This window comes from Nocardioides pocheonensis, from assembly GCF_003725535.1.
In the GTDB taxonomy this organism is placed as follows: domain Bacteria; phylum Actinomycetota; class Actinomycetes; order Propionibacteriales; family Nocardioidaceae; genus Marmoricola; species Marmoricola pocheonensis.
This window is the reverse complement of sequence record NZ_RJSF01000044.1, coordinates 55626-112508: the sequence shown is the minus strand read 5'-3', so window position 1 is coordinate 112508 and position 56883 is coordinate 55626. Positions and strand designations below refer to the sequence as shown.

The window sequence follows — 56883 nt, the reverse complement described above, 5'->3', positions numbered from 1 at the left end:
CATCCAGGTGTGGTCGGCCCACGACGACGAGCAGGCGGTGCTGCAGGGCACCGCCGTCTCCGGCGCGCTGATCGCGAAGAGCGGGACCCCGCAGGTCGGGATGTACCTCAACGACAGCACCGCGGGGAAGATGGACTACTACCTGCAGTACCGCAGCACCGCAGCGGCGGTCGACTGCCGGCGCGGCGATGCGCAGGACATCCGCGCGACGATGGCGATCACGTCCACGATGCCGGCGGACTTCCAGAAGCTCTCGCCATGGATCCTGGGCACCGGACAGTTCGCGGCGCAGGGCACGATCGCGTTCAACCTCCGGATCTACGCGCCGTACGGCGGCGAGATCACCGGCATGACGGTCGACGGCCAGGGCCACTCGGTCACCGCCGACAAGCACAAGGGCCGCCAGGTCGCGCTGCTGCCGCTGTCGCTGAGCCCGGGCCAGAAGACCACGGTGACCGCCGACATCCGCACCGCGACGGGGGAGCCCGGGGACGGCGTCCTCAGCTTCACTCCGGGCATGGTGACGGCCCCCAACGGCGTCCGGATCGCCAGCGCCTGCCAGTGACACCGAGGGGCCGGACCGTGACCCTTCTCACCCGCTCCCAGGGGGTGCGTGCTCGGTAGTGTCGGCCCATGGACTTCTCACCGTCGCCCCGCGCTGCCGAGCTCACCGATCTGGTCGGCCGGTTCGTCCGCGAGGAGATCGAGCCGGTGCAGGCCGACTACCGGCGCGACGTCGAGGAGGCCCGGCTCAGCGGCACCTGGGCCGAGTCGCCGATCATGGCCGACCTGCGGGCGAAGGCCCGCGCCCAGGGGCTGTGGAACCTCTTCCTGCCCGCCGGGCACGACCAGCCCTGGGCCGAGCAGTTCGGCACGCACGGGGGCGCCGGCCTGACCAACAGCGACTACGCCCCGCTGGCCGAGCAGATGGGACGCGCCACCTTCCTGGCGCCGTACGTCTTCAACTGCAACGCGCCCGACACCGGCAACATGGAGGTGCTGCTGAAGTACGGCACCCCCGAGCAGCAGCAGGAGTGGCTGGTCCCCCTGCTCGACGGGCGGATCCGCTCCGGCTTCGCGATGACCGAGCCGGGGGTGGCCTCCTCCGACGCCACCAACATGGCGGCCACCGCCGTGGTCGACGGCGACGAGGTGGTGATCAACGGACGCAAGTGGTTCACCTCGGGGAGCGGTCACCCGGACTGCAAGATCCTGGTCTTCATGGGGCTCTCGGACCCCGACGCGGACCGGCACCACCGGCACACGATGGTGCTGGTCCCGGTCGACACCCCCGGGGTACGGATCGAGCGCCAGCTGCCCACGATGCACGTGTACGACGAGCCGGTCGGCCACGGCGAGATCGCCTTCACCGACGTACGCGTGCCGACGAGCAACATCCTCCTGGGCGAGGGCCGGGCGTTCGAGATCGCCCAGGGCCGGCTCGGTCCGGGGCGGGTGCACCACTGCATGCGGCTGATCGGGCAGGCCGAGGTCGCCCTCGAGCTGGCGATCAAGCGCGGCCTCGAGCGCACCGCGTTCGGGCGGCCGCTGGTCAAGCTCGGCGGCAACTCGGAGCGGATCGCCGACGCGCGCATCGCGATCGACCAGGCCCGGCTGCTCGTGCAGAACGCCGCGTGGAAGCTCGACCAGGGCGGCGCCCTCAACGCCCTGTCCGAGGTCAGCCAGATCAAGGTGATCGTGCCGAACGTCGCCCAGCAGGTGATCGACATGGCCATGCAGATGCACGGCGGTGGCGGCATGACCGACGACTTCCCGCTCGCGGCGATGTGGACCAACGCCCGCGCGCTGCGGCTGGCCGACGGTCCCGACGAGGTGCACCGCGGACTGGTCGCGCGGATCGAGATCGGCAAGCACCGGTGACCGACCGGGTCGACGAGGCCAACGCGCCCGTCGTCGCGGAAGGCGTCCGGGGCTCGCGCCCGTCGGGGCCCTCCCGCGCTCTGGTCACGGGCGGGTCCTCCGGCCTGGGCGCCGCCCTGTGCCGGGCACTCGTCGCCCGTGGGGACCAGGTCGTCAGCGCCGACGTGAACCTCCCCGCGGAGCCGATCGACGGTGTCGGCTACCTGACCCTCGACGTCCGCTCCGACCAGGACTGGTCGGACGCCGTCGCCTGGGTCGACCGGGAGTGGGGCGGTCTCGACGTGCTCTTCAACAACGCCGGTGTCGCCGGCGGTGGGCGGGTCGACGTGGCCGGCATCGAGGAGTGGGAGTGGATCACCGGGATCAACCTGTTCGGCGTGGTCCGGGGCACGAAGGCGTTCGTGCCGATGATGAAGCGACAGCGCTCCGGGCTGATCGTGAACACCGCGTCGCTGGCCGGGCTGGTGCACCCGGCCGGGATGGGCTCCTACAACGCGGTGAAGGCCGCGGTGGTCGCCTTCACCGAGACGCTCGGTCACGAGCTGGCCGAGTACGGCATCCGTGCGGCGGTGGTCTGTCCCTCCTACTTCCGCACCGGCCTGGTCGACGCGATGCAGGGCACTGACACCGCCGTCGGCGAGGTGATCGGAGCGCTGGTGGCGCACGCTCCGCTCGGACCGGACGAGATCGCCGCGGCGGTGCTCGAGGCGCTGGATCGCGGCGAGGAGCTGATCCTGCCGGACGAGGCCGCGCGCGCGGCGTACGAGCTCAAGGTGACCGACCGGGCGGCGTACGACGACCTGATGCGCAAGCAGGCCGCCCGCCTCAACGCGATGGGAGCGCGGTGATGGTTTCGGCAGGCTCTACCAGCGGCGGCGTCGCCGGCGCGCACGAGGTGCGCGAGGAGGACGCCTTCGACGTCGAGGCGGTCCGCGACTGGCTCGCGGCCCACGGCCACCCGCTCACCGGCGACGTGGTCGTCCGCCAGTTCGGCGGCGGCGCCTCGAACCTCACCTACTCGATGCGCACCGAGACCGACGACCTGATCCTGCGCCGGCCGCCGGCCGGCCAGAAGGCCAAGGGCGCCCACGACATGGCCCGGGAGTACCGCATCCAGGCGGGTCTCGCCGGCGTGTTCCCGCTGGTGCCGACGATGGTGGCGCTGTGCGAGGACGAGTCGGTGATCGGCTCGCAGTTCTACGTGATGCAGCGCATCGACGGGGTCATCCCCCGGCGCGACCTGCCGCCGGAGGTGCGGCTGAGCGAGGCGCAGACGCGCGAGCTCTGTACCAACGCCCTCGACGTGCTGATCGACCTGCACCGCGTCGACGTCGACGCGACCCCGCTGGCGTCGATGAACAAGGGCGCCGGCTACGTCCGCCGTCAGGTCGAGGGCTGGTCGACCCGCTTCCGCAACGCCGTCACCGACGACGCGCCCGACGGCGAGGCGGTGATGGCCTGGCTGGCCGAGCACCAGCCCGACGACGTCGGGAACTGCCTGATCCACAACGACTTCCGGTTCGACAACCTGGTGCTGGACCGTGACGACCCGACCCGTCCGGTCGGTGTCCTGGACTGGGAGATGGCGACCGTCGGCGACCCGCTGATGGACCTCGGCGGCACGCTGTCCTACTGGGTGCAGGCCGACGACGACGAGTTCTTCCTGCAGTTCCGCCGGCAGCCGACGACGCTGCCGGGCATGCTCACGCGCGCCGAGGTGGTCGACTACTACTGCACGGAGATGGGGTTCAGCATCACCCCCGAGCAGTGGCGGTTCTACGAGGTGTTCGGCCTGTTCCGGCTCGCGGTGATCGCCCAGCAGATCTACTACCGCTACTTCCACCAGCAGACCACCAACGAGTCCTACGCGATCTTCGGCCCGGCGGTGCAGTACCTCGAGCAGCGCTGCCGCTCGATCATCGAGTCGGCCTGATGGGGCAGGTGCTGCTGGTCCGGCACGGCCAGGCCTCGTGGGACGGCGCGGACTACGACGTGCTCTCCGACCGCGGGCACGAGCAGGCGCGCCTCCTCGGCGCCGCCCTGTCGGCGCGCGGCATCCGGCCCGACGTGGTGGTCAGCGGCGGCATGCGGCGGCACCGCGAGACCGTCGAGGGCCTCGTGGCCGGCGGCGGCTTCGGCGGGGTGGACGTCGAGCTCGACCGCGGCTGGGACGAGTACGACCACGTGTCGATGCTGGCGCAGGTGCCGGTCTCGTTCGCCGGCGAGAAGCCGTCCGCCGCGGAGTTCCAGGCCTGGATGGAGCAGGCGACCGACCGCTGGATCCGCGGCGAGCACGCCGAGGACTACCACGAGCCGTTCGCCGCGTTCACCGGCCGCGTGGAGGAGGCACTGCGAAACACCGTCGGCGGGGCGGGAGGCACCACGCTCGTGGTCACCTCAGGTGGTCCGATCTCGTGGACGACCGCAGCCCTGCTCGGCGGTGGCGCCGCGCTGTGGAGCCGGCTCAACGTGGTGTGCGTGAACAGCGGGGTGACCAAGCTCGTGACGGGTCGGCGGGGCGTGACCCTCGTGTCCTTCAACGAGCACACCCACCTCGAGGGCCGCGACCCCGAGCTGCTCACCTACCGCTGACCGTCGTGCGCGCGCCTTCGGGCTTGCGGGCGGCCGGCACCAGCAGCGCGGCCGGGACGAGCAGGATGCTGATCAGGAGCAGCGCGTGCAGGGCGCCGACCCGGTCGCCGATGAAGCCGAGCACCGGCGGTCCGGTGAGGAACGCCGTGTAGCCGATCGTCGAGACCACGCTCACCCGCGCCGGCGCGCGCACCGGGTCGTCGGCGGCCGCGCTCATGCCGACCGGGAACCCGAGGGACGCCCCGACTCCCCACAGCACGATGCCGGTGACGATCAGCGCTGCGTTGGCGCCGTACACGACGAGGAGGACGCCGACGGCGGCGAGCCCCATCGTGCCCCAGAGGGTCGCGGTGCGGCCGAACCGGTCGAGCAGCGAGGCGCCGAGGAACCGGCCGGTGGTCATCGCGCTCACGAAGACCGCGAAGCCGGCGACGCCCATCCAGGCCGCGACGCCGTGGCCGTCGACCAGCGCGATCGCCAGCCAGTCGTTGGCCGAGCCCTCGGTCAGCGCCAGTGCCAGCACCATCAGCCCGATCAGCAGGGTGCGCGGCTCGCGCCATGCGGCCAGGACCATGCCGCGCGGAGCGTGCTCGAGCTCCTCGACCTCGCGCGGCAGGAAGGCCCCCGTGGTGGCCTGCACGCTCACGAAGATCAGCACCGCGGCCACCGGCAGCACCGCGATCATCGGCACTTCGATGCGGGTCATCAGCGAGCCGAGGCCGGCGCCCACCACGCTGCCGAGACTGAACAGCGCGTGGAACCGCGGCATCATGTTGCGCTCCAACCGGTGCTCGACTCCCGCGCCCTCGACGTTCATGGACACGTCCCACAGGCCCATGCCGACGCCCCACACGAACAGCGAGACCGCGACGGCGGGAGCGCTGTCGAGCAGGACGGCCCCGACGGCGATGCCGGCCATGCCGATCGTGTCGACCGCGACCCCCGCGCGGACCGCCGTGGCCGCGCCCACGCGGGCGATGATCGCGCCCGCGCAGGTCAGGGCCAGGATCGACCCGATCGAGCCGGCCAGCAGCACCACGCCGAGCTCGCCGTTGGTGAGGTCGAGCCGGTGGCGGATCTCCGGCAGCCGTGACACCCAGGTGGCGAACGTGGCGCCGTTGAGGAAGAACGACAGTCCGACCGCGTTGCGTGCATCGACGAGCCGGCTCATGGGTCCAGTCGATCATGCCGTCGCGGGCCGGCGCGCGTGAGTATCGGCCGGGCCGCCGTGGAAGACTCCGTTGCATGGCGACTGAGCGGAAGACGATCCTGATCACCGGTGCCAGCAGCGGGCTCGGCGCCGAGATGGCGCGGCAGTTCGCGGCCCTGGGTCACGACCTCGCGCTGTGCGCGCGGCGTACCGAGCGGCTGGAGCAGCTGCGCGAGGAGATCCACCGGGACCACCCCCACGCCCGGGTCGAGATCAAGGACCTCGACGTGACCGACGACGGCCAGGTCTTCGAGGTGTTCCGCGCGTTCAAGGCCGACTTCGGCCGGATCGACCGGGTGATCATCAACGCCGGCCTGGGCAAGGGCGCGCCCCTGGGCACCGGTCGGTACGACGCCAACCGGCAGACCGCGATGACGAACTTCGTCGCGGCGCTGGCCCAGGCCGAGGCGGCGATGGAGATCTTCCGCGAGCAGAACGCCGGCCACCTGGTGATGATCAGCTCGATGTCGGCGATGCGCGGGATGCCCAAGACGCTGACGACGTACGCCGCCACCAAGGCCGGTGTGGCCCACCTCGCCGAGGGCCTGCGCACCGAGCTCCACGGCAAGCCGATCAAGGTCACCGTGCTCTACCCCGGCTACATCCGCTCGGAGATGAACGAGAAGGTCGAGCAGTCGACCCCGCTGATGGCGTCCACGGAGAAGGGCGTGCGCGCCATGGTCGACGCGATCGAGAAGGAGAAGGCCTCCGCGCACGTCCCGGCCCTCCCGTGGGCCCCGCTCTCCGTCGTGATGCGTCACGCCCCGATCCCGCTGCTCAAGAAGCTGATCTGAGCTCCGGAGGTTTCGAGGCTCGCAGGCTCGCACCTCAACCACCGGACAGCTGGTTGAGGTGCGGTGGCGCACCAACCGCCTCGAAACCTGGTGACTTTGACGCAGTCTCGGCTCAGACCGAGGGCGCTGGTGGTTGAGGTGCGGTTGCGCAGCAACCGCCTCGAAACCTGGTGAGCCGACGGCACAGGCCCGGACGAGGTCTCGAGGCGCGCACCTCAACCAGCCAGGAACTGGTCCACCAGCCCCGGTACGGCGGCGTCGGCGAGGGCGATCGCCATGCCCTCGGGCGCGTCGAGGACGTGGTAGACCTGCTTGCCCGCGGCGGTGGTCGCGCAGAGCGTGACCAGGCCGGCGCGGCGCTGGAAGAACGTCTGCCGGATGTTCCAGCCGATGATCCCGGTGCGCTGCAGCGCGTCGCGACGGCCCTGGAACGAGCCTGACCGCACGACGAGGTACCGCTCGGTGAGGGCGTGGCCGAGGCCGGCGTACCGGTCGGCGGCCAGCCACGTGCCGGCCACCGGCAGCACCAGGGCCACGAGTGCCGGCCACAGCGGCCACCCGGCGAGCAGCCAGAGGACGCCGAGGACGAGGGGCACGAGCCCGGAGGGCACGACCGCTCGGAGGTAGCGCCGCCGGCGGGCCGCGGGACCGTGCGGGACGAGCGGCACCGAGAGCGGTCCGGCCTCCCCGAGGGTGTGCTCGCCGACGGCGATCACGACGGTGCGCGGCGCTGGAGGCACCAACGAGGTACTGCCCTCGGCGCGCCGGCCCAGGCCGGAGACGACCGCGGTGAGCCGTCCGCCGCCGACCAGGCGGAGCCCGAGCGGCTCGTGGATCTCCAGACCGCGGAGGCGGTCGACGTCGATGCTGGTCTCACGCGTGGTGAGCAGCCCGCGGCGGACGTGGAAGGACCGCCCGGAGGGGTCGCGCGAGAGCGTGAAGCCCCAGTTGGCGAGGAGGTAGCCGCCGATCGCCAGGGTGGAGATCACCAGCAGGAAGGTCACCACGCCGGCCGGGATCGTGACCAGCAGCGGCAGGGCCCGCACCCGACCCCCGACGGACGAGGCGTTCGCCGCCCGGTCGATCACGTTGCCGAGCACCTGGCTCGACCCGCCGAGGGCCGCGAGCGCGATCACCAGGCCCGAGGTGGTCAGCGGCGCGAACCGCACCCAGGACGGGTCGAGCCGCATGATCACGGTCTCGGCCGGTGCGGGCCCGTCCGGTACGCGGGCCGCGTTGCCCGCGACCGCGTCGGGCACCGCGGGTGCCCGGTGCAGCAGGTCGGCGCGCAACCGGCGCCCCTCCGCGGTGCCGAGGGAGTCGAGCACCAGGCGGTTGTCGCCGTTGCGCGCCCCGCTGCCGGTGCCGATCTCGACCTTGGCCAGCCCGAGGAGCCGGTGGATCGGGGAGGCGGTCAGCTCGACGGTGCGCACCCGGTCGAGCGGAGCGGTGAGCACGCTCCGGCTCAGCAGGCCGCGCCGCAGCTCGATCTGGCTGCCGGTGATCCGGAACCGCGTGCTCGCGAAGCGCCAGAGCCCCAGCAGCACCGGCACCGCGACGCCGAGGTAGTGCCACGGGTCGCCCTCGCTGCTCCGGCCGAGAAAGAAGACGCCGATCACCAGCGGCAGGAAGCGGACCAGCTCGTTGACCGGGTGCACGAGCAGCATCCGCAGGTCGAGGTGGCGCCAGTCCGCGTCGCGAGCGAGCTCGGTCAGCTGGTCGGTGCGCTCGGTCACGTGGCGTCTCCCGGCTCCGCTTCCGTACGCCGGGTCAGCTCGTCGACCAGCCGCTCGGCGACGTCGCGGTCGAGGCCGTCGATCCGCAGCGGCCCGGCGGCGGAGGCGGTCGTGACGGTGACGTGGGCCAGGCCGAGCAGCCGGCTCACCACGCCCTGCTCGAGGTCGACCGTCTGCACCCGCGACATCGGCGCGATCCGGCGCTCGCGACTGAGCCATCCGCGCTGGGTGTAGACCGCGGTGTCGGTGCTCTCCCACCGGTGGACGCGGTAGCGGTACGCCGGCATCAGGGCGGCGTAGCCGAGAGCCACCACGGCGTACACGACCCAGCCCCACCAGGGCATCGAGAACAGCTCGAGCACGACGCTGGCGACGACGAGCCCGGCGGCGAGCACGATCCCGCGCACGAGGGCGGCGACCGCCCAGACGACGGGCGCCCGGGGCGAGACGCGGCCGGCTGGCTCGCGCAAGGTGACCGACTGCGACATGGTGCCCACCCTAGGAGAGTGCCGGTCGGGGCGGGTCACTCCAGCAGCAGCCGGATGACCTTCACCGCCTGGTCCACCTCGGGCTCGCTGCGCACCACGGTGTCGTTGTAGACGAAGCCCTCCATCGTCCGCACCGCCGCGTAGGCCAGCAGCTCGGTGTCCGCGCGCGGCGTGAAAGCGCCCCGCGCCGCCTCCTCGTCGACGAGCTGCCGCACCTTCGCGACGAGGCGGTCCTGGAAGGAGCCGTGCGAGGTGAGCAGGCGCAGGGCCACGTAGGTCTCGTTGCGCAGGAACTCCTGCAGCGCGCGGGACTCGACGATCGTCACGAGGTAGCGGCGCAGCGCCTCGACGAGGCGACTGGTGCCGCGGCGGCGGCTGGTCTCCGCCCAGATCCGGTCGATCGTCGCGTCGCTGAGCGACCAGATCACGTCCTGGAGGAGCTGCTCCCGGCCGCCGGTCCACCGGTAGAGGGTGTTGCGGGACACCTCGATCTCGGCGGCGAGCTCACGCATGTCGAGGCGGCGGCCCGCGAGGTAGGTGCGCGTCGCGGCGTCGTACGCGTCCGCGGGCGTGGGTCGGCGGGCCATGCGGCCACTCTAGCCCTTGTGAGGACACCCACAGGATGTGTCACTTGTAGGACACATTAAGAATATGTCACTCTCGACCCATGGATGCTGACGTCATCGTCGTGGGAGCCGGCCTGGCCGGGCTCGTGGCCACCGCGGAGCTTGCCGACGCGGGCAAGCACGTGCTGCTGCTGGACCAGGAGCCCGAGCAGAGCCTCGGCGGTCAGGCGTTCTGGTCGCTCGGAGGTCTGTTCCTGGTCGACTCCCCGGAGCAGCGGCGGATGGGCATCAAGGACTCCTACGACCTCGCGCTGCAGGACTGGATGGGCAGCGCCCAGTTCGACCGCGACTGCGACCACTGGCCGCGCAAGTGGGCCGAGGCGTACGTCGGGTTCGCCGCGGGCGAGAAGCGGCAGTGGCTGCACGACCAGGGCCTCCGGCTGTTCCCCGTGGTGGGCTGGGCCGAGCGCGGCGACGGCCGCGCGGGCGGGCACGGGAACTCCGTGCCGCGGTTCCACCTCACCTGGGGCACCGGCCCGGGAGTCGTGGCGCCGTTCGAGCGCCGAGTGCGTGAGGCGGCCGCCCGCGGGCTGGTCACCTTCGGCTTCCGGCACCGTGTCGACGACCTCGTGAAGACGGCGGGGGTCGTGACCGGCGTACGAGGCGCGGTGCTGGCGCCCGACGACATGGAGCGCGGGAAGGCGTCGAACCGAGACGAGGTCGCCGACTTCGAGTACGCCGCCCAGGCCGTGATCGTCACCTCCGGCGGGATCGGCGGCAACCACGACCAGGTCCGCAAGCAGTGGCCGGTCGAGCGGCTCGGCCGGCCCCCGAAGTTCATGGTGGCCGGCGTGCCCGCGCACGTGGACGGCCGGATGCAGTTCATCACCGAGGCCGCCGGCGGCGAGATCATCAACCCCGACCGGATGTGGCACTACACCGAGGGGCTGCGCAACTGGGACCCGATCTGGGACAACCATGGCATCCGGATCCTGCCCGGACCCTCGTCGCTGTGGCTCTCGGCCACCGGCGAGCGGTTCCCCGCGCCGTACCTCCCGGGCTTCGACACCCTCGGCACCCTCGGGGCGATCCTGCGCACCGGCTACGACTACTCGTGGTTCGTGCTGACCCAGAAGGTGATCGAGAAGGAGTTCGCCCTCTCCGGCTCCGAGCAGAACCCCGACCTCACCGGCAAGGACATCAAGCTGCTGCTCTCCCGGGTGCGACCCGGTGCGCCCGGACCCGTCGAGGCGTTCAAGCAGCACGGCGAGGACTTCGTGGTCGCCGACTCGGTCGAGGAGCTGGCCCAGGGCATGAACCGGGTTGCCGGCTCGTCCCTGATCGACGCCGACTCGCTGCGCACGGTGATCACCGAGCGCGACCGCCAGCTCGACAACAGCTTCTCGAAGGATGCGCAGATCACGTTCATCCGCGGCCACCGCAACTACCGCGGCGACAAGCTGATCCGGACCGCGTCGCCGCACAAGTTCCTGGACCAGAAGAACGGCCCGCTGATCGCGGTGCGGCTGAACATCCTCACCCGCAAGACCCTCGGCGGGCTGCACACCGACCTCGACGCCCGCGTGCTGCAGCCGGACGGCGAGCCGCTGCCGGGCGTGTACGCCGCGGGCGAGGTCGCCGGCTTCGGCGGGGGCGGCGTGCACGGTTACAACGCGCTCGAAGGCACCTTCCTCGGCGGCTGCCTCTTCTCGGGACGCGTGGCCGGTCGGGCGGCTGCGGCCGCGATCGGCTGAGGGGGCCGGCAGGAGAACGGGCACAACCCAGCTCACGCCGGGCGGCGGCGCCGGGAGGCGGGTTGCGCCCGTTCTCGCGCACGGGTGACGAGCAATCCCAGCTCTCTGCCGACGTAGTCGGGCTCGAACATCACGTCCTCCCACGCGAAACGCGTCACCCACCACCCGCGGACCACGAGACCGGTGTATCGCCGGCAGTCGCGGCGCAGCTGGGCCCGGCTGCCGTTGTGCCAGGTGTTCGAATCGGCCTCGGCGACAGCCCGCAGATCGGGGTCCACCAGATCAGGGCGGGCGAAGAACCCGGGTGCCGTGATTCGCAGCTGTGGCCGGAAGGCCAGACCGGGAACGTCGAGGGAGATCGCCCGCAGTACGGACTCGAAGGGGTTCGCCGCTGCGCCGTCGGCGCACCGGGCGACCTTCCGGCCGCGCTCGGCGCCGGGACCGGCGAGCCCCGCCGCCAGCAGTCCGAGGTGGGCAGCCGTCGCGTCGCCATGGCGCATCGCCGAGTCGGCCACGGCCAGGGCCTCGTCGAAGGGCAGGGTGCGCAGGCAGTCGACCAAGGTCCGGTCCCGGGTGGTCACTCCGTCGATCACCTCGTGGGCATCCAGCCGGGCCCAGTGGGGGTGGGCGACCTCTCGCGCGGCTGCCCGGAGGTTGCGGTTGCGCGGGATCGTGACGTGCGGCCGGGTGGGGATCGTCTTCACCTCCCAGCCCCAGTGCAGCGCTGCGCTGAGGTGGGACACGACGCCGCTCAGTGCGTGGGCGGCACGCTTCGCCTGGTCGGCCGCGGGTAGGGCGTAGCGTCCGCGCGCGTCCTTGACCACGTCGCCGGCCTGCATGCCCGCCTCGAGCCCTCGCCGCCCGGTGAGCGCTGCCAGCGCGCCGTACGTGGCGACGCCGCCGAGGCGGTGGAGGGCATCGACCGGGTGCATGGCTCCGATGCTGGCCGGGTGGGGTTCCGTTCGCATCCGGCCCTCCACAACCGGGCAGGAGAACGGGCACAAGCCCAGCTCACGCCGGGCGGCGGCGCCGGGAGGCGGGTTGTGCCCGTCGGTCTGCGACGCACTGCCGCCGCTACGCTGGCGCCCATGAGCGGACGTGTCGTGCACTTCGAGATCCCCTTCGACGACGGGGACCGGGCCCGCCAGTTCTACCGCGACGCCTTCGGCTGGGTGATCAACGAGATCCCCGAGATGCACTACTCCTTGGTGCAGACCGGGCCGATCACCGACGAGGGGTTCCCGGCCGAGGTCGGCTACATCGGCGGCGGGATGCTCAAGCGCGAGTCCCCGACCGATCGCCCGGTGATCACGATCGACGTCGATGACATCGACGCCGCGCTGGCGAAGATCGAGTCGCTGGGCGGCATGACCGTGCTCGGCCGCCAGGACGTCGGCGAGATGGGCTGGGCGGCGTACTTCAAGGACGTCGAGGGCAACCTGATGGGGCTCTGGCAGTCCCGTCAGGAGCGACCCGACTGATCAGCCGGCGCTGACCGTGCCGGTGAGCCGGCCCCACGCGGTGGCCTTGCGGGCGATCAGGGACACGAGGTCAGTGGGCGAGGCACCCGAGGCCGGCACGGTCTGGTTCGACGGCAACGCGTAGACCGTGAACCGGTAGTGGTGCTTCCCGGACGGCGGGCACGGAGCGGTCCAGCCGGGCCCACCTGAGGCCGGCAGCTGCTTCGCGGCACCCGGCAGCTGCGGTCCGTCGAGGACGCCGACGTCGACCGGGATGTCGACCACGATCCAGTGCACGTAGTCGCCGTCGGGGGCGTCCGGGTCGTCGACCACCACGGCCAGCGAGCCGGCGTCCTTCGGGGCGCCGGACCAGCGCACCTCCGGCGCCGTGCCGGCACCGCGGCAGGTGTACGTCGCCGGGATCGCGGCTCCGTCGGCGAACGCCGGGCTGGAGACGGTGATCGTGCGAGACGCCGCAGGATCGGAGGGCGCCGCCTGCTCGGCCTGGCCACCGCACCCCGCCAGCGCCGCGACGGCGGCGCACGCGACGAGCGGCCCCCGCATCACGACTCGGCGAGGAGCGAGTCCAGGAGCGGCCGCAGCCGGGGCAGGTCGTCGGTCAGCCCGAGCGGCTGGACCTGGTCCTCGATCATGGCCCGGAAGAGGACCGCCTGGTCGACGAGCCGGGCGTCGACGTGGCGGTAGACCTCGAGGGCGACAGTGCCGTAGAGGGTCACCCAGCCGCGCTGGAGCAGCCAGAAGAGCCCGCGCATGTCGTCGGGCAGACCCTTGGCCGCCGCGGGTCCGTCCGGGCTGCGCAGGATCTGGGCGAGGTGGGGATCGAGGTCGTCCAGGTCGGGGATCGGGAAGCGGTACTTGTCCCACACCTCCAGGATCAGTGCTGCGAAGGTCGTCCCGCACGACGCGGCGGGCTGGACCTCGTCGAGGCACTCCACGTCGACGTTGGTGAAGACCAGGCTGAACTCCTCGCGGTTCTCCAGCGCCCACCGCCGGAACTCCACGGTGGCGGCGATCAGGCGCGCGGCCGGGTCGTCGGCAGGTTGCCGGTCGGCGGCGGCGACGAGCCGGGCGCTCATGTCGGCGTCGATGGCCATCGCGACCATGCGGACGAGCTCCTCGTGGCTGGCCGCGTAGCGGTAGAGCGCGGGGGCGGTCATGCCCAGCTCGCGCGCCACCGAGCGCAGGCTCATCTCGCCGTGCTCGGTCACCAGCCGCCGGGCGCTCTGGACGATCCGCTGCAGCGTGTCGGCACGCTTCAGGTCGCGCTGGGTGGTGACGGTCATCGATCCTCCGGCCTCGAGCCGATTCTGGAAAAGGGGCTTGACGAATCATAGTTTACACCGTTTACAGTAAACGCTGTAAACGAACCCCAGGAGTCGTCATGCTGAAGCGCTGGAGCACCATCCTCGTCCACCGGGCACGTCTCGTCCTCGCCCTCGGCGTCGTCGCCACGATCGCCGCCGCGGCGTACGGCTTCGGCGTCTTCGGCTCGCTCGGCCAGGGCGGTTTCGACGACCCGCACACCGACGCCTCCAAGGAGCTCGCTCGCGAGCAGGCGGTCTTCGGCAACAAGAACGTCGACGTGGTCGCGATCTACCGCAGCCGGACGCTCACCGCGCAGGACCCGGCGTTCGAGCGCGAGGTGCGCCAGACCCTGGCGGGCATCCCGAAGGGCACCACCACCTCGGTGATCACCGCCTGGGACTCAGGTGACCCGGCGATGGTCAGCACCGACCAGCACGCCGTGCAGGTGGTGATCTCCCTGGCCGGTGACACCCAGGCCCAGGAGAGCGACAACAACGACCGGCTCGTGCCGGCGTTGAGGAAGACCTCGCTCCAGACCGACATCGCCGGTCGGTGGGCGGTCTACAAGGGCGTGAACGAGACGGTGAGCGCCGACCTGGCCCGCGCCGAGGCCTACTCCATGCCGATCGTGCTGATCCTGTCGCTGCTGATCTTCGGGAGCCTCGTCGCCGCCTCGATGCCGGTGATGGTCGGCGCGCTGTCGGTGATCGGCGGACTCGCGGTCGTCCGGCTGATCACCACGGTCACGGAGGTCTCGGTCTTCTCGATCAACGTGATCTCGCTGCTCGGCATGGGGCTCGCGATCGACTACGCGCTGTTCATGATCAGCCGCTACCGCGAGGAGCTGGCCAAGCTCCCGGCGGACGATCCCGCCGCTCCTCGCGCGGCGATCGCGGTCACGCTCCAGACCGCAGGACGCACGGTGCTCTTCTCGGGCCTCACCGTCGCCGCGGCGATGTCCGCGCTGCTGGTCTTCCCGCAGAACTTCCTGCGCAGCCTCGGGTACGGCGGCATCGCGGCCGTCCTCATCGGCGTCGTCACGGCGCTGACCGTCCTGCCTGCCGTGCTGCTCCTGCTCGGCCGCCGGATCGACGCCGGGCGGCTGCCGTGGCGCCGCCCCGGTGGACGTCCCGTGGGTGTCGACGACGAGCACGGGGCCTGGGCGCGGCTCGCCCACGGCGTGATGCGGCGCCCGGTCGTGGTGATGGTCGTGATCGTGGCCGGCCTGCTGCTGCTCGCCTCTCCCTTCCTCGGGGTCAAGTGGGGCTCGGTCGACTACCGGGTGCTGCCGCCGGACCAGCCGGCCCACGTCGCGTCGGTGAAGCTCAACCAGGAGTTCGGCGAGGAGCGGTCCACGGCGAACGTCCTGCTCGAGACCGGCGACCAGCAGGCCGTCGCGGCGTACGTCGCGAAGGTCAAGGCCCTGCCCGGCATCCTCGACGTGCGACCCGTCGAGACCAAGGACGGCGTGACCCTGCTGCGCGCCGCGTGGGCGGGCAACAGCCAGACCGAGGCCTCGCGCGCGGTCGTCCAGCGGATCCGCGACGTGCCCGGACCTCGCGGCGAGCACGTGCTCGTCGGGGGCCTGAGTGCCGACACCGTCGACCTGCTCGGCTCGATCAAGACGCACCTGCCGTGGATGGCCGGGATCATCGTCGCGGTGATGCTCGTCCTGCTCTTCGGGGCGTTCGGCTCGCTGGTGCTGCCGCTGAAGGCGGTGCTGATGAACGTGCTGTCGATCAGTGCGTCGTTCGGCGTGATCACCTGGATCTTCGCCGACGGCCACCTCCAGGGCCTGCTCGGCTACTCCTCGACCGGCTTCCTCGACGCCACCCAGCCGATCTTCATGCTGGCGATCCTGGTCGGCCTGTCGATGGACTACGAGGTCTTCCTGCTGAGCCGCGTCCGCGAGCAGTGGGACCGTCCCGACCACCCGGCGGCGACTGCCGCCGAGCGCAACACGGACGCCGTCGCCGTCGGCCTGCAGAAGACCGGCCGGATCATCACGTCCGCCGCGCTGCTGCTGGCCGTCGTGATCGGCGCCTTCTCCACCAGCGGCATCGTCTTCATGAAGATGATCGGCGTCGGCATGCTGGTCGCCCTGATCGTCGACGCGACCATCGTCCGGGCGCTGCTCGTCCCGGCGACGATGAAGCTGCTCGGCACCTGGAACTGGTGGGCACCGGCACCGCTGCGCCGCTTCTGGGAGCACTACGGCATCCGCGAGGTCGACCTGCCGCCGGCACCCGCGCCGGCGGCCGCCGACGCTCAGCCGACGGTCGGCAGGGTGAGCGTCTGACCGCCACCACCGGTGATCGTCACCGCGTTGGCCACCTGGCCGCCGCGGTAGTTCACCGAGCCGCCTGCCACCACGAGCCGGATCTGGTGACCGGCCGCGAACTGGTGCGCGATCGCCGGCATCCGCACCGTGAACGGGCGGGTCACGTCGGGGATCCGCACCGGGGCGGTGAGCTGGCGGATGTCGGTGACGGTGCCGTCGGGCGCCACGTCCTGGAGCCGCACGAAGAGCACCAGCATGCCGGCCGGACCGCCCGCCTGGCCGACGGACGCCACCGGGGCGTCCACCTTCAGGTTCAGGCGCGGTGACCCGACGACGTTGACCGGCTGGGCCAGCGTGGCCGTGTTCCAGGCCGCGAAGCTGCCCGGGGCGTCCTGCTCGGGCAGCGGCGCCGGCAGGAAGCCGCCGACCGCGTCGAGCGGGTTGATCGACGTCGGTGCACCGGCTGCCGGCGTCACGAACGACTGGCTGCCGGCCGCCAGCGGCGGCGAGGTGGCGAGGTCGCTGCTGCCCAGGTACCAGGTCCGGTCGGTGCCGACCGGGAACGCCTTCGCCTCGGCGTACGCCGGCGCGGCGTTGCCCGTGTAGGGCACCCAGTCGCGGAAGTAGGCGAACTCGGCCCCGGTGCTGACGTCGGCGCCCTTGAGGTAGCGGTCGAACCACGCGACCACGCGCGCGGTCTCGTACTGCGTCGACGGATCCGGGTCGGTGAGGCTGAGCTCGCCCGGGGCAGGCGTGCCGTGCGAGTGGCCCCACGAGTGCCAGATCATCTTCACCGGCGTGCCCTGGGCCTTCAGCGCCCGGTACGTCGCCACCGCCTCGTTGAGGTTGAAGAGCGTGTCGAACTCGCCCTGGGCGAGCAGCGTCGGGATCCGCACCTGCGGGAGGTACGTCGCCACCGACGCGTGGCGCAGGTGGGCGACGGTGGAGTCGTCGACGTAGCCCGCGCTGCCGGCGAACGCCAGGCCGGGGCAGACCCAGTCGGCGAAGTTGGGGCACCCGTAGAGCCGGTTCGGGTCGCCCTGCGCGCCCTGCATCCCGTCGGCGACACCCTCGCCGGAGAAGCCGGCCGCCCAGAACAGCTTCGCCGCGCCGGAGGTGCGGGAGCTGACGCCGGAGGTCTGGCTGGGCAGCTGGTCGGTGTTGTTCGGTCCCAGCGAGTAGCTGAGGTCGTTCCAGGTGATCATCGGCACGATCGTGTCGAGGCGGGCGTCGACCGCGGCGGTCGCGAACTGGATCTGGCCGCCGTACGAGCCGCCGATCATGCCCACGCGCGGGTCGTCCGAGCGGCGTACGCCGGCGTGGTCGCGCGCGTCGAGCTGCACGACGTCGAGCGCGGGCGCGGACTGCGTGTGCCCGGCGTCGAGGTAGGCCACCCCGGCGTCGCCACCGAGGTAGCCGACGAGGTCGCTCGCCGCCGCCCCGTCGAGGTCGGGGTCATCGAGGGTGATCTTGCAGCCGGAGCCGCCGAAGCCCAGGCCCGAGTAGGAGAGGACCACGTAGCCGTGGGACGCGAAGTAGCGGCCGAGCCCGGCCTGGTCGTCCTTCGAGCCGCCGAACCCGTTCGTGGTGAGGATCGCAGGCACGCGGCTCGCGCTGGTCGCGGCCGTCGGGGTGTACAGGTCGCCCACGATGTCGCACGGCCCCTCCGCGCCGGCGGTCACCGCGAAGTGCAGGGTCTGCACGGTGTAGGGCAGAGTGTCGGCGGTGCCGGCGGGCGCGGTCGCCAGCGCGAGGCCGCCCACGGACAGGGCGGACGCGGCCAGCAGGGTGAGGGCGGTCACAGGTCGTCGCATGGCCGGTCAACGAGTCGGCGAGAGCGCAGGTTACGAGCCGGTAACCAGAGGAATGATCTGCGCACCAGAGTGGTTGAACTGTCAACCAACAAGGGAGAAGTCCATGGAGTACGGCATCTTCACCGTCGGTGACGTCACGACCGACCCGACGACCGGGCGCACGCCCAGCGAGCACGAGCGGATCAAGGCGACCGTCCGGATCGCGCTGAAGGCCGAGGAGATCGGCCTGGACGTGTTCGCGACCGGCGAGCACCACAACCCGCCGTTCGCCGCCCCGGCCAACCCGCCGGTGCTGCTGGCCCACCTCGCGGCGAAGACCGAGCGGATCAAGCTCTCCACCTCCACCACCCTCATCACCACCAACGACCCGGTCCGGATCGCGCAGGACTACGCCTACCTGCAGCACCTGGCCGACGGCCGGATGGACCTCATGCTCGGACGCGGCAACACCGGCCCGGTCTACCCGTGGTTCGGCAAGGACATCCGCGAGGGCATCCCGCTGGCGATCGAGAACTACGCGCTGCTGCACCGGCTCTGGCGCGAGGAGGACGTCGACTGGCAGGGCAAGTTCCGCACCCCGCTGCAGGGCTTCACCTCGACGCCGCGACCGCTGGACGGCACGCCGCCCTTCGTGTGGCACGGCTCGATCCGCAGCCCCGAGATCGCCGAGCAGGCGGCGTACTACGGCGACGGGTTCTTCTCCAACCACATCTTCTGGCCGGCCGAGCACACCGCGCGGATGATCGCGCTCTACCGGGCCCGGTTCGAGCACTACGGCCACGGGAAGGCCGAGGACGCGATCGTCGGCCTGGGCGGGCAGGTCTACCTGGCACGCACCAGCCAGGACGCCGTCCGGGAGTTCCGCCCGTACTTCGACAACGCGCCCGTCTACGGGCACGGGCCGTCGCTCGAGGACTTCATGGCGCAGACACCGCTGACCGTCGGCTCCCCGCAGCAGGCGGTGGAGCGCACGCTCGGCTTCCGCGCGTACGCCGGCAGCTACGCCCGGCAGCTTTTCCTCGTCGACCACGCCGGCCTGCCCCTGGACGCGGTGCTGCGCCAGCTCGACCTGCTCGGCGAGGTGGTCGAGGAGCTGCGGAAGCACGACGCCGCCGAATTGGTTGAGCCTGCCGAGACCACCTCGGCTGCCGGAACCACCGAACGGAGCACCGCATGACCGCCACGATCGCCGTCGTCACCGCAGGTCTGAGCGACCCGTCGTCCACCCGCCTGCTCGCCGACCAGCTCGGCAAGGCCGCGGTCGAGGCGCTCGGGCAGCGCGGGGTCGACGCCACCCTCGAGGTCGTCGAGCTGCGTCCGTTGGCGCACGCCCTGACCGACCAGCTGCTCACCGGTTTCGCGACCGGCGACCTCGCCGCCGCCGAGGAGACGCTGGCGCGGGCGGACGCGGTGATCGCGGTGACGCCGGTGTTCAGCGCGTCGTACAGCGGACTGTTCAAGACGTTCTTCGATGTCCTCGAGCCGGGCGCCCTGGACGGCACTCCGGTGCTGGTCGCCGCCACCGCCGGCACCGCGCGCCACAGCCTGGTGCTCGAGCACGCGCTGCGGCCGCTGTTCAGCCACCTGCACGCGGTGGTCGTGCCGACCGGTGTGTTCGCCGCCAGCGAGGACTGGGGCGGCGCTGCCGGTACCTCACAGTCCGCGCCCGCGTCCGGTCTGGCGCGCCGGGTCACCCGCGCCGCCGGTGAGCTCGCCGCCCTGGTCGCCGAGCGGCCGCGTGGTGCGCGACCGGACCAGTTCGACCGGGACCTGGCCGCGATGGGCGACTTCGAGGAGCTCCTCAAGGGCTGAGTGCCCGGAGTGGCCCCCCGGCTTCCTACACTGCCGGGATGGATCCCCTCGACGAGCTGCGGCAGCTGATCGCCGAGCACGGCTGGGCCGTGCGGCACGTCGTGTCGGCCGACCCCGCGCAGTGCTTCAGCTACACCGTCGGGCTCACGGCCCACCTCCACCCGGAGGTCGTGATGACGGGGCTGCCGCACCAGGTGGCGCACGCGTTCCTCAACCTGGCCGGGCAGGTGGTCGTCCGCGAGCACGGGCACTTCGCTCCCGGCGAGGAGACCACCGCCCTGGCCGACGGCATGACCTTCCCCGTGATCGCGGTGTCGGACACCTCGGGCCTCACCGCAGTGGCCGAGCTGTACGGCGACGTCCGGGCCGTGCAGATCGTGTGGACCGACTCGCGCGGAAGCCTGCCCTGGGACGAGGACTACGCGAACCCGCCGGGGTCGCAGCCACTGCTCGGCACGCGCTGACCGGCCGACCGGCCGCCCGCGAGGGTCGCCCGGGCAGAATGAGGTCATGACCACCCCGCAGCAGCAGCCCCGTTCGATGTCGGCGCTCGCCCTGGAGTTCCCCCAGTCCCTGGCGATCTACGACAAGTACGAGGACGCCCAGAAGGCGGTCGACTTCCTCTCCGACCACGAGTTCCCGGTGCAGAACTGCATGATCGTGGGCACCGAGCTCAAGCAGGTCGAGCGGATCACCGGCCGGCTCACCCACGGTCGGGTCGCGGCGCTCGGTGCGCTCTCCGGCGTGTGGCTCGGTCTCTTCGTCGGCCTGATCTTCTCCTTCTTCGGCAAGGACTCCCAGGTGCTCGGGATGATCCTGTCGACCGCCCTGCTCGGTGCCGCCTTCGGTGCGGCCTGGGCGCTCGCCGGATTCATCGCCACGCGCGGCCGGCGCGACTTCTCCTCCGTCAGCGCCGTGGTCGCCACCCGCTACGAGGTGCTCGTCGAGCACAAGCACCTGGCCGCCGCGCAGGAGCTGCTGCGCCAGCTGCCCGGCGCGCTGCCGAACCCGTTCGCCTGAGCCCGGGTCGAGTGCCGAGGTGGCTGCCGCGGCGACCAGCTGAGCACTCGACTCGTCACGGGCTCGTCGCAAAGTCGAGCTGGACGCTGCTGCCGTGCCTCGTCACCGTGATGAAGCGGTCGTTCTCGCCGTCGTTCCAGGCCATCGGGCCACCGACGAAGTGCAGGTCCAGCGAGACCTCGAGCGTGAAGTGCTCGGACGATTCCCACGAGGAGACGTGGGCCGAGAGAACCTTCCCGTACGACAGTCGCTGCAGACCTGCCGCGGAGCGCGGCTGTGAGGCCGCGTCGAAGTAACGCCGGGCCGCGGCGAGCATGCCCTCGCGGCGCCACACGTCCAGGAACGTCTGGATCTGGTTCACCGCCCACCGGACGGCCCTCGGGTCGGCCTTCCCGGTGGAGTCCTGGCTGCCTTCGGTCGGTGATCCCGAGGCCGTCGGCTCGTCGGTGCCCGGCGCCGCCGTCCCGGTGGGCCTCGCGGCGCCGGCCGGCTCCGAGGGCTTCCTGCTGCCCTCGTCGCCGACGATCCGGGTGCCGCCCAGGATCACGGCGGCGACCGCAGCAGCGGTGGCGGCTGCCAGCCACCACGTCCGTGCGCCGCGTCGGCCGGGCCCGAGGCCGGCAGCGTCGGGTGCGGGCGACGGGGGCTCTGCGTCGCGCCAGCGGGCGGCGTACTCGCGCAGGCGCTGGTCCATCGGGTCCGCGTCAGACATGGTCGCCTTCTCCGAGCAGCTGGTGCAGGCGCGCCCGCGCCTGGCTCAGCGTCGCCTTGACCGTGCCCGGGGCACAGCCCATGACCGCGGCGATCGTGGCGACGTCGAGGTCCACGAAGTAATAGAGGTCGACCGCGGTCCGCTGCCGCGCACTGAGCGTGGCGATCGCTCGCTCGAGGTCGAGGTCGGCAGGCGTCAGGCGCGTATGCTGTCGGGGATCGTGCACCGACACGGCGGGGGGCCGCGACCGCCTCCGGCCTCGCCGGCCCTGGTCGGCGACGATCGCGAGGAGCCAGGGCAGCGGCGCTCCGCGCTCCGCCTGGTACGTCGCCCAGCGCCGCCACGCGCGCAGCAGGGCGTCCTGCACCAGGTCGTCGCGATCGGCGGCCGACACGAGGCGTGCGGCGAACCTCGTCATCGCGGGCAGGTGCGGCTCGACCCAGGCGGCGAAGTCGTGCGCCGAGTCGTCCGTGACCGCCACCCGTCCTCCGATCAGGGTCGCCTCCATACTCCCGTGTACGCGCGGCCAGTGGTCGTCGGTTTAGTCGAGTCGCGGCCGTGTGTCGCCGAGCCCGTGCGCCGGGAGCCTCACCAGCGGTTGCGGGCCTCCTCTGCCCAGCCGACCAGGCCGTCGAGGGAGACCCGCTCGCCGGCGTCGTCGATCCCCCAGCCGGTGAACTGCCCGAAGCACTGGTGGGTCTCCGAGGCGACGACCAGCAGGTTTGTCCGCGCGACACGTTCGTGGAACGGCGTGAAGGTCACGTCGAGCCGGTCGCCGTGGATCCGCCAGGGGCGCAGCCAGTCGGTGCGGTCGTAGTCCCACCGCACCTCGTCGTGCAGCTTGTGCAGCCGAGTCCCGAGCAGCAGGGCGTTCTCGGTGGAGCCGGTGTCCTCGGTCCACTTCCCGCCGAGCTGGAGGCCGCGGACCTCCCCGTCGACCGAACCGGACCCGGCCGCCCAGTTCCAGGTGAGGGAGTAGGGCCAGCGGCCGCGGCCGTGGTCGAGGACCGCCCAGCCGCTCGCGTCGTACGCCGTGCCCGCCACCGTGAGCGATCCGGTCAGCGGCCGGGCGACGTCCTTGACGGTGTACTGGAACAGCCGGTCGGACCACGGCACCACGACCCCGAGCGACTCGTGACCGACCGGTCGCGCGGCCAGCGCGTCCAGCTCGACGCCTGGCGCGGATGCGCGGAGCCGGGTGCCGCCGTCGACCTCGTCCAGCTCGATCCGCAGACCGCCGGCGGAGACGTGTGTGGAGCCGACCCCGGACCGTGGCGCAAGCTCGACGCCGCGGGCGAGCGGGACGGTCGCCTCGTGCACGGTCTCCACGCCGGTCGCCCGGTCGAGCACGTAGACCGCCTCGACCCCGGCGTAGTCGAGCGAGGAGACGGTCAGGCCGACCACGTGGCTGCCGGTGACCAGCCCCCAGTACTCCCAGCGCTTCGTCCGGCCCCAGCCCCGGAGGTTCGGCCGGTGCAACGGCGTACGGGTCCAGCCGACGGCGGCGCGGTTCAGCCGGCCGCGGGCGTCGCAGAGGTCGACGGGGCCGGTGATCTCGGGCAGCACGCCGCCAGCCTCCCACCGGGACGCGCGGTCGAGTGCTGAATCGGGTGCTGCGGCGACCACCTCGGCACTCGCCCCGCAGGTGTCGGGGCTCGCAACTAGGGTGACGGCGTGGTGTTCGAGGTGCACCGGGCCGATCGCTCGGACCTGCTCGCGGAGGGGTTGGCGCAGCTGTTGCGCGATCCCCTCCCCGACCCGTTCGCCCGTGAGCTGGTGATCGTCCCGGCGCGGGGGGTCGAGCGCTGGCTCTCCCAGCGGCTGTCGCACCGGCTCGGCCCCGCCGAGGGACGGAAGGACGGCGTCTGCGCGGGGGTCGACTTCCGCTCGCCGACCAGCCTGATCGCCGAGGTGCTGGGCACGCGCGACGCCGACCCCTGGGCGCCGGAGACGCTGATGTGGCCTCTGCTGCGGGTGGTCGACGCCGTGTCGGACGAGCCGTGGGCGCGGGTCCTCGCCGAGCACCTCGGTCACGGAGTGCCCGGCGAGGAGGGCGAGCTGCGACGCGGTCGGCGGCTCGCGGTGGCCCGCCGCCTGGCCGGCCTGTTCGCGGCGTACGCCGTGCAGCGGCCGGCCCTGCTGGCCGACTGGGAGGCCGGCGGCCGGGGCGACGGCGGAGAGTCCGGCGGCCGGGAGCTGCCCGACGACCTGGTCTGGCAGCCCGAGCTGTGGCGCCACGTCGTCGCCGAGGTGGGCGAGCCGAGCCCCGTGCAGCGGCAGGCCCGGGTCGTCGAGGAGCTGCGCGCGGGCACCGCGAGCGTCGACCTGCCGCCTCGCCTCAGCCTCTTCGGCCACACCCGGCTCAGCGCCGCGGAGGCCGAGCTGCTGGCCGCGCTGGGCACCCACCGCGACGTGCACCTGTGGTTCCCGCACCCCTCCGACGCGCTGTGGCAGCAGGTCCGCACGCAGCCGCCGACCGGCTGGCGGCGCGACGACCACAGCCACCTCCGCGTGACCCACCCGCTGCTCGCGACCATGGCCCGCGACGTCCGCGAGGGGGAGGCGACGCTGCTCGCGGTCGGCGCCGTCGACGAGGACGTCCGCCGGCTCGAGGGTCGGCCGGCGACCCTGCTCGGCCGGCTGCAGCGCGACCTGGCCGACGACGTCGAGCCCGGGGGAGCGGTCGGCGTCGACGACACCGTGCAGGTGCACGCCTGCCACGGGCCGGCCCGTCAGGTCGAGGTTCTGCGCGAGGTGGTGCTCGGCCTGCTCGCCGACGACCCCACCCTGGAGCCCCGCGACATCGTCGTGATGTGCCCCGACATCGAGGCCTACGCGCCGCTGATCAGCGGCGCCTTCGGGCTCGGCGAGGCGGTCAGCGGCTGCCACCCCGGCCACCAGCTCCGGGTGATGCTGGCCGACCGCTCGCCGACCCAGACCAACCCCCTCCTGGGCGTGCTGGCCCGGGTGCTCGACCTCGCCGACGGGCGCGCGGAGGCGACCCGGGTCCTCGACCTGCTCGCCACCGACCCGGTGCGCCGCCGGTTCGGGTTCAGCGACTCCGACCTGGAGAAGATGACCACCTGGGTCACCACCTCGGGCATCCGCTGGGCGTGGGACCAGGCCGGCCGCGGCCGGTTCGGGCTGGCCGACTTCCCGCAGAACACCTGGCGTTTCGGCCTCGACCGGGTGCTCGCGGGCGTGGCGCTCTCCGACGACTCCGGGCTCTGGATCGGCCCGACCCTGCCGCTCGACGACGTCTCCACCACCGACATCGGCCTGGCCGGCCGCGTCGCCGAGGCGGTCGACCGGCTGCAGGCCCTGACCGCGCAGCTCACCGGCGTCCACGACGTCGGCCGCTGGCTCGACCTGCTGCGCGAGGCGATGGAGCAGCTGGCCGACGTCCCCCGCGGCGAGGAGTGGCAGTTCGCCCAGGCGCACCGCGAGCTCGCCGCGCTCGGCCGCGACGCGACCACGGGCGCCCCGCTCGAGCTGCGGCTTCCCGACGTACGTGCGCTGCTGCACAAGCAGCTGGCCGGCCGGCCGACCCGGGCCAACTTCCGCACCGGCACCCTCACCGTCTGCACCATGACCCCGATGCGCGCGGTGCCGCACCGGGTGGTCTGCCTGCTCGGCCTCGACGACGGCGTGTTCCCGCGCGGCGGCTCGATCGACGGCGACGACGTGCTCGCCCGGCTGCCGCGGGTCGGCGAGCGCGACGTGCGCAGCGAGGACCGGCAGCTCTTCCTCGACGCGATCATGTCCGCCGGTGAGCGGCTGGTGATCACCTACACCGGGTTCAACGAGTCCACCGGCCAGCCGCGGCCGCCGTCGGTGCCGCTGCGCGAGCTCCTCGACGTCGTCACCCGCACGGCGGGCGCCGAGGTGGTCCGGCAGCACCGCTCCCAGGCGTTCCACCCCGACTACCTGCAGCCGGGCCGGATCCACCAGCACGCGCCGTTCTCCTTCGACCCGGCCGCCGCCTCCGCGGCGCGGGCCGCCGCCCGGCCCCGCTCGCGCACTGCCGTCCTGGCCGCCCTCGAGCCGTCGGCTCCGCCCGAGCCCGGCGACGTCGACCTGCGCGACCTGATCGACGTGCTCACCAACCCGGTCCGCGGGTTCCTCCGCCGCCGGCTGCAGATCGACCTGCCCCGCGACGAGGACAAGGTGAGCGACTCGATGCCGGTCGAGCTCGACGGGCTGGCCGGCTGGCAGGTGGGCGACCGACTCCTGCACGAGGTGCTCCGCGGCCGCACGCCGGCCGACGCGTGCCAGGCCGAGTGGCGCCGCGGCACCATGCCTCCCGGCCGGTACGGCTGGCGCCAGACCCACGCGCTCGCGGCGGCCACGACCCCGTTGGTGGAGCTGTTCGAGGCATCCACCCAGGGGGCGGCCCCGCAGGCCCGCGACCTGGCCGTCGACCTCGGCGGTGGCCGCCGGCTCACCGGCTCGGTCACCGGCCTCTACGACAACCGCCTGGTCCGGGTCGCCTACTCCCGGCTGCGGGCCAAGCAGCGGCTCGAGGCCTGGCTCTCGCTGGTCGCGCTGAGCGCCGCCCACCCCGGCCACTGGGTCGCCCGCTCGATCGGACGGGGCGAGGCCGACGCGCCCGCGCGGGCGACGTACGCCGCCGTCGACGAGCCGATGCCGATCCTCGCGGACCTGGTCGGGCTCTACGACCTGGCGATGAGCCGGGTGCTGCCGCTGTGCCCCGACACCGGTCGGCAGTACGCCCTCACCGCCGGCTCCACCCGTCCCCGCTGGATGGTCGAGCGCGACCTGAAGGACCAGTGGCGCAAGGAGAGCGCCTCGATCGACCTGGTCACCGCCTGGGGCCGTCGCCCGAGCTGGGACGACCTGGTCGCCGCACCGGCCACCGCCGGCGGCGAGCACCTCTTCGGCGAGCTCGCGGTGCGGCTCTGGCAGCCGGCGATCGCGCGGGAGCAGGAATGACGACCACGACCCCCAGCACGGGCACCAGCACGCCCGTCTTCGACATCACCGGCCCGCTGCCCGAGGTCGGCACGACCGTCCTGGAGGCCAGTGCCGGCACCGGCAAGACCTACGCCGTCGCGGCCCTGGCGACCCGGTTCGTCGCCGAGGCGGTCGCGCCCCTCGACGAGCTGCTGGTGATCACCTTCAGCCGCGCGGCCACCCAGGAGCTGCGCGACCGGGTGCGCGAGATGTTCGTCGACGCCGCGGCCGCGCTGGCCGACCCGGTCCTGCGCGAGAGCGACGAGCTGTTCGCGGCGCTGGCCAGCGACGCCGACGGCCGCCCGCTCGACGAGGCCACCCTCGCCACCCGGCGCCAGCGCCTGCTCGACGCGGTCGCCAACTACGACGCCGCGACGATCGCCACCACCCACGAGTTCTGCAACGCGGTGCTTCGGTCCCTCGGCGTCGCCGGCGACTCCGACTCGACCGAGACGCTGCGCGAGGACATCTCGGGCCTCTGCGACGAGGTCGTCGAGGACCACTACCTCGCCCGCTACGCCCAGCTCGAGACCGACCCGCCGATCCGCTTCCGGGCGGCCCGCAACGCGGCGCTCCGGGCGGTGGAGGCGCCGCACGCCGAGCTGCGACCGGCCGACGCGGCCGGCGGCTCCGAGCAGGAGGCCCTGGTCTCCTTCGCCGCCGGCGTGCGCGAGGAGCTCGAGCTGCGCAAGCGCAGAGCGGCCGTCTTCACCTACGACGACATGCTCTCCCGGCTCGCCCACGCGGTGGAGCCCGAGGGCTCTGCAGCGGCGCAGCGGATGCGGGCCCGGTGGAGCGTGGTGCTCGTCGACGAGTTCCAGGACACCGACCCGGTGCAGTGGGCGGTGCTCCGGCACGCCTTCGCCGACGAGGTCCGGATGGTGCTGATCGGCGACCCGAAGCAGGCGATCTACGCCTTCCGCGGCGGTGACACCCCGACGTACCTCCGGGCCGTCGCCGACGCCCCGCTCCAGACTCTTGGGGTCAACTGGCGCAGCGACGCCGCCGTGGTCGACGCGCTCCAGGTGCTCACCGGTGGGGCCGAGCTCGGCGACGAGCGCATCCGGGTGCACCCGGTCTCGCCCGCCCCGCACCTCGCCGGCTCCCGGCTGGCCGGCACCGTCGGCGGCGTCCGGCTGCGCCAGGTACGCCGCGACGGGTTCCAGCTCACCAAGTCCGGCACGATCAACATCGGCAAGGTGCGTGACCACATCGCGGCCGACCTCGCCGCGGACATCGCCCGCCAGCTCCGCAGCGGCGCCACCCTCCACGGTCGTCCGCTCACCCCCGGCGACTTCGCCGTGCTGCTGCACTCGGTCAAGGAGGACGCCCCGCGGATCCAGGCCGAGCTCAGCCGGCTCGGCATCCCGTCGGTGTTCAACACCGCGGAGAGCGTGATGCTGAGCCCGGCCGCCACGCACTGGCTCCGGCTGCTCGAGGCGATGGAGAAGCCGCAGCTGCCCGGCCGGATCCGGGCGGCCGCACTCACGCCCTTCTTCGAGACCACCGCCGACGACCTGCTGACCGGCGGCGACGACCTCACCGACGACCTCGCCGAGCGGGTGCGCAGCTGGCTCGACCTGCTCCGCACCCGCGGCGTCGCGGCGATCCAGGGTGCGGCCGGCGCGTCCGGCCTCGCACAGCGCGTGCTCGCCCAGGAGGGTGGCGAGCGGCTGCTCACCGACCTCACCCACGTCGGTCAGCTGCTCCACCAGGCCGGCCAGGAGGAGAAGCTCGGGGTCACCGGGCTGCTCGGCTGGTTGCGCACCGCGATCGAGGAGGGCAACCGCAACGACTCCCGCCGCCGGCGGCTCGACGTCGACGACGAGGCCGTGCAATTCGTGACGATCCACGGCTCCAAGGGCCTGGAGTACCCCCTCGTCTACCTCCCCCAGCTCTTCGACCGCACGGTCAAGGACTGGCCGACCGTGCACGCCTACCACGAGGACGGCCGCCCCTGCCTCGACGTCGCCGACTCCGCCCGGGCGAAGGCGCTGGCCCGCGCCGAGGAGGCGCAGGAGGACCTCCGGCTCGCGTACGTCGCGATGACCCGCGCGTGCGCCCAGGTCACCCTCTGGTGGGCGCCGACGTGGAACGCCCCGAACGGCGCGCTGACCCGGCTGCTCTTCGGCCGCGGCCCCGGTGAGGCGCAGGTGCCCGACCGGGCCCACGTCGGCGAGGACGACGACGCCGTCGACGAGGTGCTGCAGCGCTGGGCGGCGGCGGGCGCCTTCGTGCTCGAGCGCACCGAGCCCGACGGCACCCCGGTCGAGCTGGACCACGTGGTCGGCGACCTCGCTGCCCGCCGGTTCGACCGGGAGCTCGACACGGCATGGCGCCGCACGTCGTACAGCGGGCTGATCCGTGCCGAGGAGCAGGTCGCACACGGGGCCGGCAGTGAGCCCGAGCAGGCCGCGACCGACGACGAGGACGACCCCGAGGACCTCGAGCCCGTCGAGCAGAGCGGGGCCGAGGTCGACCCGTCGCTGCTCTCGCCGATGAACGACCTGCCCGCCGGTGCCACCTTCGGGTCCCTCGTGCACGCCGTGCTCGAGCACGCGGACCCCCAGGCGTCCGACCTGCGTGCCGAGCTGCTCGCCCGGGTCGAGGAGGAGCGCCGCTGGTGGTCGGTCGCCGCGACGTCGGAGCAGCTGGCCGACGCGCTGCTGCCGATGCAGCACACGCCCCTGGGTCCGCTCGCAGACGACCTCACCCTGGCCGACATCGCGCGCGCCGACCGGCTCTGCGAGCTCGACTTCGAGTTCCCGATGGCCGACGGCGACGCGCCCGGCTCGGCGTCGCGCGGCCTCCCGCTCGCCGCGTTCGCGACCGCGCTGCGCCGCCACCTCCCCAAGGACGACCCGGTGCGGGCGTACGCCGACCGGCTCGAGTCACCCTCACTCGGCGCCCAGCTGCTCCGCGGCTACCTGAGCGGGTCGATCGACGTCGTCCTGCGCCTGCCCGGACGCGAGCACGACCGCTTCGTCGTCGTGGACTACAAGACCAACTCGCTCGGCGACCCGACCCGTCCGCTGACCGCGCTGGACTACACGCCGGACCTGGTCACCGACGCGATGCTGCACTCGCACTACCCGCTCCAGGCGCTGCTCTACTCCGTCGTCCTGCACCGCTACCTGCGCTGGCGGCTGCCGGACTACGACCCGCAGCGCCACCTCGGCGGGGTGCTGTACCTCTTCGTCCGCGGCATGGTGGGCCCGGCGACCCCGGTCGTCGACGGGGTGCCCTGCGGGGTGTTCTCCTGGCAGCCGCCGGTCGCCCTGGTCGAGGAGCTGTCGGCGATCCTCGACGGGAGGTCCGGCTCGTGACCACCGTCCCCGAGATCGAGCCGACCAGCCGACGCCTGGCCCTCCGGGCCACCGGCCTGCTGGCAGCGTTCAACCGGGCCGGAGTCCTCGAGGCGGCCGACGTGCACGTCGCGACCCGGCTCGGCGAGCTGGCCCAGGAGCACGACGAGGCCGTCCTGCTCGCGGTCGCGCTCGCGGTGCGGGCCGCCCGCGCCGGCGCGGTGTGCGTCGACCTCGACACCGTCGATGCGACTGTGACGGAGGCCGAGCCGGACCTCCTGGCCACGCTCGCCTGGCCCGAGCGCGCGACCTGGCGCGCAGGCGTGGAGGCCAGTGCGCTGACCCGACTCGGGGTGCTCCGCATCGACGGACGCTGGCTCTACCTGGACCGGCACTGGCGCGAGGAGAAGCAGGTCTGCGACGACCTGCTCCGCCGGCTCGGGCTGGACCGGACCGACCTCGAGCGCGGGCCGGCGATCGACGACGACCTGCTCGACGCCGGAGCCGACCGGTTGTTCCCGCCGACCTGGGACGAGCAGCGCGCGGCGGCGCTCGCCGCGGCCCGACGCTGGACCACCGTGCTCACGGGCGGCCCGGGCACCGGCAAGACCACCACGGTCGCTCGCCTGCTCGCGCTGGTCGCCGAGCAGCACGAGGCCCATCACGGGCAGCCCCCGCGGATCGCCCTCGCCGCGCCCACCGGCAAGGCGGCGACCCGCCTCCAGGAGTCGGTCGCCCGCGAGGCAGCCCAGCTCCCGGACCCCGGCGACCGGGCCAGGGTCACCGGGCTCACCGCCACCACCGTGCACCGGCTGCTCGGCTGGCGGCCCGACAGCAGCACTCGCTTCCGGCACCGCCGCGACAACCCGCTGCCCTACGACGTGGTCGTGGTCGACGAGGTCTCGATGGTCTCCCTGGTGCAGATGGCCCGTGTGCTCGAGGCGTTGCGCGACACCACCCGGCTGGTGCTGGTCGGCGACCCGGGCCAGCTCGCCTCGGTCGAGGCGGGCGCCGTGCTCGCCGACGTCGTCGCCGGCTTCGAGGGATCTCCACGCTCGCCGGTGGTCAGCCTGACCACCACGCACCGCACGCGAGCGGCCGACGGCTCCGCGGCCGTCGACCTCGACCGGCTCGCCGTCGACCTCCGCGCCGGTGACGACGACGCGGTCGTGGCGCGCCTGACCTCGGGCTCGAGCGCCGTCCGGCTGGTCGACCCGGCCGACGAGCCGGCCTTCGGCGGCGTGCTCGCGCAGGTCACCGACGCGGCGTACGCCGTGACGATGCGGGCCGAGCAGTTCGACGAGTCCGACTCCGCGGCCCTCGTGGACCTCCTCGACGACCACCGCCTGCTGTGCGCCCACCGCGAGGGGCCCTACGGCGTCGGCGGCTGGAACCGCCAGGTGCAGCGCCTGGTCGAGCAGCGCACCGGCCTGCAGCACTTCGACGAGTGGTACGCCGGCCGCCCGGTGCTCGTCACCGCGAACGACCCCGGACTCGGGCTCTCCAACGGCGACCTCGGCATCACGGTCCGCCTGCCCGACGGCCGGCTCCGGGTGCTGGTCCGGATCGGCGGCACCACGCGCCTCTTCGCCCCGACCCGGCTCAGCGGGGTCGAGACCGTCTACGCGATGACCGTGCACAAGAGCCAGGGCTCCGAGGCCCGTGCGGTCACGGTCGTGCTGCCGCCGGAGGACTCCCGGCTGCTCACGCGCGAGCTGTTCTACACGGCGGTGACCCGAGCCCGCGAGCAGGTCACCGTGGTCGGCACCGAGGCCGAGCTGCGGGCCGCGATGGGCCGCCGGGTGCAGCGGGCCTCCGGCCTGGCCGACCGGCTGCGCTGACCGGCGCTACTCCCGCGTCGAGACGGTCTTCGCGATCTCCTCCGGCATCGGCTCGTAGTGGGCGAAGCTGCGGGTGAAGGTGCCGGCGCCGTGCGACGCCGACCGCAGGTCGATCGCGTAGCGCACCAGCTCCCGCTGGGGCACGTGGGCCCGCACGCTGGTCCGGTCGTCGCCGACCTTGTCGGTGCCGAGCAGCCGGCCGCGCCGCGCGGAGAGGTCGCTCATCACCCCGCCGACCAGGTCGTCGGGCACGATCACCGAGACCTCGTCGTACGGCTCGAGCAGGGAGACGGAGGACGCGTCCGCTGCCTCGCGGAGGGCCAGCGCGCCGGCGCTCTGGAACGCCATGTCGGAGGAGTCGACGCTGTGCGCCTTGCCGTCGGTGAGGGTGACCCTGAGGTCGACGACCGGGAAGCCGGCGCGGACGCCCTTCTCCATCTGCGCACGGACGCCCTTCTCCACGCTCGGGATGAACTGGCGCGGCACGGCCCCGCCGACCACCTTGTCGACGAACTCGAAGCCGCTGCCCTCGGGGAGCGGCTCGACCTCGATGTCGCAGATCGCGTACTGCCCGTGGCCGCCGGACTGCTTGACGTGGCGGCCGTGCCCCTTCGAGGGCCCGGCGAAGCACTCGCGCAGCGGCACGATCACCTCGCGCTGCTCGACGGCGACGCCGTAGCGCTGCTGGAGCCGCTCGAGCGCGACCTCGGCGTGCGACTCGCCCAGCACCCAGACCACCAGCTGGCCGGTCTCGGCGTTGTGCTCGACGCGCAGGCTCGGGTCCTCGGCGGCCAGCCGGGACAGCGCCGAGGAGAGCTTGTCCTCGTCGGAGCGCGTGGCGGCCTCGATCGCGATCGGCAGCAGCGGCTCGGGCATGTCCCAGGGCCGCAGGACGAGCGGGTGGTCGACGCCGGAGAGGGTGTCGCCGGTCTCCGCCCGGGAGAGCCGGCCGATGGTGGCGATGTCGCCGGCCACCACGCGGGTCGCCGGCACGTTCTGGGCACCGAACGGGTGCGCCAGCACGCCGATCCGCTCGTCCTCGTCGTGGTCCTCGTGGCCCGCGTCGTCGCCGAAGAACGCGGAGAAGTGGCCGGAGACGTGCACCGGTACGTCGGGGCTGAGGCTGCCCGAGAACACCCGGACCAGGCTCACCCGGCCGACGTACGCGTCGCTCGAGGTCTTCACCACCTCGGCCACGAGCGGTCCGGACGGGTCGCAGCTGATCGGGTCGGCGGCCTTGCCGGCAGGGGTGAACACCTCGGGCGGGACGTGCTCGGGGGGCGAGGGGAACGCACGCACGAACAGGTCGAGGAGCTCCGGCAGCCCGACCCCGGTGGCCGCGCAGACCGGGATCACCGGGAAGAACCCGCCGCGGGCGACCGCGCGCTCGAGGTCGGCGACCAGCACCTCCTCGTCGATCGCCTCGCCGGCGAGGTAGCGGTCCATGAGGGTCTCGTCCTCGGACTCCTCGATCACGCCCTCGATCAGCTCGCCACGCCGCGGGTCGTCGGCGCCCTCGGTGATCAGGCCGACGAGGCGGTCCTCCTGCGCGAGGTAGACCGGCAGCACCTTGTCGCCGAACGCGCCCTGGGCCGCGAGGATCACGGCGGCGGCGTCCGCGCGGGCGTGGTCGAGCTTGCTGATCGCGACGGCGCGCGGCATGCCGACCGCGCTGCACTCCCGCCACAGCTGGCGGGTGCTGTCGTCGACGCCCTCGTTCGCGGCCAGCACGAACAGCGCGCAGTCCGCCGCCCTGAGGCCGGCTCGCAGCTCACCGACGAAGTCGGCGTAGCCGGGGGTGTCGATCAGGTTCACCTTCGTGCCGCGGTGCACCAGCGGTGCGACGGCGAGGGAGTTCGACCGCTGGTGGGCGCGCTCGGAGTCCTCGGTGTCGCACACGGTGGTGCCGTCGACGACCGAGCCGGCACGCGGGATCGCGCCGGACTGGGCGAGCAGGGCCTCGACGAGCGAGGTCTTTCCTGACTGTGTGGGCCCGACCAGGACGACGTTGCGGATCCGGTCGGGCCCGGTAGCCGCAAGGTCGTGGTCGGTGGCCTTCCGTGCGCTCTTGTCAGCCATGGGTCCAACCAACTCCGGTCGCGGGCCTCGCGCAAGACCTCCGGGACGACTGGAGGACCGACGACCCCCGGAGAGGGGCACTGTGGCCCCCGCCCCTGGGGTCAGGCCACCGGAGCCGGCCCGACGAGCGCGCCTCCGTGCGGCGGCAGCTCGAGGACGCCGTCGGTGAGGCGGGGGCGGGTCGGCGTCCCGAAGAGCAGGTCGGTCGCACCCTCCACGGGCACGCTCGCGGGACGGTCGCCGAAGTTCACGGCGAGGACGACGTCGTCGCGACGCAGGACGAACAGCCGGGCGTCCTCGTCGACGGTGCACGTCAGCGCGCCGAACGACGGGTCGGTGAGCGCGGGCAGCGAGCGGCGCAGCGCGAGCAGCTCCCGGTACGCCGCGAGCACGACCGCGTGGTCGCCCGACTCCGGCTCCGACCAGTCCAGCTTCGAGCGCTCGAAGGTCGCCGGGTCCTGCGGGTCGGGGACGACCGCGGGGACCCAGCCCATCCGCTCGAACTCCTTGAGCCGGCCCTCCGCCGTGGCGCGGCCCAGCTCGGGCTCCGGGTGGGAGGTGAAGAACTGGAACGGCGTGCTCGCGCCCCACTCCTCGCCCTGGAACAGCATCGGGGTGAACGGTCCGGCGATCGTGAGCAGGGCCGCGCACACCAGCTGGTCGGTGTCCAGGTGCCCCGGCGAGGGGTCGGAGAGCCGGTCGCCCCGCGCCCGGTTGCCGACCTGGTCGTGGTTCTGGTTGCAGACCACCAGCCGCCACGTGGGCATCGCCTCGGTGTCGACCGGCCGGCCGTGCGGGCGGTCGCGAAAGCTCGACCAGGTGCCGTCGTGGAAGAAGCCCCGCTCGCACACCTTCGCCAGGGACGACAGCGGCGCGAAGTCGGCGTAGTAGCCCTCGGTCTCGCCGGTGAGCGCGACGTGCACCGCGTGGTGGAAGTCGTCGCTCCACTGGGCGTCGAGGCCGTGGCCCCCGCCCTCGCGCGGCGTCACCAGGCGGGCGTCGTTGAGGTCCGACTCCGCGATCAGCGTCAGCGGCCGGCGCTGGTGGGCGGAGAGCGCGGCCACCTCGACCGCGAGCTCCTCGAGCAGGTGCATGGGCGAGGAGTCCTCGAGGGCGTGCACGGCGTCGAGCCGCAGCCCGTCGACGTGGAAGTCGCGGAGCCACATCAGCGCGCTGTCGAGGATGAAGCGGCGGACCTCCGCCGATCCCTGGCCGTCCAGGTTGACCAGCGAGCCCCAGGTGTTCGCGCCCTCGGTCTTGAGGTACGGACCGAACTCCGGCAGGTAGTTGCCGGAAGGGCCGAGGTGGTTGTGGACGACGTCCTGCACCACGGCGAGACCGACGGCGTGGGCGGCGTCGACGAAGCGCTGGTACGCCGCGGGGCCGCCGTACGCCTCGTGGACCGCGGACCACAGCACCCCGTCGTAGCCCCAGCCGTGCACGCCGTTGAAGGCGTTGACCGGCATCAGCTCGACCACGTCGACGCCGAGGTCGACGAGGTGCTCGAGGCGGGAGACCGCGCCGTACAAGGTGCCCTCTGGGGAGAACGTGCCCACGTGGAGCTCGTAGACCACCGAACCGCCCAGCTGGCGCCCGGTCCAGGACTGGTCGGTCCACCGGAAGGCGCCGGGGTCGAAGGTGCGCGAGCGGCCGTGCACCCCGTCCGGCTGCCGACGCGAGCGCGGGTCCGGACGCGGCTCGTCGCTGTCGTCGAGGAGGTAGCCGTAGTCCACCTCGCCCTCCGGCACCGGCCCGGCCGGTGTCCACCAGCCGTCGGCGCCCCGGGTCATCGGCACCACCTCGTCGCCGACGCTCAGCCGCACGCGTGAAGGTCGAGGCGCCCAGACGTCGAAGCGTCCGCGCGTGCCGCTCACGCGGCGTCCTCCTCGCGGACCAGCAGCGCCACCGGCAGCGATGCCAGCACCGTGGCCACCTGCACCTCACCCTCGAGGTCGTCGGTGCCGGGCCCGGCGAGGACGTCGCGCCACCGGCCGGCGGGGAGAGTGACCGAGGTGTCGCGCCACCCGCCGGCCTGCTCGAGCCCGACCGGCAGCCGCGTGGCCAGGGTGATCGCGCCACCCCGGTCGAAGCCGAGGAGGTGGCCGGCGGACGGTCCGGAGGCGCTCACGGGCGTGTAGCCGGTGAAGAGGTCGGGTCGGTCCCGACGGAGGCGCAACCCATTGCGCACCACCCACAGCTTGGCCGCCCCGGTGTCGTCCGGACCGTTGAGCGGGCCCGGTCCACCTGTCTCGTCGAGCACCTCGAGGAGGGAGCGACGCCGGTCGAAGTCGACCGGCCGGCGGTTGTCGGGGTCGACCAGGCTCAGCTCCCACAGCTCGCTGCCCTGGTAGACGTCGCAGACCCCGGGGGCGGTGAGGGCGACCAGCTTGGCCGCCAGCGCGTTGCTCCAGCCGGGTCGCACGACCCGGTCGAGCAGCCCGGCCAGGGTGGCCCGCACCTCGACGTCGTCGAACGCCGCGTCGACCGCCCCGTGCACCGCCGCCTCGTACGCCGGGTCGGGATCGGTCCAGGTCGTGTGCCGCCCCGCCTCGCGCATCGCCTTCTCGGCGTACGCGTGCAGCCGGTCACGCAGGTCGGTGGGCAGGTCGCCGAACGGGGAGGTCGGCCAGGCGCCGAGGACCGCCTGCCACAGCAGCGACCCGAAGGCCGGGTCCGGCAACGGTGCCCGCTCCAACAGCCGGTCGACCGCCTCGGCCCAGGCCTCCGGCAGCTCCGAGAGCACGGTGATCCGGGCGCGGACGTCCTCGCCGCGCTTGGTGTCGTGGGTGGTGAGGGTCGTCATCGCGTGCGGCCAGTGCTCCTGGCGGGTCGCCATCGCCGTGTGGAACTCGTCGGCGGAGACGGCGAACACGCTCGGGTCGCCACCGACCTCGTTGAGGCTGGTGAGCGCGGCGTAGCGGTAGAACGCGCAGTCCTCCACCCCCTTGGCCATCACCATGCCGCTGGTCTGCTGGAACCTCAGCGCCGCGGGCGCGCCGGGATCGGACAACACGGGGGCCAGCTCGTCGAGCACCGCAGCGAGGTCCGGGCGCCGGTCGCGCGCCCGCTCGAGGGCGCGGTCGAGCCACGGCCGGCCCTCGGGGAGGTAGGTGCGGTACACCTCGAAGCAGGCCAGCAGTTCCGCCACCGCCTCCTCGAGCCGGTGCACCTCGGTCGTGACGGAGTCCGGCAGCTCGCGCACGATCCGCCGGGTCTCCGAGCGCAGGATGCCGGTCGCGACCTCCAGCTTGCGGTCGTGCACCTCGCGCTCCCAGTCCAGGTCCTTCCCGCGCAGGCGGGTGTCGAGCCCGACCAGCGGTGCCTCTCCGGCCGGGTCGACGAGGACCCGGTCGATCGTCGCGAGCACGTCGTACCCGGTGGTGCCGGCGGTCGGCCAGCTCGACGGCAGCTCCTCACCCTCCGGTTCCTGAGCCTGCCGAAGGGCGAGGATCTTCTCCACCAGCACGTAGGCGCCGTCGGTGAGAGCGGAGAGGTCGTCGAGGTACTCGTGCGGGTCACGCAGGCCGTCGGGGTGGTCGACACGAAGCCCGTCGACGAGTCCGTCGACGAACCAGCGACCGATCTCCCGGTGGGTGGCGTCGAAGACGGCCGGGTCCTCGACCCGCACGCCGGCCAGGGTGTTCACCGAGAAGAACCGGCGGTAGTTCAGCTCGGAGTCGGCCCGCCGCCAGCTCACCAGCTCGTAGTGCTGGCGGCCGTGGACCGCGGTCGCGTCGCCCCCCTCCTCGGTGCCCGGGGACACCGGGAACCGCTGGCCGTGGTAGCTCAGCTCTCCGTCGACCAGCTCCAGGTTCCCGATCGGACCGTCGCCCACCGGCAGGTCGTCGTCGGCGAGCACCGGGATGCGCAGCCGGCCGCCACCGAAGTCCCAGTCGATGTCGAACGCGTCCGCGTGCTCGGAGTCGCGGCCGTGCTCGAGGACGTCCCACCACCAGGGATTGTGCGCCGGCGTCGCGACCCCGGCGTGGTTCGGCACGATGTCGACCAGCACGCCCATGCCCAGGCGGCGCGCCTCCGCCGAGAGCGCCTCCAGGCCGGCTGCGCCTCCGCGCGACTCGTCGACCCGGTCGAAGCGGACCACGTCGTACCCGTGGGTGCTGCCCGGCTCGGCCTCGAGCAGCGGCGACAGGTAGACCCAGTCGACGCCGAGGTCGTGGAGGTACGGCAGCCGGCGGGCGGCCTCGAACAGGTCGAAGTCCGCGGTGACCTGCAGGCGGTAGGTGCTCGCCGGCGTACGACGTTGCGAGGGTCCGCCGGTCACGCGGGTCCCTCCGTCGTCGGCGTCAGCGAGGCGGCGACGCTGCGGTCGACGTCCGGCTCCTCGACCTCGTGGTGCTCGCGCAGCACCACCGTCGAGCGCTTCTCCACGACCAGCGTGGCACCGGCCGCGTGCACGTCGTCCTCCTCGACCACGCCGCCCGTGTTGACCACGACGTTCCAGCCCGTGGCGTAGTCGGCGGCCGGGAGGCTCACCTCGATCCGGTCGCCCACGTTGAAGAACAGCAGGAAGTGGTCGTCGGTGATCCGCTGGCCGCGCTCGTCGCGGCCGGCGATGCCCTGGCCGTTGAGGTACATCCCGAGCGACGTCCCACCGGCGTCCCAGTCGCCCTCCTCCATCGGGCGGCCGTCGGGGTGCAGCCAGACGATGTCGTCGAGCCGCTCGCCGCTGCGCACCGCCTCTCCCGTGAAGAAACGCTTGCGCCGGAACGTCGGGTGCTGGCGACGCAGGCTGATCAGTGCGGAGGTGAACTCCGCCAGGGTGCGGTCGGCCTTGTCCCAGTGCACCCAGGTCAGCTCGCTGTCCTGCGCGTAGCCGTTGTTGTTGCCCTGCTGGGTCCGACCCAGCTCGTCGCCGTGCAGCAGCATCGGCACGCCCTGGCTGAGCAGCAGCGTGACCAGGAGGTTGCGCTGGTCGCGGGAGCGCAGGGCGTTCACCTCCGGGTCGTCGGTCGGGCCCTCGACCCCGTGGTTCCAGGAGCGGTTGTGGCTCTCGCCGTCGTTGTTGTCCTCGCCGTTGGCCTCGTTGTGCTTCTGCTCGTAGGAGACCAGGTCGCGCAGGGTGAAGCCGTCGTGGGCGGTGACGAAGTTGATGCTCGCGAAGGGGCGGCGCCCGGAGTTCTCGTAGAGGTCGGACGACCCGGCGAGCCGCGAGGCGAAGCCGCCGAGCGACGGCTCCCCGCGCCAGAAGTCGCGCACGGTGTCGCGGTAGGCGCCGTTCCACTCCGTCCACTGCGGCGGGAAGTTGCCGACCTGGTAGCCGCCCGGGCCGATGTCCCACGGCTCGGCGATCAGCTTGACCTGGCTGACCACCGGGTCCTGCTGCACGAGCTCGAAGAAGGTGGCCAGCCGGTCGACCTCGTAGAACTCCCGGGCCAGGGTCGCGGCCAGGTCGAAGCGGAAGCCGTCGACGTGCATCTCCGAGACCCAGTAGCGCAGCGAGTCCATGATCAGCTGGAGCGAGTGCGGGTGCCGCACGTTGAGGGAGTTTCCGGTGCCGGTGTAGTCCATGTAGTACTGCGGATCGTCCTCGACGAGCCGGTAGTACGCCGCGTTGTCGATGCCCTTGAAGCTCAGCGTCGGACCGAGATGGTTGCCCTCCGCGGTGTGGTTGTAGACGACGTCGAGGATCACCTCGATGCCGGCTGCGTGCAGGTCGCGCACCATGCCCTTGAACTCCTGCACCTGGGCGCCGACCGGGTGACCGGTGCGCGTCGACGCGGCGTACTCCTCGTGCGGCGCGAAGAAGCCGAGCGTGTTGTAGCCCCAGTAGTTGCGCAGGCCCTTGCTTATCAGCGCGTCGTCCTGGACGAACTGGTGGACCGGCATCAGCTCGACGGCCGTGATGCCGAGGGTCTTGAGGTGCTCGATGACGGCGGGGTGGGCGAGGCCGGCGTACGTGCCCCGCAGCTCCTTCGGTACGTCGGGGTGCAGCTCGGTGAGCCCCTTCACGTGGGCCTCGTAGATCACCGAGTCGGCGTACGGGATGTCGAGGCGGCGGTCACCGGCCCAGTCGAAGAACGGGTTGATCACGACGCTGTGCATCACGTGCGCGGCCGAGTCGTCGTCGTTGCGGACCTCGGGCTGGTCGAACTGGTAGCTGAACACCGCCGGGTCCCAGTCGATCTGCCCGGTGGTGGCGCGCGCGTAGGGGTCGAGGAGCAGCTTCGCCGGGTTGCAGCGCAGGCCGCGCTCGGGGTCCCACGGCCCGTGCACCCGGTAGCCGTAGCGCTGGCCGGGCTGCACCGTCGGGAGGTAGCCGTGCCAGACGTAGGCGTCGACCTCCTGGAGCTCCACGCACTCCTCGGTGCCGCCGTCCTCGTCGAACAGGCAGAGCTGGACGCGCTCGGCGACCTCGCTGAACAGCGCGAAGTTCGTGCCGGTGCCGTCGAAGGTGGCCCCGAGGGGATAGGGCTTGCCCGGCCAGGTCTCCACGGAGCTCCTCAGGGTGGTGTCGCGATGGTGTTGTAACGATCAAAGGGGAAGCGCTCCGTTACCCGCAACCGCGGCGGGGGATGCGTCCGGATCAGCGGCCGTTCGCGCTGAAGTGCTGCAGGTCCTTCAGCGAGTGCCAGTTGCCGCCCCAGCCCCAGCCGATCGCGGCGAACGCGCGGACCACCGGACCGCGGGGAACGATCATCCCGGGGCGTCGCCAGGAGCGGTCGCGGTAGGCGCCGGCCAGCTCGGGGAGCACCAGGTCGCCCTTCAGGTAGGGGTTCTGGAACGGGTTGACGTCCACGGCCAGCCCGTAGGCGTGCTCGCTGAACGTCGTCGTTCCCCGCGCCACCCGACAGTTGAACGCCGCCGTGTCGTTGCCGTCGCCGGTCGGAGGTGCGGTCTGCTCGGGCTTCGTGGGGATCCGCATCTCCTCGATCGGGAAGCGGGCGTCGTACAGGGCGTGGAAGACGAGGACGAGCCCGGTCGCCGCGGAGCGGTTCACCAGCAGCTCGCCGGTGTGCCGGGCGCCGTCGAAGCCCCGGAAGGTCAGCCGCACCCACGACAGCCGACGCGCCGGCACCGGACAGCCCGGCGCCCAGGTCGACCGCGCGATCACCGACGCCGGGGCGGGGGTGGTGATCCGCGAGGCGAACCCGGAGCCCGGCAGCTCCGGCAGCCGGTCGGGCAGGGTGAAGCGCCGGTCGCGCAGCTCGGGCGGGGTCGGCTGCACCTCGCCGAAGCCGTCGGCCGTGACCGGCAGCGGGCGCGTGCCCAGCCAGGGCGGGGGCTGGGTGCCGTCGGTGGTGGTGGGTGTCGCGGTCGGGGACGTGGGCGGGGTCGTCGCCGGGCCGGGCGTCGGACTGGTCGGGGTGCTCGTTGCCGGGCTGGTCGAGCCTGCCGAGACCCCGGACGACGGACCCGTGGGCGGTGCTGCCGCGGGCGAGCCACCGCAGCCGGCGAGCACAGCGGCGGCGGCCAGGGTCAGCACGATCCGGCGCACGTCTGGAGCCTAGGTCGCCCCGGTGGCACCCCGCCCGCGGGCCTACGATGAAGGCATGGAGCGAACCCTGTACGAAGCCGACCACGAGTCCTTCCGTCAGTCGGTCAAGGAGTTCCTCGACCGAGAGGTGCAGCCGCACCTCGAGGAGCACCTCGAGCAGAAGGCGATCCCGCGGGAGTTCTGGCTCGAGGCCGGCAAGCAGGGCTTCCTGGGCCTGGAGATCCCGGAGGAGTACGGCGGCTCGGAGGCGGGCGACTACCGCTTCAACGCGGTGCTCACCGAGGAGCTCTCGAAGGTCAACATGGCGCTGCCGAGCTGCGTCGGCATCCACGCCGACATCGTGGCGCCGTACCTGGTGCACCTGACCACGGCGGAGCAGAAGAAGCGCTGGCTCCCCGGCTTCTGCAGCGGCGAGATCCTCACCGCGATCGGCATGACCGAGCCGAGCGGCGGGTCCGACCTCGCCGCCCTCAAGACCACGGCCGTCCGCGACGGCAACGAGTGGGTGATCAACGGCTCGAAGACCTTCATCACCAACGGCTACTCCGCCGACCTGGTGCTGGTCGCGGCGCGCACCTCGCCCGAGAAGAAGGCCCGCGGCATCACGCTGTTCGCGGTCGAGACCGCGGCGGAGGGCTTCTCCAAGGGGCGCAAGCTCGACAAGGTCGGGCAGCCGGAGTCCGACACGGCCGAGCTCTTCCTGGAGAACGTCCGCGTCGGCGACGACGCCGTGGTCGGCGAGGTCGACAACGGCTTCATCCACATGATGCAGTGGCTGCCGCAGGAGCGGCTCGGCTCGGCGATCACGAACCTCGCGCACGCGCGCCAGATCCTCGACGAGACCGTCGCCTACTGCCACGACCGGTCGGCGTTCGGCCAGTCGATCGGGCAGTTCCAGCACAACAAGTTCCTGCTCGCCGAGCTGGTCACCCAGGTCGACGTCACCCAGGCCTTCGTCGACCAGTGCGTGCTCGCGCACATGAAGGGCGAGCTGACCCCGATCGACGCTGCCAAGGCCAAGTGGTGGACCTCGCAGGTGCAGAACGACATCCTCGACGCCTGCGTCCAGCTGCACGGCGGCTACGGCTACATGAACGAGTACCGCGTCGCTCGGGCCTGGCGCGACGCCCGCGTGACCAAGATCTGGGCCGGCTCCAACGAGATCATGAAGGAGCTCATCGGGCGCGACCTGGGGTTCTGACCGGCTGCCATGCGGATGTTCGTGGCGGCGGTCCCGCCGCCCGAGGTGCTCGAGGACCTCGAGGAGTTCCTGTCCGTACGCCGCGAGGCCGGCGGCTTCCGCTGGACCCTGCCCGAGCAGTGGCACGTCACGCTGGCCTTCCTCGCCGAGGTCCCGGATCGCACCTACGACGATCTCGTCGACCGGCTCGGTAGGGCCGCGCGCAAGCGTCGCCCCATGCGGGCCGCAGTCGTCGGTGGCGGCGCCTTCCCCAACGTGGGCAGGGCCCGCGTCCTGTGGGCCGGGGTCGAGCTGGACGCCGGGCAGCCGGAGGGGACCGAGGAGCTGCGCCGGCTGGCGACCGGCTGCCGCGCGGCAGCCTCGAAGGCCGGCATCGAGGTCGCCGGTGAACGCTTCAAGCCCCACCTCACCCTCGCCCGGATGTCCCGCCCGATCGAGGCGACCCGCTGGGTTCGCCTCCTCGACGCCTACCGAGGCCCCGACTTCGCGATCGACGAGATCGCCCTGATCGCCTCGCACCTCGGCGAAGGCCCGCGGAAGCGGCCGCGGTACGAGGTGCGGGAGCGGTTCGCGCTGGGTGGGTGAGGGAGTGGTTGAGCCTGCTCGCACGTGGTTGAGCTGCTCGCAGGTGGTTGAGCTGCTCGCAGGTGGTTGAGCTTGCCGAAACCATGCTCGTCGGGTGGCGGTCGGTGCCGGGGGGACGCGCGGCGACGAGGGCGGTACGGCGCGGGGCCGGGTCTGCTGTCGGCTGTGGGTCTGCGCCGCTGCTTGGCAGGGAAGCAACGACCGCTGGTTGAGCCTGCCGAAACCACTCTCTCGCGTGGCGGTTTTGTGCCGGGGGAACGGGCAGCGACGAAGGGGTACCGGCGCGTGGCTGGGTCCTGCTGTCGGTCGCGGGTCTGGTGCATCGGTGGTTGAGGTGCGAGCGCCAGCGAGCCTCGAAACCACCCCACGGCACTGCCCGGCCCCGACTGCGGAGCCGACCCAAGGTGGTTGAGCCTGCCGAAACCACCCGCACCGCACGGGCCAGGCGGTCGCGAAAGATTCTCGAGAAATCTTCCGAATTCCCTTACCAGCAAGGCGAATCCGGGCCGAAAGTGTCGGTGGTCACCCCTAGATTCGAACCATGAACCCGACCACCAACACCGACACCGCCACCACGGCTGGTGCTGTGCTCGGATCGATCCGTGAAGCCCGCGCCGAAGCGAACGCAGCCGAAGCCCGCGTCCTCGCCCACGCCCTGGAGTGGGCGCACCTCCACGTCGTCTCGGACCTCGACGACGCCGCGACGCTGGTCACCGGCACCGGTCGGGACACCGGGATCCCGATCGCCGGCCAAAGTGCACCCCTGGTCAGCGAGTTCGCGGTCTGGGAGCTCGCCGCCGCGTTGGGACTGTCCATCGAGTCGGGTCGGAACCTGGTCGCCCAAGCCCTCGAGCTGGCCCACCGACTCCCGAAGACCTGGGCACGCGTCCAAGCCGGAAACCTGGCGCCGTGGCGGGCCAAGCGGATCGCCGATGCCACCCTCCACCTCAACCAAGAAGCCGCAGCCTTCGTGGATGACCAGGTCTCGCCGTTCGCGCACAAGACCGGACCCACCCAGACCCAACGCCTCGTCGACCAAGCGATCGCGATCTTCATGCCCGAGCTGGCCGCCGAGCAACGCGACCGGTCGGCCGAGCAGCGGTACTTCACAATCGACCACGACCAGGTCTCCTTCGCCGGCACCAGCCGGGTCCACGGCGAGCTCGACCTCGCCGACGCGTTCGACCTCGACGACGCCGTCCGCCGCGGAGCCGAACAACTCGCGGTCCTCGGCAACGAGGAATCGCTCGACGTGCGGCGATCACTCGCGGTCGGGATGCTGGCGCGTGGACAGCAGGCGATCGAGTTCGAGCCGGCGGGGGTGGGTTCGGCAGGCTCAACCACCCAACTGAGCGGCTCAACCCTCCCGTTGGGCGCCTCAACCAGCCCGAGGGCCCGCGACGTCGTGCTGTACGTGCACCTCTCCGAAGCCGCACTGACCTCCGGCGACCCGCACGAACCCGCCTGGCTGGAGAACGCCGGCGGACACCTCGTCACTGCCGGGAAGGTCGCCGAATGGTGCGGGGTTTCGGCAGGCTCAACCACCGGAAACGGGACCACCAAGATCACCGTGCGGTCGGTCCTCGACCTCGCCGAGACCCTGCACTCGGCCGGCTACCAACCCAGCCCAACGCTGACCGAGCAGATCGAGCTCGCGATCGCACCTGCGTGTTCCCTGGTGCAACCGTCCCGCCCGAGGCTGCGACAAGGACCACATCATCCCCCGGGAGCACGGCGGACCGACATCCAGCGACAACCTCGCCGCCCTCTGCAGACGACACCACCGGTTGAAGACCCACGGCGGCTGGACCTACACGATGCTCACACCCGGCGAGTACCTCTGGCACAGCCCCCACGGACACACCTGGCTGCGCGACCGCACCGGCACCATCGATCTGACCGCCGACCCACCCGACCGGTAGCCACCCCGCCCCGGACCCGGCGCACGCGCCGGGCCAGTGGCATGCCCCGGTGGTGCAACGAGGCCCGAGGCGCAGTCAGACTCGCTCCAGGTCGCCCGTCTCCGCGGTCGGCATCCGCTCTGCCCTCGACGACGCGACCAGGCTGGTCACCGTCACGGTCGCCAGGATGCCCAGGATGACGGCGAGGGACGCCAGCGTCGGCACGGTCGGTACGCCGGGCCAGACGCCGTGCGCCCAGTGCAGCACCAGCTTCACGCCGATGAAGCCGAGGATCGCGGCGAGGCCGAAGCCGAGGTGCACGAGCTTCGCCAGGGCGCCCTCGAGCACGAAGTAGAGCGCTCGCAGCCCGAGGAGGGCGAAGGCGTTGGTGGCGAAGACCAGGTAGGGATCGCCGGTAATGCCGTACACCGCGGGCACGGAGTCGATCGCGAAGACGAGGTCGGTGCCGAGGATCGCGGCGACCACGACCGTCGTGACGCTCGCGCCCGGGAGGAGCTTGCGCACCAGGCGCACGCTGCGCAGGTCGTCCACGTCGACGCCGTGGTGGCCCGAGCGGGCGTCCCTGAGCACCTTGACCGCGGTGACCAGCAGCACGCCGCCGAAGAGCAGGAACGCCCACGACACCGAGGCGATCAGCTCCGCGCCGATCGCGATGAAGGCGCCCCGCATGATGAGCGCGCCGGCCACGCCGATCAACAGCACCCGTTGGCGTTGTGCCGTCGGCACGGCGAAGGACGACAGCAGGATGATGAACACGAAGAGGTTGTCGACCGACAGCGACTTCTCGACGAGGTAGCCGGTGTAGTACTCCACGCCGCGCTGCTGTCCCTGCGACGCCCAGATCCAGACGCCGAAGGCGAGCGGCAGCGCGAGGTAGAAGGCCGACCAGCCGAGCGCCTCGCGCAGCGAGACCTCGTGCGGTTTGCGGGTGATGAGGAAGTCCAGCACGAGCAGGACGAGGACGGCGCCGATCGTGATCAGCCAGACGGACAGGGACATGCTCAGCTCCTGGATCAGGTGGCTGAGGTCTCCTTCACCGGCGCGGCCGGCCCGGCCCGGGGCGGTCACGGGACCGCCGTACTGACCGGGCGCGGAGTGCGAAGTACTCCCCTCGCCGCACACGCTAGCGAGGCGCCCCAAGAACGTCAGCGCGCGGAGTAGCGCTCCAGTGCGACCTTTCGCTCGGCGTCGTGGTCGACGATGCGGGCGGGGTAGCCGTGGTCGTAGCCCTCCGAGTGGCGCCAGGGCTCGTGCGCCGCGGCGCCCTCGAGGTGCGCGAGCTCGGGCACCCAGCGCCGCACGTAGGAGCCGTCGGGGTCGAGCTTCTTCCCCTGGCCCACCGGGTTGAAGACCCGGAAGTACGGCGCGGCGTCCGTGCCGGTGCCGGCCACCCACTGCCAGCCGTGGTTGTTCGACGCCAGGTCGCCGTCGACCAGGTGGTCGAGGAAGTGCCGGGCGCCGGCCGGCCACCACGCGTGCAGGTCCTTGGTCAGGAAGCTCGCGGTGATCATCCGCACGCGGTTGTGCATCCAGCCCTCGTGCAGAAGCTGCCGCATCCCCGCGTCGACGAGGGGATACCCGGTGTGGCCGGTCCGCCAGGCGTCGAGGGCGTCGCCGGGGTCGTCGTACGGGATCGCGAGCGGGCGGAGGTCGCGCCAGGCCGACTCCGGCCGGTGCCACAGCACGTCGGCGTAGAACTCGCGCCAGGCGAGCTCGGTGACGAAGCGGTCGACGCCGTCGCCGCGCCGGTCCGCGAGGTCGGCCAGCAGCCGGCGCGGGTGCACCGCGCCGACCTTGAGGTACGGCGACATCCGCGACGTCAGGTCCTGCGCGGGCCGGTCGCGCCCCTCGGCGTAGTCGTCGAGTCCCGCGTCGAGGAAGGCGCGCCACCGAGCGCGGGCACCGTCCTCGCCGGCCGCCGGCATCGCCGGAGGAGCCAGCTTCAGAGCGGTGGTGAGGCGTTCGGTCGCGGCGCCGTCGTTGCGCATCCGGCGCCACTCGACCGACGCGGCCGGGAGCGGGTCGTCCCAGCCGTGCGCGCGCCAGGCCCGCGCGAACGGCGTGAACACCTGGTACGCCGTGCCCTGCCCCGTGCGCACGCTCCCCGGCGCGACGGCGTACGGCGTCCCGTCCGGCTGCCCGACCATCCCCCGCTCGGCGAGCGCCGCTGCCACCCGGGCGTCGCGCGCGCGGCCGCCCGGCGTGGTCTCGGCGGTCACGTGCACGGCCGACGCACCTGCGGCCGCGGCGACCTCGGGCACGACGACGGCGGGGTCGCCGAACCGCACGACCAGGGCGTTGCCGGTGGCGTCCTGCAGCGCACGGACCGACGCGGCGACCCATGCCCGACGAGCCGGCCCCGCGCCGTCCCACAGGCGCGGGTCGACGACGAACAGCCCGACCACCTCGCCCTCCGCCGCCGCGGCAGCGAGCGCCGGGTGGTCGGAGAGCCGGAGGTCGCGGCGGAACCACAGCACACGCGTCGTCACGCCTCGAACCTACGGGGGTCCTTCGACCGTTCCGCCGTGATGGGCGGGGTCCTAGGCTCGGGACATGAAGATCGCAGTCATCGGAAGTGGCGTCGTCGGTCGCACCCTGGCCACCGCGTTCCGCCGTCTCGGCCACGACGTCGTCGTCGGCACCCGCGACCCCGAGGTCACGGGCAAGCGCGAGGAGTGGGCCGGGCTCGACCTCTCCCTGAGCCCGCTCGCCGAGGCCGGCACCGGCGCCGAGGTGGTCGTGAACGCGACCACGGGAGCCGCCAGCCTCGACGCCCTCGCCCCCGTCGACCTCGACGGCAAGGTGCTCCTCGACGTGTCCAACCCGCTCGACTTCTCCCAGGGGTTCCCGCCGAGCATGACGGTCAAGGACACCGACAGCCTCGCCGAGCAGATCCAGCGCGCCCACCCGGAGGCACGGGTGGTGAAGGCACTGAACACGGTCACCGCAGCCGTGATGGTGCACCCCGACTCCCTGCCCGAGAACAGCACGATGTTCCTCGCCGGCGACGACCCACTTGCCCGGGAGACCGTGCGCGAGCTGCTCGCCGAGCTCGGCTGGGTGGACGTCGTGGAGTTCCCGGCGCTCGAGTCCGCGCGTGGCCTGGAGATGTGGCTGCCGCTGTGGGTGCGGCTGATGGGCGTGCTCGGCACCGCGGACTTCAACATCCGGCTCGTGCGGCACTGACACCCTCCGGACGGCGAAACTCCGACGAAATGCCGTCCGGTTAGGGTCGAGGCATGTCCTACCTGCTGCGCGTCGAGCTGCCCGACATCCCCGGATCGCTGGGGCGGCTGGCGAGCGCGATCGGCGCCGCGGGCGCCAACATCGACGCGATCGAGATCGTCGGTCGCGACGGCGCGCGACAGCTGGCGATCGACGACGTGTTCATCGCGCCCGACGCCGAGGTGATGCCCGACAGCATCGTCTCCGCGTGCAACTCGCTGGACGGCGTCAAGGTGCTCTGGATCTCCCGGTACGCCGCCGGCGGCAACCTCTTCCTCGACCTCGAGGCCGTCGAGTCGATGACCGAGGACCCTGTGAAGGCGATCGAGCGGCTGGTCGACTCGCTGCCGACCGTGTTCCGCGTCGACTGGGGGGTGCACCTGCGGCGCGACGGCGAGACCGCGAGCGTCGTGCACGGCACCCCGTCGGCGCCGACCGAGATCCCCGACAAGATCCTCTGGCCGGAGAACCTCGAGAAGGGTCAGCGGATCGACGTACCGGACGTCTGGTCGGACCTCGTCGTCGCGGGCTCGCCGCTCAACTCCGACGAGCTGGTCGTGGTCGGCCGACGGGGCGGGCCGGAGTTCCTCGACTCCGAGATCGCCCGCCTCGCCCACCTGATCGCGATGGCGGCCTCGCTGCACCGCAATGCTTGATCTCTGGGGGCCTTATCAGTCGGTCGGCTCGAGCAGGAACACCGGGATCTCCCGGTCGGTCTTCTCCTGGTACGACGCATAGGTCGGCCAGGTGTCGACGGCGAACTGCCACCACTCGGCCCGCTCGTCGCCCTCGAGCAGGCGCGCCCGGTAGGGCTTCGCCTCGGGCCCGTCCTGGAGGTCCACCTCGGGGTGGGCGAGGAAGTTGAAGTACCACTCCGGCTGGTCCGGCGCGCCGCCCTTGGAGGCGATCGCGACGTACTTGCCGTCACGCTCGACCCGCATCACCGGGTTCTTGCGGAGCTTGCCCGACTTGGCACCGATCGAGGTGATCACCACGATCGGGTAGCCGGTGTCGCGCAGCGTGTTGGCCTCGGCTCCGCCGCTCGCCTCGTACTTCGCGACCTGCTCGCGCACCCAGCCTGCCTTGCTGGGGGCGTACTCACCTTGAAGTGTCATACCGGTGGAATACCTCCGACCGGCCCGTGCATTCCCGCCGGAGTCACGCCGTGGCCGGCAGCACCTTGTCGAGCTCGCGGGCGATCGCGGACTTCGGCCGGGCGCCGGTGATCTGCGCGACCGGCTCGCCGCGGTCGAAGACCAGCAGCGTCGGCAGCCCGAGCACGCGGTAGCGGGCCGAGACCAGCGGGTTCTCGTCCTGGTTGATCTTCACGACCCGCAGCCGGCCGGCACGCTCCTCGGCCAGCTGCTCGACCACCGGCGCGACCTGGTGGCACGGGCCGCACCAGGGCGCCCAGAACTCCACGAGCACGGGCAGGTCGGAGGCGAGCACCTCGGTCTCGAACTGGTCGTCGGTGATGTCGCTGATCATCGGGTCTCCTCGGGGGTGTAGTTCTCGGCTTCGGCGAGGAGGCCGGCGAGCTGGCCACGCAGGTCCGCCAGCTCCTGCATCCGGGCGTCGATGTCGGCGATCCGGGCGCGGTACGCCGACAGCGAGGCCGGGCACACGTCGGCCCGGTCGTTCCCGGCGCGCAGGCACTCCACGAACGGATGGGTCTGCTCGGCGGTCAGGCCGAGCGACAGCAGCGCCCTGACCTCCCGGACGATCCGGACGTCCTCGTCGTCGTACGTGCGGTAGCCGTTGGTCGCGCGCTCCGGACTGAGCAGTCCGCGCGACTCGTAGTACCGCACCGCCTTGACGCTGACGCCGGCCCGCTCGGCCAGTGTCTTGATGTGCATCGTCCTGGATTGCACGCCGTGTCCTCCTCGTCGCCGACGCTAGACGTTGACCCGTGGGGCAAGGTCAAGGCCCTTGGTCGTTGAGCCTGCCGAAACGCCGATACATTCCCGCCATGAGCGCGATCGAGGGAGTCAGCGAGATCTTCGACCCGTCCGACTGGGACGCGGTGCCCGGCTTCGAGGGCCTGACCGACCTCACCTACCACCGGGCGAAGGCCCACGGCACGGTGCGGATCGCCTTCGACCGGCCCGACGTGCTCAACGCGTTCCGTCCCCACACCGTCGACGAGCTGCTGCGCGTCCTGGAGCACGCACGCACGTCCGCGGACGTCGGTTGCGTGCTGCTCACCGGCAACGGCCCCTCGGAGAAGAACGGCAAGTGGGCGTTCTGCACCGGCGGCGACCAGCGGATCCGCGGCAAGGCCGGCTACCAGTACGAGGTTTCGGCAGGCTCAACCACCCCGGCGGCGACCGGAGCCGAGACACCGAACCCGATCGACCAGGCCCGGCTGGGCCGGCTGCACATCCTGGAGTGCCAGCGGCTGATCCGGTTCATGCCGAAGGTCGTGATCTGCCTGGTCAACGGCTGGGCGGCCGGGGGCGGGCACTCGCTGCACGTGGTCTGCGACCTCACCCTGGCCAGCCGCGAGCACGCCCGGTTCAAGCAGACCGACGCCGACGTGGGCTCGTTCGACGGCGGCTTCGGCTCGGCGTACCTGGCGCGCCAGGTGGGCCAGAAGATCGCCCGCGAGATCTTCTTCCTCGGTCAGGAGTACTCCGCCGACGACGGCGTCCGCATGGGCACCGTCAACCGGGCGGTGCCGCACGCCGAGCTGGAGAAGGTCGGCCTCGAGTGGGGCCGGCTGGTCAACGGCAAGAGCCCCACCGCCCAGCGGATGCTGAAGTACTCCTTCAACCTCATCGACGACGGCCTGGTCGGCCAGCAGCTCTTCGCCGGCGAGACCACGCGCCTGGCCTACATGACCGACGAGGCCCAGGAGGGCCGCGACCAGTTCCTGGAGAAGCGCGACCCGGACTGGTCGCCGTACCCCTGGTACTACTGAGCTCGCCCTCCTGCGCCGGTCCCGGCCGCCGACGTGTGGCCTGGGGCCGTTGTGGGTAACGGAGCGGATCACGGCGCCTCGGGAGGAGTCGCCGCCCAGCCGGGGAGGGTGGGACGACATCATGGCGTCGCAGGCTGAGCTCGAGCGGCAGCTCGAGCGTCTGCGCGACGACTCCAGCCGGTACCAGGCAGCGAGCGAGGCGGCGCTCGCCGAGCTCGCGTGGGTGATCGACTACCTGAGCCGCAACCGGCGCGCCCACCTCGCTCGACAGCTGCGCCGCAACCGCGCGTCGATCCTGCGCGCCCTGGGGAGCGACGCACCTCGTTGAGGATCGAGCCGGCGAAGGTGCAGGGAGACAGGGAGGGAACAACGATGGCCACGGACCGACAGGTCGACATCCGCGCGGACGTCGTGCAGATGCTGCTCGAGATCGTCGCGAACGAGCAGTACCCGTCGACGACCATGCTGCGGATGATCGAGCAGCTCGCCACGCCCGAGGAGCGCGCTGTCTACGCGCGCATCCTGATGGACAACATCACGTCGAGCACCTACCCCAGCATCCCGATGATGCGCCGGCTCGTCGCGCTGGGCTGAGAACGTCAGCTGGTCCTGCAGGTCGCAGCCATGCCCAGGATGCGGTCGCGCACCGACGGGTCGTTGCGCCCGAATTGCGGGTCGGACAGCTGGGCGACCGAGTACGTGTGGATGAGCTGGTCGGAGATGCAGCGGGCGTACTGGTCGGGTGCGCCGGCTCGCAGGACCGTGATGCCGATGTTGGTGCGCGACACCGCCAGCGCGACTGCCTCCTCCGAGACCTGCTTGCCGACCGTGCCGCCCGTGCCGGGGTCGCAGGACTCGAAGAGCAGATCAGCCCCCTCGGCGTGCACCGATGCCGGCGTGCCGGGTACGGCGCCGATCCACTGCTGCAGCGCACCGAGCATCCGTGCCGTGTCGGCGTCGGTCTGCCCGCGGTAGTCCACGCGTGCGCAGGTTGCTCCGTCGTGCTCGTAGGCGACGTAGGAGTCGCCGCCCCAACCGTCGACGACCGTCAAGGCGTCGGTCAGGGGTAGCCGCTGGGCGAGCATGAGGTACCACATCACGGCGCCGAACTCGCCATGGTCGAACCGCTTGTCGGAGCCTCCGATCGCCGGCTCCGGCGGGGTCTGGGGGTCCTGGTCGGAGAGCAGCACGCGGAACGGGTCCAGCAACGACGCGTCGTGGGTCGGGGCGTCCCGCACGAGCCGGTCGACGGCGGCGTTGCCACCGTCCCCGTCCACGGCCTGCACGAGTGCCTCGCCCAAGGTGTACGGCGCCGTGAACAGGGTGACGATGACCTGCGGGACCTTCGCGTAGGAGTCGGCTGCCCTGCTCTCCTGCGCCTGCCTGCTCGTCGTGATCTTGTCGCGCTCACCGGGGGTGAGCGACGCGAGGTAGCTGTCCTCGGTGCGCTCGGCGTCGCCCTCGATGATCGCGTCGAGGACGGAGTACTCCCCGGTGCTCTGCTTGTCGTTCTTCTTCGCCAGCACCTCGAGCCGGTCCCCGACCGCGAAGTGCTGGTCCTGCAGGGCGTGCGTCAGCTCGTGGACGAGCGTCGGTCGGACGGCAGGGCTGAGGTGGTCGCCCCGGATCGTGACCCGCTTGTCGGCGAACGAGTAGTAGGCCAGGGTCCCGGACCCCGACACCTCGTTGCCCGCGGAGAACAGGTCCACCTTCCCGCTGAGCAGGCCGAATGCGCGGAACAGGCCGGCGGACCGGTCGAGGTCGCGCCGGTCGTCGGCACTGAGGTCGCTCTCGTCGGCCCGCACCGTCTTCTCGAACTCGGCGTCGGGCAGGAAGCGCACGGTCACCGGGTGGAAGAAGGTGAGGCCGCGCTCCTTCTCCACGATCTTCACGTACGGCGCGATCCGCGGATCCCACGTGGAGGGGTACCTGGCCCCGGCGGACGCGTCCTTGCCACCCGTGCCGTGCAGCAGCACCCAGACGACCAGTGCGACACCGACGACCATCACCACGACGCCCCCGAGCACCATCCACAGGGGAATCTCGAACTCGGGGCGGAGGGGTTGCGGCGCGTCGATCGTTGCCGGTGAGAGGCCCGGATCACTCATCCACGGAGGTTAACCGCGGCGTCGCCGGTCATGTGGCAAAACGCGTCACATCGGACCGCGGCCGCGGGCTCAGCCGTCGTGGCGCTCGCGGTTGGCGACGATGCGGGCGGCGTGGTCCTCGGCCCACACCCGGATGGCGTCGATCGGGGCGAGCAGGTCGCGGCCGAGGTCGGTGAGCTCGTACTCGACCCGGGGCGGGACCTCCGCGAAGACGGTGCGGGTGACCAGGCCGTCGCGCTCGAGGGCGCGCAGGGTCTGGGTGAGCACCTTGGGCGTGATGCCCTCGATCTTCGAGCGGAGCTGGGAGAACCGGAGCGCGCCGTCGGAGAGCGCGACCACGATCAGCACCGTCCACCGGTCGCCGATCCGGTCGAGCACGACGCGGGAGGCGCAGTCGCGGGCGAAGGCGTCGGGGGCGAGATCCATGGTTTCCACGGGGTATCTATAGCACGTTGAAGTACTCAGTATCCAATCGATACTGTCGCGGCGATCCCCCTGGACACCGATGAAGGAGAACCCCATGAAGATCGCCGTGTACGGCGCCACCGGCGCCATCGGCAGCGCCATCGTCGACGAGGCCCGCAGCCGCGGCCACGAGGTCACCGGCATCAGCCGCCGTGGCAGCGACACCCCCGGCGACCTGACCGGTGACGCGCTGGACGCGGACTTCGCCACCGCGGTCGCCGAGAAGCACGACGTGATCGTCTCCGCGATCGGCCCGAGCCGGGTCGAGGACGACGGCACCCGCTTCGTCGACAGCATCGCCAACCTGGTCGCCACCCTCGGCGACCGCCGCCTTCTCGTCGTCGGTGGGGCCGGCAGCCTCCAGGTCGACGGTGTGCGTCTCGTCGACTCCCCGGAGTTCCCGGACGCCTACAAGCCCGAGGCGCTCAAGGGTGCCGCGTCGCTGGCGCTGCTGCGCGAGGCCGGCGAGGACGTCGACTGGACCTACCTGTCGCCGGCCCCCGTGATCCTGCCGGGCGAGCGCACGGGCTCGTACAAGGTCGAGCTGGAGACGCCCGCCGGCGAGCAGGTCAGCATCCCGGACTACGCGGTCGCCCTGGTCGACGAGATCGAGCAGCCCCAGCACGTGCGGCAGCGGTTCACGGTCGCCAACTGAGGCTCGAGTGCTGGGGTGGTCGCTCCGGCGACCACCCCAGCACTCGACCGGCCCGGCGCGGACGTCACCGGTTCGTCACCGGGCAGCCGTTGCCGAGACCGGGGCGAGCCGGGACAGTCGTCGCATGAGCGACGACATCGACCTCGACTTCACCGGCCTCAAGGCCATGTTCATCAACGGCACGTTGAAGCGGAGCCCCGAGCCCAGCCACACCCAGGGGCTGGTCGACGCCAGCGCAGGGATCATGGCCAAGCACGGCGTCGAGGTGGAGATGATCCGCTTCGTCGACCACGACATCGCCACGGGGGTCTACCCGGACATGACCGAGCACGGCTGGGAGAGCGACGAGTGGCCCGAGATCTACCCGCGCGTGCTGGACGCGGACATCCTGGTGGTCGCCGGCCCGATCTGGCTCGGTGACAACTCCAGCCAGACCAAGAAGGTCATCGAGCGGCTGTACGCCCTGAGCGGGATGCTCAACGACAAGGGGCAGTACCTCTTCTACGGACGCGTGGCCGGGTGCCTGATCACCGGCAACGAGGACGGCATCAAGCACTGCGCGCAGAACGTGCTCTACAGCCTGCAGCACATCGGCTACACGATCCCGCCGAACGCCGACGCCGGGTGGATCGGCGAGGCGGGGCCCGGGCCGTCGTACCTCGACCCGGGGAGCGGTGGGCCGGAGAACGACTTCACCAACCGCAACACCACGTTCATGACCTGGAACCTGCTGCACCTGGCCCGGATGCTCAAGCAGGCCGGGGGCGTGCCGGGCTACGGCAACCAGCGCTCGGAGTGGAACGCGGGCGCCCGGTTCGACTTCGCGAACCCGGAGTACCGCTGACCGGCGGCCCGGGTCAGTGCCGGGGTCAGTGCGGCGTGAGGTAGGGCAGCTCGCTGTCGGTCCAGAACGTGTCCCAGCCGTCCCGGCGCAGCTTCTCCTGGTGCAGGTCCACGGCCAGGTGCTGGGCGAAGTCCTCGTCACGCAGGATCACGTAGGTGATCGCCCACACGAGGGCGGTGATGCCGAGGCCCACGGCGGCGCCGGCAGCCAGCGACGACCAGTCGCCCTGCCAGGTCCAGACGACCAGGGCGACGAGCCACGCGGCGTAGCCGAGGGCGACCAGCGGCTCCCTGATCCACTCCCGCAGCACGATGCGGGTGGCGCGACGGGCCCGGGCCCGCGCCAGGCAGCGCTCGCAGAGCAGGACGGTCTCGACGCCGCCGATCTGGTACCGGTCGGTCCACGGGGACAACGGGCTGCCGGGGTAGGCCGACGCGTGGTAGTACGACGTCTCACCGGCATGGTCGACCGGTTCGGTCCGGCCGTAGTGGAAGGCGTGCGGTGCACCCTCGGTCGTCATGCACTGCTCGCACGGTGCGTTGGTCATGGCCACCTCCCGGGGTCTGGTTCCCCTCACCTCCAGCGTGCGTCGGCACGACGGGGGCCGGTAGGTGCGAAGGTCCTCAGCCCCGGAACCAGCCCGTGTGGCCGGCCGGGACGGTCGTGCCCTGCACGGCGGGACCGCTGCCGAGCACCAGGTCGCCCCAGTCGTTCGGCACGGCGTACGGCGCGCCGTCGAAGACCGTCACGCACACCACGTCGCCGCGCCGGAACGCGAGCACGTCCGCGCGGCCGGCGTCCACCCAGGCCAGCGGGGTGCCCTGGTCGATCTGCCGGCGCGTGCGCAACGCCGCCCGGTAGAGGTGCAGCACCGACCCGGGGTCGCGCTCCTCGCGGCTCGCGGCGTAGTCGGCGAACCACTCCGGTTGCGGCAGCCACGGGGTGCCGGACGTGAATCCGAACGTCGGGCCGTCCTCCGTCCACGGCAGCGGGACGCGGCAACCGTCGCGCCCGAAGTCGGTGTGGCCGGTGCGCTCCCACATCGGGTCCTGACGGGCCTCGTCGGGGAGGTCCTGGACCTCGGGGAGCCCGAGCTCCTCGCCCTGGTAGAGGTAGACCGAGCCGGGGAGCGCGAGCAGGAACAGCAGCGCCGCGAGCGCCCGCTGGGTGCCGAGCTCGAGGTCGACCCGGCCCCTGATCCGGGTGAGCAGGGCGTTGGCGTCGGGGCTCGTGATCGGCTCCGGCTCGACGATGCCGTAGCGGGTCACGGCCCGGTGCACGTCGTGGTTGTTCAGCGTCCAGGTGGGCGCGCCGTGCTCGTCGGAGAGCACGGCGTACGCCGACTCGACGGAGTGCCGGAACGCCGCGGCCTCGAACGGCTCGCGGATCAGCCCGAAGTAGAAGACCTGGTGCAGCTCGTCGGCGCGGATGTACTCCGCGGAGTGCGCCGGCGACACCCACGCCTCGCCGACGAGGGTCAGGTCGCGGTCGTAACTGTCAGCGACGCGGCGCCAGCGGCGGAAGATGTCGTGGATGCCGGGCTGGTTCCAGGCGTGCCGGTTCAGCTCACCCGGTGCGACGTCCGGGAGGCCGCGCTCCTTGACCATGCCGTGGGCCACGTCGATGCGGAAGCCGTCGACGCCGCGCTCGAACCAGGTCGCGAGGACGTCGTCGAACATCGCCGGGACCGACGGGTCGTCCCAGTTGAAGTCCGGCTGGGTGGCGTCGAAGAGGTGGAGGTACCACTGGCCGTCCGGCACGCGCGCCCACGCCGGCCCGCCGAACATCGACCGCCAGTTGTTCGGCGGCTCGGAGCCGTCGGGACCGCGGCCGTCGGCGAAGATGAACCGGCGTCGT

51 protein-coding genes (2 of these 51 running past the window's edge) are annotated in these 56883 nt (G+C 72.2%); 26 read left to right on the top strand and 25 right to left on the bottom strand.

The window, feature by feature from the left end; genetic code table 11:
• The 5 genes from EFL26_RS17730 to EFL26_RS17710 form a co-directional block, all read left to right on the top strand.
• Positions 1-565, top strand: the end of a protein-coding gene (locus EFL26_RS17730; protein WP_123224243.1) for a DUF4012 domain-containing protein. The gene continues 1199 nt to the left of window position 1, outside the view; only the last 565 of its 1764 coding nucleotides appear in the window; the start codon falls outside the window, past its left edge; the stop codon is at positions 563-565.
• A 68-nt stretch (positions 566-633) separates the two neighbouring features.
• On the top strand, positions 634-1881 hold the full coding sequence (locus EFL26_RS17725) for an acyl-CoA dehydrogenase family protein (RefSeq protein ID WP_123224242.1): 1248 nt from the start codon (positions 634-636) through the stop codon (positions 1879-1881).
• Complete coding sequence (locus EFL26_RS17720) at positions 1878-2729, top strand: SDR family NAD(P)-dependent oxidoreductase (RefSeq protein WP_183408244.1); 852 nt, start codon at positions 1878-1880, stop codon at positions 2727-2729. Before EFL26_RS17725 ends, EFL26_RS17720 begins: the two co-directional genes overlap by 4 nt.
• Positions 2729-3814: a phosphotransferase family protein gene (locus tag EFL26_RS17715; RefSeq protein ID WP_123224241.1), complete on the top strand. Its 1086-nt coding sequence runs from the start codon at positions 2729-2731 to the stop codon at positions 3812-3814. The genes EFL26_RS17720 and EFL26_RS17715 overlap by 1 nt, the downstream gene beginning before the upstream one ends.
• Positions 3814-4473 carry a histidine phosphatase family protein gene (locus EFL26_RS17710; protein WP_123224240.1) on the top strand — a complete coding sequence of 220 codons (660 nt, stop codon included), beginning with the start codon at positions 3814-3816 and terminating at the stop codon, positions 4471-4473. Before EFL26_RS17715 ends, EFL26_RS17710 begins: the two co-directional genes overlap by 1 nt.
• Here the strand turns inward: EFL26_RS17710 and EFL26_RS17705 are convergent.
• Entirely contained in the window at positions 4460-5644 is a 1185-nt protein-coding gene (locus tag EFL26_RS17705) for an MFS transporter (protein WP_123224239.1), read from the bottom strand. The genes EFL26_RS17710 and EFL26_RS17705 overlap by 14 nt on opposite strands.
• Before the next feature lie 74 nt (positions 5645-5718).
• Between EFL26_RS17705 and EFL26_RS17700 the strand changes: the two genes are divergently transcribed.
• Positions 5719-6477 carry an SDR family oxidoreductase gene (locus EFL26_RS17700; protein WP_123224238.1) on the top strand — a complete coding sequence of 253 codons (759 nt, stop codon included), beginning with the start codon at positions 5719-5721 and terminating at the stop codon, positions 6475-6477.
• Positions 6478-6692: 215 nt separating this feature from the next.
• Here the strand turns inward: EFL26_RS17700 and EFL26_RS17695 are convergent, their stop codons facing one another.
• From EFL26_RS17695 to EFL26_RS17685, 3 genes are read right to left on the bottom strand one after another with little or no spacing between them, the layout of a single operon-like run.
• Positions 6693-8213 carry a PH domain-containing protein gene (locus EFL26_RS17695; RefSeq protein ID WP_123224237.1) on the bottom strand — a complete coding sequence of 507 codons (1521 nt, stop codon included), beginning with the start codon at positions 8211-8213 and terminating at the stop codon, positions 6693-6695.
• On the bottom strand, positions 8210-8701 hold the full coding sequence (locus tag EFL26_RS17690) for a PH domain-containing protein (RefSeq protein WP_123224550.1): 492 nt from the start codon (positions 8699-8701) through the stop codon (positions 8210-8212). Before EFL26_RS17690 ends, EFL26_RS17695 begins: the two co-directional genes overlap by 4 nt.
• A gap of 35 nt (positions 8702-8736) precedes the next feature.
• The gene (locus EFL26_RS17685) at positions 8737-9288 is read right to left on the bottom strand and encodes a QsdR family transcriptional regulator (RefSeq protein ID WP_123224236.1); all 552 of its coding nucleotides are present in this window, start codon (positions 9286-9288) and stop codon (positions 8737-8739) included.
• An 80-nt stretch (positions 9289-9368) separates the two neighbouring features.
• Between EFL26_RS17685 and EFL26_RS17680 the strand changes: the two genes are divergently transcribed.
• Complete coding sequence (locus EFL26_RS17680; protein ID WP_123224235.1) at positions 9369-11021, top strand: FAD-binding dehydrogenase; 1653 nt, start codon at positions 9369-9371, stop codon at positions 11019-11021.
• A 32-nt stretch (positions 11022-11053) separates the two neighbouring features.
• Here EFL26_RS17680 and EFL26_RS17675 read toward each other — a convergent pair whose 3' ends face one another.
• The gene (locus EFL26_RS17675; protein WP_148046761.1) at positions 11054-11989 is read right to left on the bottom strand and encodes a hypothetical protein; all 936 of its coding nucleotides are present in this window, start codon (positions 11987-11989) and stop codon (positions 11054-11056) included.
• A 120-nt stretch (positions 11990-12109) separates the two neighbouring features.
• Here EFL26_RS17675 and EFL26_RS17670 point away from each other — a divergent pair, with 120 nt between their 5' ends.
• Positions 12110-12502 carry a VOC family protein gene (locus tag EFL26_RS17670; RefSeq protein WP_123224233.1) on the top strand — a complete coding sequence of 131 codons (393 nt, stop codon included), beginning with the start codon at positions 12110-12112 and terminating at the stop codon, positions 12500-12502.
• On the opposite strand, the gene EFL26_RS17665 is transcribed toward EFL26_RS17670, so the two are convergent.
• On the bottom strand, positions 12503-13045 hold the full coding sequence (locus EFL26_RS17665; RefSeq protein WP_123224232.1) for a YbhB/YbcL family Raf kinase inhibitor-like protein: 543 nt from the start codon (positions 13043-13045) through the stop codon (positions 12503-12505). It lies immediately after the preceding gene.
• On the bottom strand, positions 13045-13785 hold the full coding sequence (locus EFL26_RS17660; protein WP_123224231.1) for a TetR/AcrR family transcriptional regulator: 741 nt from the start codon (positions 13783-13785) through the stop codon (positions 13045-13047). Before EFL26_RS17660 ends, EFL26_RS17665 begins: the two co-directional genes overlap by 1 nt.
• Before the next feature lie 98 nt (positions 13786-13883).
• Between EFL26_RS17660 and EFL26_RS17655 the strand changes: the two genes are divergently transcribed.
• Positions 13884-16106 carry an MMPL family transporter gene (locus tag EFL26_RS17655; protein ID WP_123224230.1) on the top strand — a complete coding sequence of 741 codons (2223 nt, stop codon included), beginning with the start codon at positions 13884-13886 and terminating at the stop codon, positions 16104-16106.
• Here the strand turns inward: EFL26_RS17655 and EFL26_RS17650 are convergent.
• Positions 16076-17890, bottom strand: a complete 1815-nt coding sequence (locus EFL26_RS17650) for a CocE/NonD family hydrolase (RefSeq protein WP_246000253.1) — start codon at positions 17888-17890, stop codon at positions 16076-16078. The two genes, EFL26_RS17655 and EFL26_RS17650, sit on opposite strands and share 31 nt — an antisense overlap.
• A 115-nt stretch (positions 17891-18005) precedes the next feature.
• On the opposite strand from EFL26_RS17650, the gene EFL26_RS17645 reads away from it, so the two are divergent.
• Genes EFL26_RS17645 through EFL26_RS17630 form a run of 4 tightly spaced genes read left to right on the top strand, consistent with a single transcriptional unit; the run spans position 18006 to position 20734 of the window.
• The gene (locus EFL26_RS17645; protein ID WP_123224228.1) at positions 18006-19079 is read left to right on the top strand and encodes a CE1758 family FMN-dependent luciferase-like monooxygenase; all 1074 of its coding nucleotides are present in this window, start codon (positions 18006-18008) and stop codon (positions 19077-19079) included.
• A complete protein-coding gene (locus tag EFL26_RS17640) occupies positions 19076-19714 on the top strand; it encodes an FMN reductase (protein WP_123224227.1) in 639 nt (212 codons plus the stop codon). The genes EFL26_RS17645 and EFL26_RS17640 overlap by 4 nt, the downstream gene beginning before the upstream one ends.
• A 38-nt stretch (positions 19715-19752) precedes the next feature.
• A complete protein-coding gene (locus EFL26_RS17635; protein ID WP_123224226.1) occupies positions 19753-20178 on the top strand; it encodes a DUF4262 domain-containing protein in 426 nt (141 codons plus the stop codon).
• Positions 20179-20224: 46 nt separating this feature from the next.
• On the top strand, positions 20225-20734 hold the full coding sequence (locus EFL26_RS17630; RefSeq protein WP_123224225.1) for a YflT domain-containing protein: 510 nt from the start codon (positions 20225-20227) through the stop codon (positions 20732-20734).
• Between the two features lie 55 nt (positions 20735-20789).
• On the opposite strand, the gene EFL26_RS24330 is transcribed toward EFL26_RS17630, so the two are convergent.
• The 3 genes from EFL26_RS24330 to EFL26_RS17615 all read right to left on the bottom strand — a co-directional run bounded on the left by EFL26_RS24330 (position 20790) and on the right by EFL26_RS17615 (position 23012).
• Positions 20790-21446 (bottom strand): hypothetical protein, encoded by a 657-nt coding sequence (locus EFL26_RS24330; RefSeq protein ID WP_183408243.1) that lies wholly within the window; start codon positions 21444-21446, stop codon positions 20790-20792.
• Positions 21439-21954 carry an RNA polymerase sigma factor gene (locus tag EFL26_RS17620; protein ID WP_123224224.1) on the bottom strand — a complete coding sequence of 172 codons (516 nt, stop codon included), beginning with the start codon at positions 21952-21954 and terminating at the stop codon, positions 21439-21441. Before EFL26_RS17620 ends, EFL26_RS24330 begins: the two co-directional genes overlap by 8 nt.
• Positions 21955-22034: 80 nt before the next feature.
• Entirely contained in the window at positions 22035-23012 is a 978-nt protein-coding gene (locus tag EFL26_RS17615; RefSeq protein ID WP_123224223.1) for a DUF2804 domain-containing protein, read from the bottom strand.
• Positions 23013-23120: 108 nt separating this feature from the next.
• On the opposite strand from EFL26_RS17615, the gene recC reads away from it, so the two are divergent.
• The 3 genes from recC to recD are packed head-to-tail and all read left to right on the top strand — an operon-like array spanning position 23121 to position 31566.
• The gene (gene recC, locus EFL26_RS17610) at positions 23121-26399 is read left to right on the top strand and encodes an exodeoxyribonuclease V subunit gamma (RefSeq protein WP_123224222.1); all 3279 of its coding nucleotides are present in this window, start codon (positions 23121-23123) and stop codon (positions 26397-26399) included.
• Positions 26396-29746 carry a UvrD-helicase domain-containing protein gene (locus EFL26_RS17605; protein WP_123224221.1) on the top strand — a complete coding sequence of 1117 codons (3351 nt, stop codon included), beginning with the start codon at positions 26396-26398 and terminating at the stop codon, positions 29744-29746. Before recC ends, EFL26_RS17605 begins: the two co-directional genes overlap by 4 nt.
• Entirely contained in the window at positions 29743-31566 is a 1824-nt protein-coding gene (gene recD, locus EFL26_RS17600) for an exodeoxyribonuclease V subunit alpha (protein ID WP_183408242.1), read from the top strand. The genes EFL26_RS17605 and recD overlap by 4 nt, the downstream gene beginning before the upstream one ends.
• A gap of 6 nt (positions 31567-31572) precedes the next feature.
• On the opposite strand, the gene EFL26_RS17595 is transcribed toward recD, so the two are convergent.
• The 5 genes from EFL26_RS17595 to EFL26_RS17575 form a co-directional block, all read right to left on the bottom strand.
• Positions 31573-33645, bottom strand: a complete 2073-nt coding sequence (locus EFL26_RS17595; protein ID WP_123224220.1) for an elongation factor G-like protein EF-G2 — start codon at positions 33643-33645, stop codon at positions 31573-31575.
• 101 nt (positions 33646-33746) lie between these two features.
• Complete coding sequence (gene treZ / locus EFL26_RS17590) at positions 33747-35519, bottom strand: malto-oligosyltrehalose trehalohydrolase (RefSeq protein WP_123224219.1); 1773 nt, start codon at positions 35517-35519, stop codon at positions 33747-33749.
• Positions 35516-37927, bottom strand: a complete 2412-nt coding sequence (gene treY / locus EFL26_RS17585; RefSeq protein WP_123224218.1) for a malto-oligosyltrehalose synthase — start codon at positions 37925-37927, stop codon at positions 35516-35518. The genes treZ and treY overlap by 4 nt, the downstream gene beginning before the upstream one ends.
• Positions 37924-40098 carry a glycogen debranching protein GlgX gene (glgX, locus tag EFL26_RS17580; protein WP_123224217.1) on the bottom strand — a complete coding sequence of 725 codons (2175 nt, stop codon included), beginning with the start codon at positions 40096-40098 and terminating at the stop codon, positions 37924-37926. The genes treY and glgX overlap by 4 nt, the downstream gene beginning before the upstream one ends.
• 91 nt (positions 40099-40189) lie before the next feature.
• Positions 40190-41101, bottom strand: coding sequence for a M15 family metallopeptidase (locus tag EFL26_RS17575; protein ID WP_221177022.1), 912 nt, complete (start codon positions 41099-41101; stop codon positions 40190-40192).
• Between the two features lie 55 nt (positions 41102-41156).
• On the opposite strand from EFL26_RS17575, the gene EFL26_RS17570 reads away from it, so the two are divergent.
• From EFL26_RS17570 to EFL26_RS25010, 3 genes are all read left to right on the top strand, one after another.
• A complete protein-coding gene (locus EFL26_RS17570) occupies positions 41157-42302 on the top strand; it encodes an acyl-CoA dehydrogenase family protein (RefSeq protein ID WP_123224216.1) in 1146 nt (381 codons plus the stop codon).
• Positions 42303-42311: 9 nt separating this feature from the next.
• The gene (thpR, locus tag EFL26_RS17565; RefSeq protein WP_123224215.1) at positions 42312-42887 is read left to right on the top strand and encodes an RNA 2',3'-cyclic phosphodiesterase; all 576 of its coding nucleotides are present in this window, start codon (positions 42312-42314) and stop codon (positions 42885-42887) included.
• Positions 42888-43428: 541 nt separating this feature from the next.
• Entirely contained in the window at positions 43429-44988 is a 1560-nt protein-coding gene (locus EFL26_RS25010) for a DUF222 domain-containing protein (protein ID WP_425464114.1), read from the top strand.
• Here the strand turns inward: EFL26_RS25010 and EFL26_RS17550 are convergent.
• Both EFL26_RS17550 and EFL26_RS17545 read right to left on the bottom strand, forming a co-directional pair.
• Positions 44885-45877, bottom strand: coding sequence for a TerC family protein (locus tag EFL26_RS17550; protein WP_246000252.1), 993 nt, complete (start codon positions 45875-45877; stop codon positions 44885-44887). The two genes, EFL26_RS25010 and EFL26_RS17550, sit on opposite strands and share 104 nt — an antisense overlap.
• A gap of 77 nt (positions 45878-45954) precedes the next feature.
• Positions 45955-47298, bottom strand: coding sequence for a cryptochrome/photolyase family protein (locus tag EFL26_RS17545; protein ID WP_123224214.1), 1344 nt, complete (start codon positions 47296-47298; stop codon positions 45955-45957).
• Positions 47299-47362: 64 nt separating this feature from the next.
• Between EFL26_RS17545 and EFL26_RS17540 the strand changes: the two genes are divergently transcribed.
• Both EFL26_RS17540 and EFL26_RS17535 read left to right on the top strand, forming a co-directional pair.
• Complete coding sequence (locus EFL26_RS17540; protein ID WP_123224213.1) at positions 47363-47995, top strand: NADPH-dependent F420 reductase; 633 nt, start codon at positions 47363-47365, stop codon at positions 47993-47995.
• Positions 47996-48048: 53 nt separating this feature from the next.
• Complete coding sequence (locus EFL26_RS17535; protein WP_123224212.1) at positions 48049-48690, top strand: ACT domain-containing protein; 642 nt, start codon at positions 48049-48051, stop codon at positions 48688-48690.
• A 15-nt stretch (positions 48691-48705) separates the two neighbouring features.
• Here the strand turns inward: EFL26_RS17535 and EFL26_RS17530 are convergent, their stop codons facing one another.
• The 3 genes from EFL26_RS17530 to EFL26_RS17520 are packed head-to-tail and all read right to left on the bottom strand — an operon-like array spanning position 48706 to position 49905.
• Positions 48706-49149, bottom strand: coding sequence for a nitroreductase family deazaflavin-dependent oxidoreductase (locus EFL26_RS17530; protein WP_123224211.1), 444 nt, complete (start codon positions 49147-49149; stop codon positions 48706-48708).
• A gap of 43 nt (positions 49150-49192) precedes the next feature.
• Positions 49193-49522: a thioredoxin gene (trxA, locus tag EFL26_RS17525; protein ID WP_123224210.1), complete on the bottom strand. Its 330-nt coding sequence runs from the start codon at positions 49520-49522 to the stop codon at positions 49193-49195.
• Positions 49519-49905: a MerR family transcriptional regulator gene (locus EFL26_RS17520; protein WP_246000251.1), complete on the bottom strand. Its 387-nt coding sequence runs from the start codon at positions 49903-49905 to the stop codon at positions 49519-49521. The genes trxA and EFL26_RS17520 overlap by 4 nt, the downstream gene beginning before the upstream one ends.
• 98 nt (positions 49906-50003) lie before the next feature.
• Here EFL26_RS17520 and EFL26_RS17515 point away from each other — a divergent pair, with 98 nt between their 5' ends.
• The 3 genes from EFL26_RS17515 to EFL26_RS17505 all read left to right on the top strand — a co-directional run bounded on the left by EFL26_RS17515 (position 50004) and on the right by EFL26_RS17505 (position 51548).
• Positions 50004-50954: a 1,4-dihydroxy-2-naphthoyl-CoA synthase gene (locus tag EFL26_RS17515; protein ID WP_123224208.1), complete on the top strand. Its 951-nt coding sequence runs from the start codon at positions 50004-50006 to the stop codon at positions 50952-50954.
• Positions 50955-51075: 121 nt separating this feature from the next.
• A complete protein-coding gene (locus tag EFL26_RS17510; protein ID WP_123224207.1) occupies positions 51076-51282 on the top strand; it encodes a hypothetical protein in 207 nt (68 codons plus the stop codon).
• Between the two features lie 44 nt (positions 51283-51326).
• A complete protein-coding gene (locus EFL26_RS17505; RefSeq protein ID WP_123224206.1) occupies positions 51327-51548 on the top strand; it encodes a hypothetical protein in 222 nt (73 codons plus the stop codon).
• A 5-nt stretch (positions 51549-51553) separates the two neighbouring features.
• On the opposite strand, the gene EFL26_RS17500 is transcribed toward EFL26_RS17505, so the two are convergent.
• Both EFL26_RS17500 and EFL26_RS17495 read right to left on the bottom strand, forming a co-directional pair.
• The gene (locus EFL26_RS17500) at positions 51554-53062 is read right to left on the bottom strand and encodes a hypothetical protein (protein ID WP_123224205.1); all 1509 of its coding nucleotides are present in this window, start codon (positions 53060-53062) and stop codon (positions 51554-51556) included.
• Between the two features lie 69 nt (positions 53063-53131).
• Entirely contained in the window at positions 53132-53488 is a 357-nt protein-coding gene (locus tag EFL26_RS17495; RefSeq protein WP_123224204.1) for a winged helix-turn-helix transcriptional regulator, read from the bottom strand.
• 94 nt (positions 53489-53582) lie between these two features.
• Between EFL26_RS17495 and EFL26_RS17490 the strand changes: the two genes are divergently transcribed.
• Both EFL26_RS17490 and EFL26_RS17485 read left to right on the top strand, forming a co-directional pair.
• Entirely contained in the window at positions 53583-54182 is a 600-nt protein-coding gene (locus tag EFL26_RS17490) for an NAD(P)-dependent oxidoreductase (protein ID WP_123224203.1), read from the top strand.
• A gap of 124 nt (positions 54183-54306) precedes the next feature.
• Positions 54307-55026: a flavodoxin family protein gene (locus EFL26_RS17485; RefSeq protein ID WP_123224202.1), complete on the top strand. Its 720-nt coding sequence runs from the start codon at positions 54307-54309 to the stop codon at positions 55024-55026.
• Positions 55027-55051: 25 nt separating this feature from the next.
• Here the strand turns inward: EFL26_RS17485 and EFL26_RS17480 are convergent, their stop codons facing one another.
• Both EFL26_RS17480 and EFL26_RS17475 read right to left on the bottom strand, forming a co-directional pair.
• A complete protein-coding gene (locus EFL26_RS17480; protein WP_123224201.1) occupies positions 55052-55573 on the bottom strand; it encodes a hypothetical protein in 522 nt (173 codons plus the stop codon).
• A gap of 76 nt (positions 55574-55649) precedes the next feature.
• Positions 55650-56883: the 3' portion of a glycoside hydrolase family 13 protein gene (locus tag EFL26_RS17475; RefSeq protein WP_123224200.1), read on the bottom strand. The gene runs 383 nt beyond the window's last position; only the last 1234 of its 1617 coding nucleotides appear in the window; the start codon falls outside the window, past its right edge; its stop codon occupies positions 55650-55652.

Coding starts and splice junctions, on each gene's coding strand:
- EFL26_RS25010 (WP_425464114.1), top strand. CDS start 43,429: ATGAACCCGACCACCAACACCGACACCGCCACCACGGCTGGTGCTGTG.
- EFL26_RS17680 (WP_123224235.1), top strand. CDS start 9,369: ATGGATGCTGACGTCATCGTCGTGGGAGCCGGCCTGGCCGGGCTCGTG.
- EFL26_RS17605 (WP_123224221.1), top strand. CDS start 26,396: ATGACGACCACGACCCCCAGCACGGGCACCAGCACGCCCGTCTTCGAC.
- EFL26_RS17685 (WP_123224236.1), bottom strand. CDS start 9,288: ATGGCCCGCCGACCCACGCCCGCGGACGCGTACGACGCCGCGACGCGC.
- EFL26_RS17630 (WP_123224225.1), top strand. CDS start 20,225: ATGACCACCCCGCAGCAGCAGCCCCGTTCGATGTCGGCGCTCGCCCTG.
- EFL26_RS17510 (WP_123224207.1), top strand. CDS start 51,076: ATGGCGTCGCAGGCTGAGCTCGAGCGGCAGCTCGAGCGTCTGCGCGAC.
- EFL26_RS17675 (WP_148046761.1), bottom strand. CDS start 11,989: ATGCGAACGGAACCCCACCCGGCCAGCATCGGAGCCATGCACCCGGTC.
- EFL26_RS17670 (WP_123224233.1), top strand. CDS start 12,110: ATGAGCGGACGTGTCGTGCACTTCGAGATCCCCTTCGACGACGGGGAC.
- EFL26_RS17485 (WP_123224202.1), top strand. CDS start 54,307: ATGAGCGACGACATCGACCTCGACTTCACCGGCCTCAAGGCCATGTTC.
- EFL26_RS17700 (WP_123224238.1), top strand. CDS start 5,719: ATGGCGACTGAGCGGAAGACGATCCTGATCACCGGTGCCAGCAGCGGG.
- EFL26_RS17725 (WP_123224242.1), top strand. CDS start 634: ATGGACTTCTCACCGTCGCCCCGCGCTGCCGAGCTCACCGATCTGGTC.
- EFL26_RS17690 (WP_123224550.1), bottom strand. CDS start 8,701: ATGTCGCAGTCGGTCACCTTGCGCGAGCCAGCCGGCCGCGTCTCGCCC.
- EFL26_RS17535 (WP_123224212.1), top strand. CDS start 48,049: ATGTCCTACCTGCTGCGCGTCGAGCTGCCCGACATCCCCGGATCGCTG.
- EFL26_RS17515 (WP_123224208.1), top strand. CDS start 50,004: ATGAGCGCGATCGAGGGAGTCAGCGAGATCTTCGACCCGTCCGACTGG.
- EFL26_RS17480 (WP_123224201.1), bottom strand. CDS start 55,573: ATGACCAACGCACCGTGCGAGCAGTGCATGACGACCGAGGGTGCACCG.
- EFL26_RS17495 (WP_123224204.1), bottom strand. CDS start 53,488: ATGGATCTCGCCCCCGACGCCTTCGCCCGCGACTGCGCCTCCCGCGTC.
- EFL26_RS17660 (WP_123224231.1), bottom strand. CDS start 13,785: ATGACCGTCACCACCCAGCGCGACCTGAAGCGTGCCGACACGCTGCAG.
- EFL26_RS17655 (WP_123224230.1), top strand. CDS start 13,884: ATGCTGAAGCGCTGGAGCACCATCCTCGTCCACCGGGCACGTCTCGTC.
- EFL26_RS17570 (WP_123224216.1), top strand. CDS start 41,157: ATGGAGCGAACCCTGTACGAAGCCGACCACGAGTCCTTCCGTCAGTCG.
- EFL26_RS17705 (WP_123224239.1), bottom strand. CDS start 5,644: ATGAGCCGGCTCGTCGATGCACGCAACGCGGTCGGACTGTCGTTCTTC.
- EFL26_RS17540 (WP_123224213.1), top strand. CDS start 47,363: ATGAAGATCGCAGTCATCGGAAGTGGCGTCGTCGGTCGCACCCTGGCC.
- EFL26_RS17665 (WP_123224232.1), bottom strand. CDS start 13,045: ATGCGGGGGCCGCTCGTCGCGTGCGCCGCCGTCGCGGCGCTGGCGGGG.
- EFL26_RS17645 (WP_123224228.1), top strand. CDS start 18,006: ATGGAGTACGGCATCTTCACCGTCGGTGACGTCACGACCGACCCGACG.
- EFL26_RS17530 (WP_123224211.1), bottom strand. CDS start 49,149: ATGACACTTCAAGGTGAGTACGCCCCCAGCAAGGCAGGCTGGGTGCGC.
- EFL26_RS17715 (WP_123224241.1), top strand. CDS start 2,729: ATGGTTTCGGCAGGCTCTACCAGCGGCGGCGTCGCCGGCGCGCACGAG.
- EFL26_RS17640 (WP_123224227.1), top strand. CDS start 19,076: ATGACCGCCACGATCGCCGTCGTCACCGCAGGTCTGAGCGACCCGTCG.
- EFL26_RS17710 (WP_123224240.1), top strand. CDS start 3,814: ATGGGGCAGGTGCTGCTGGTCCGGCACGGCCAGGCCTCGTGGGACGGC.
- EFL26_RS17595 (WP_123224220.1), bottom strand. CDS start 33,645: ATGGCTGACAAGAGCGCACGGAAGGCCACCGACCACGACCTTGCGGCT.
- EFL26_RS17500 (WP_123224205.1), bottom strand. CDS start 53,062: ATGAGTGATCCGGGCCTCTCACCGGCAACGATCGACGCGCCGCAACCC.
- EFL26_RS17635 (WP_123224226.1), top strand. CDS start 19,753: ATGGATCCCCTCGACGAGCTGCGGCAGCTGATCGCCGAGCACGGCTGG.
- EFL26_RS17620 (WP_123224224.1), bottom strand. CDS start 21,954: ATGGAGGCGACCCTGATCGGAGGACGGGTGGCGGTCACGGACGACTCG.
- EFL26_RS24330 (WP_183408243.1), bottom strand. CDS start 21,446: ATGTCTGACGCGGACCCGATGGACCAGCGCCTGCGCGAGTACGCCGCC.
- trxA (WP_123224210.1), bottom strand. CDS start 49,522: ATGATCAGCGACATCACCGACGACCAGTTCGAGACCGAGGTGCTCGCC.
- EFL26_RS17490 (WP_123224203.1), top strand. CDS start 53,583: ATGAAGATCGCCGTGTACGGCGCCACCGGCGCCATCGGCAGCGCCATC.
- thpR (WP_123224215.1), top strand. CDS start 42,312: ATGCGGATGTTCGTGGCGGCGGTCCCGCCGCCCGAGGTGCTCGAGGAC.
- EFL26_RS17505 (WP_123224206.1), top strand. CDS start 51,327: ATGGCCACGGACCGACAGGTCGACATCCGCGCGGACGTCGTGCAGATG.